This is a genomic window from Methylobacterium sp. 285MFTsu5.1 (assembly GCF_000383455.1).
Classification (GTDB): domain Bacteria; phylum Pseudomonadota; class Alphaproteobacteria; order Rhizobiales; family Beijerinckiaceae; genus Methylobacterium.
The window spans coordinates 52,492-105,054 of sequence record NZ_KB911290.1 but is presented as its reverse complement, the minus strand read 5'-3'; the positions used below and the strand labels follow the sequence as shown (position 1 = coordinate 105,054).

Annotated in this window: 49 protein-coding genes (1 of these 49 only partly in view); 24 read left to right on the top strand and 25 right to left on the bottom strand. The window is 72.7% G+C overall.

Features of this window, described 5'->3' with window-relative positions:
- The 9 genes from H288_RS32800 to H288_RS0124770 all read left to right on the top strand — a co-directional run.
- On the top strand, nt 1–984 hold a 984-nt coding region (locus H288_RS32800), incomplete at its 5' end, for an ABC transporter substrate-binding protein (RefSeq protein WP_020095282.1).
- Nucleotides 985–1,002: 18 nt separating this feature from the next.
- Entirely contained in the window at nt 1,003–1,878 is an 876-nt protein-coding gene (locus H288_RS0124805; protein ID WP_020095281.1) for a branched-chain amino acid ABC transporter permease, read from the top strand.
- Between the two features lie 205 nt (nt 1,879–2,083).
- Nucleotides 2,084–3,004 (top strand): branched-chain amino acid ABC transporter permease, encoded by a 921-nt coding sequence (locus H288_RS0124800; RefSeq protein ID WP_020095280.1) that lies wholly within the window; start codon nt 2,084–2,086, stop codon nt 3,002–3,004.
- Complete coding sequence (locus H288_RS0124795; protein WP_020095279.1) at nt 3,001–4,506, top strand: ATP-binding cassette domain-containing protein; 1,506 nt, start codon at nt 3,001–3,003, stop codon at nt 4,504–4,506. The genes H288_RS0124800 and H288_RS0124795 overlap by 4 nt, the downstream gene beginning before the upstream one ends.
- Nucleotides 4,507–4,803: 297 nt before the next feature.
- On the top strand, nt 4,804–6,045 hold the full coding sequence (locus H288_RS0124790; RefSeq protein WP_020095278.1) for an acyl-CoA dehydrogenase family protein: 1,242 nt from the start codon (nt 4,804–4,806) through the stop codon (nt 6,043–6,045).
- Entirely contained in the window at nt 6,042–7,100 is a 1,059-nt protein-coding gene (locus H288_RS0124785) for a phosphotransferase family protein (RefSeq protein ID WP_020095277.1), read from the top strand. Before H288_RS0124790 ends, H288_RS0124785 begins: the two co-directional genes overlap by 4 nt.
- A gap of 2 nt (nt 7,101–7,102) precedes the next feature.
- Entirely contained in the window at nt 7,103–7,879 is a 777-nt protein-coding gene (locus H288_RS0124780) for an SDR family NAD(P)-dependent oxidoreductase (RefSeq protein ID WP_020095276.1), read from the top strand.
- Nucleotides 7,880–8,027: 148 nt separating this feature from the next.
- Nucleotides 8,028–8,798 carry an SDR family oxidoreductase gene (locus H288_RS0124775; RefSeq protein WP_020095275.1) on the top strand — a complete coding sequence of 257 codons (771 nt, stop codon included), beginning with the start codon at nt 8,028–8,030 and terminating at the stop codon, nt 8,796–8,798.
- The gene (locus H288_RS0124770; RefSeq protein ID WP_020095274.1) at nt 8,795–10,567 is read left to right on the top strand and encodes a class I adenylate-forming enzyme family protein; all 1,773 of its coding nucleotides are present in this window, start codon (nt 8,795–8,797) and stop codon (nt 10,565–10,567) included. Before H288_RS0124775 ends, H288_RS0124770 begins: the two co-directional genes overlap by 4 nt.
- On the opposite strand, the gene H288_RS0124765 is transcribed toward H288_RS0124770, so the two are convergent.
- On the bottom strand, nt 10,534–11,148 hold the full coding sequence (locus H288_RS0124765) for a hypothetical protein (protein ID WP_026605263.1): 615 nt from the start codon (nt 11,146–11,148) through the stop codon (nt 10,534–10,536). The genes H288_RS0124770 and H288_RS0124765 overlap by 34 nt on opposite strands.
- Nucleotides 11,149–11,430: 282 nt before the next feature.
- On the opposite strand from H288_RS0124765, the gene H288_RS0124760 reads away from it, so the two are divergent.
- The 4 genes from H288_RS0124760 to H288_RS0124745 all read left to right on the top strand — a co-directional run bounded on the left by H288_RS0124760 (nt 11,431) and on the right by H288_RS0124745 (nt 15,545).
- Nucleotides 11,431–11,676: a ferredoxin gene (locus H288_RS0124760; RefSeq protein ID WP_020095273.1), complete on the top strand. Its 246-nt coding sequence runs from the start codon at nt 11,431–11,433 to the stop codon at nt 11,674–11,676.
- Nucleotides 11,676–12,947: an FAD-dependent oxidoreductase gene (locus tag H288_RS0124755; RefSeq protein ID WP_020095272.1), complete on the top strand. Its 1,272-nt coding sequence runs from the start codon at nt 11,676–11,678 to the stop codon at nt 12,945–12,947. Before H288_RS0124760 ends, H288_RS0124755 begins: the two co-directional genes overlap by 1 nt.
- 105 nt (nt 12,948–13,052) lie before the next feature.
- Nucleotides 13,053–14,306 carry a cytochrome P450 gene (locus H288_RS0124750; RefSeq protein ID WP_020095271.1) on the top strand — a complete coding sequence of 418 codons (1,254 nt, stop codon included), beginning with the start codon at nt 13,053–13,055 and terminating at the stop codon, nt 14,304–14,306.
- A gap of 150 nt (nt 14,307–14,456) precedes the next feature.
- Nucleotides 14,457–15,545, top strand: a complete 1,089-nt coding sequence (locus tag H288_RS0124745; protein WP_043713080.1) for a phytanoyl-CoA dioxygenase family protein — start codon at nt 14,457–14,459, stop codon at nt 15,543–15,545.
- Nucleotides 15,546–15,580: 35 nt separating this feature from the next.
- Here H288_RS0124745 and H288_RS0124740 read toward each other — a convergent pair whose 3' ends face one another.
- The 5 genes from H288_RS0124740 to bchO all read right to left on the bottom strand — a co-directional run bounded on the left by H288_RS0124740 (nt 15,581) and on the right by bchO (nt 21,017).
- Nucleotides 15,581–17,320, bottom strand: coding sequence for a cache domain-containing protein (locus H288_RS0124740; RefSeq protein WP_020095269.1), 1,740 nt, complete (start codon nt 17,318–17,320; stop codon nt 15,581–15,583).
- Nucleotides 17,321–17,538: 218 nt separating this feature from the next.
- On the bottom strand, nt 17,539–18,150 hold the full coding sequence (locus H288_RS0124735; protein ID WP_020095268.1) for an urea carboxylase-associated family protein: 612 nt from the start codon (nt 18,148–18,150) through the stop codon (nt 17,539–17,541).
- A 41-nt stretch (nt 18,151–18,191) separates the two neighbouring features.
- Nucleotides 18,192–18,944: a guanitoxin biosynthesis heme-dependent pre-guanitoxin N-hydroxylase GntA gene (gene gntA / locus H288_RS0124730; protein ID WP_020095267.1), complete on the bottom strand. Its 753-nt coding sequence runs from the start codon at nt 18,942–18,944 to the stop codon at nt 18,192–18,194.
- Between the two features lie 295 nt (nt 18,945–19,239).
- Nucleotides 19,240–20,025 carry a gamma-glutamyl-gamma-aminobutyrate hydrolase family protein gene (locus H288_RS0124725; RefSeq protein WP_026605260.1) on the bottom strand — a complete coding sequence of 262 codons (786 nt, stop codon included), beginning with the start codon at nt 20,023–20,025 and terminating at the stop codon, nt 19,240–19,242.
- 83 nt (nt 20,026–20,108) lie between these two features.
- On the bottom strand, nt 20,109–21,017 hold the full coding sequence (gene bchO, locus H288_RS0124720; RefSeq protein WP_020095265.1) for an alpha/beta fold hydrolase BchO: 909 nt from the start codon (nt 21,015–21,017) through the stop codon (nt 20,109–20,111).
- A gap of 210 nt (nt 21,018–21,227) precedes the next feature.
- On the opposite strand from bchO, the gene H288_RS35745 reads away from it, so the two are divergent.
- Complete coding sequence (locus H288_RS35745; protein ID WP_020095264.1) at nt 21,228–21,374, top strand: hypothetical protein; 147 nt, start codon at nt 21,228–21,230, stop codon at nt 21,372–21,374.
- A 31-nt stretch (nt 21,375–21,405) separates the two neighbouring features.
- Here the strand turns inward: H288_RS35745 and H288_RS0124710 are convergent, their stop codons facing one another.
- From H288_RS0124710 to bchF, 16 genes are all read right to left on the bottom strand, one after another.
- The gene (locus H288_RS0124710) at nt 21,406–23,094 is read right to left on the bottom strand and encodes a magnesium chelatase subunit D (RefSeq protein ID WP_051123777.1); all 1,689 of its coding nucleotides are present in this window, start codon (nt 23,092–23,094) and stop codon (nt 21,406–21,408) included.
- 318 nt (nt 23,095–23,412) lie between these two features.
- A complete protein-coding gene (bchI, locus tag H288_RS0124705; protein WP_020095262.1) occupies nt 23,413–24,429 on the bottom strand; it encodes a magnesium chelatase ATPase subunit I in 1,017 nt (338 codons plus the stop codon).
- Between the two features lie 183 nt (nt 24,430–24,612).
- Entirely contained in the window at nt 24,613–25,830 is a 1,218-nt protein-coding gene (gene hemA, locus H288_RS0124700; protein ID WP_020095261.1) for a 5-aminolevulinate synthase, read from the bottom strand.
- A 112-nt stretch (nt 25,831–25,942) separates the two neighbouring features.
- Entirely contained in the window at nt 25,943–26,737 is a 795-nt protein-coding gene (gene puhE, locus H288_RS0124695) for a putative photosynthetic complex assembly protein PuhE (RefSeq protein WP_020095260.1), read from the bottom strand.
- Nucleotide 26,738: 1 nt separating this feature from the next.
- Nucleotides 26,739–27,827 carry a magnesium-protoporphyrin IX monomethyl ester (oxidative) cyclase gene (gene acsF, locus H288_RS0124690; protein ID WP_020095259.1) on the bottom strand — a complete coding sequence of 363 codons (1,089 nt, stop codon included), beginning with the start codon at nt 27,825–27,827 and terminating at the stop codon, nt 26,739–26,741.
- Nucleotides 27,824–28,120, bottom strand: coding sequence for a hypothetical protein (locus tag H288_RS0124685; RefSeq protein WP_020095258.1), 297 nt, complete (start codon nt 28,118–28,120; stop codon nt 27,824–27,826). Before H288_RS0124685 ends, acsF begins: the two co-directional genes overlap by 4 nt.
- Entirely contained in the window at nt 28,120–28,614 is a 495-nt protein-coding gene (gene puhC / locus H288_RS0124680; RefSeq protein WP_020095257.1) for a photosynthetic complex assembly protein PuhC, read from the bottom strand. The genes H288_RS0124685 and puhC overlap by 1 nt, the downstream gene beginning before the upstream one ends.
- 11 nt (nt 28,615–28,625) lie before the next feature.
- Nucleotides 28,626–29,276, bottom strand: coding sequence for a photosynthetic complex putative assembly protein PuhB (gene puhB / locus H288_RS0124675; protein ID WP_020095256.1), 651 nt, complete (start codon nt 29,274–29,276; stop codon nt 28,626–28,628).
- A complete protein-coding gene (gene puhA, locus H288_RS0124670) occupies nt 29,273–30,052 on the bottom strand; it encodes a photosynthetic reaction center subunit H (RefSeq protein ID WP_020095255.1) in 780 nt (259 codons plus the stop codon). The genes puhB and puhA overlap by 4 nt, the downstream gene beginning before the upstream one ends.
- A gap of 18 nt (nt 30,053–30,070) precedes the next feature.
- Entirely contained in the window at nt 30,071–31,498 is a 1,428-nt protein-coding gene (locus H288_RS0124665) for a BCD family MFS transporter (RefSeq protein WP_020095254.1), read from the bottom strand.
- Complete coding sequence (gene bchM, locus H288_RS0124660; protein WP_020095253.1) at nt 31,495–32,244, bottom strand: magnesium protoporphyrin IX methyltransferase; 750 nt, start codon at nt 32,242–32,244, stop codon at nt 31,495–31,497. Before bchM ends, H288_RS0124665 begins: the two co-directional genes overlap by 4 nt.
- A gap of 16 nt (nt 32,245–32,260) precedes the next feature.
- A complete protein-coding gene (gene bchL / locus H288_RS0124655) occupies nt 32,261–33,154 on the bottom strand; it encodes a ferredoxin:protochlorophyllide reductase (ATP-dependent) iron-sulfur ATP-binding protein (RefSeq protein WP_020095252.1) in 894 nt (297 codons plus the stop codon).
- Nucleotides 33,151–36,855: a magnesium chelatase subunit H gene (locus H288_RS0124650; RefSeq protein WP_020095251.1), complete on the bottom strand. Its 3,705-nt coding sequence runs from the start codon at nt 36,853–36,855 to the stop codon at nt 33,151–33,153. The genes bchL and H288_RS0124650 overlap by 4 nt, the downstream gene beginning before the upstream one ends.
- Nucleotides 36,830–38,422 carry a ferredoxin:protochlorophyllide reductase (ATP-dependent) subunit B gene (bchB, locus tag H288_RS0124645; RefSeq protein ID WP_020095250.1) on the bottom strand — a complete coding sequence of 531 codons (1,593 nt, stop codon included), beginning with the start codon at nt 38,420–38,422 and terminating at the stop codon, nt 36,830–36,832. Before bchB ends, H288_RS0124650 begins: the two co-directional genes overlap by 26 nt.
- 4 nt (nt 38,423–38,426) lie before the next feature.
- The gene (locus H288_RS0124640; protein ID WP_020095249.1) at nt 38,427–39,701 is read right to left on the bottom strand and encodes a ferredoxin:protochlorophyllide reductase (ATP-dependent) subunit N; all 1,275 of its coding nucleotides are present in this window, start codon (nt 39,699–39,701) and stop codon (nt 38,427–38,429) included.
- Nucleotides 39,698–40,204, bottom strand: a complete 507-nt coding sequence (gene bchF, locus H288_RS0124635; RefSeq protein ID WP_020095248.1) for a 2-vinyl bacteriochlorophyllide hydratase — start codon at nt 40,202–40,204, stop codon at nt 39,698–39,700. The genes H288_RS0124640 and bchF overlap by 4 nt, the downstream gene beginning before the upstream one ends.
- Nucleotides 40,205–40,521: 317 nt before the next feature.
- Here bchF and H288_RS0124630 point away from each other — a divergent pair, with 317 nt between their 5' ends.
- From H288_RS0124630 to H288_RS34210, 9 genes are all read left to right on the top strand, one after another.
- Nucleotides 40,522–41,412: a cobalamin B12-binding domain-containing protein gene (locus tag H288_RS0124630; protein ID WP_026605259.1), complete on the top strand. Its 891-nt coding sequence runs from the start codon at nt 40,522–40,524 to the stop codon at nt 41,410–41,412.
- A gap of 29 nt (nt 41,413–41,441) precedes the next feature.
- Nucleotides 41,442–42,887, top strand: a complete 1,446-nt coding sequence (gene ppsR / locus H288_RS0124625; RefSeq protein ID WP_020095246.1) for a transcriptional regulator PpsR — start codon at nt 41,442–41,444, stop codon at nt 42,885–42,887.
- Between the two features lie 354 nt (nt 42,888–43,241).
- Entirely contained in the window at nt 43,242–44,126 is an 885-nt protein-coding gene (chlG, locus tag H288_RS0124620; RefSeq protein ID WP_020095245.1) for a chlorophyll synthase ChlG, read from the top strand.
- On the top strand, nt 44,126–45,457 hold the full coding sequence (locus H288_RS32795) for a BCD family MFS transporter (protein WP_020095244.1): 1,332 nt from the start codon (nt 44,126–44,128) through the stop codon (nt 45,455–45,457). Before chlG ends, H288_RS32795 begins: the two co-directional genes overlap by 1 nt.
- A 4-nt stretch (nt 45,458–45,461) precedes the next feature.
- Nucleotides 45,462–46,688: a geranylgeranyl diphosphate reductase gene (locus H288_RS0124610; RefSeq protein WP_020095243.1), complete on the top strand. Its 1,227-nt coding sequence runs from the start codon at nt 45,462–45,464 to the stop codon at nt 46,686–46,688.
- Complete coding sequence (locus tag H288_RS0124605) at nt 46,685–47,182, top strand: TspO/MBR family protein (protein WP_020095242.1); 498 nt, start codon at nt 46,685–46,687, stop codon at nt 47,180–47,182. The genes H288_RS0124610 and H288_RS0124605 overlap by 4 nt, the downstream gene beginning before the upstream one ends.
- A complete protein-coding gene (locus H288_RS0124600) occupies nt 47,182–47,553 on the top strand; it encodes a hypothetical protein (protein WP_020095241.1) in 372 nt (123 codons plus the stop codon). Before H288_RS0124605 ends, H288_RS0124600 begins: the two co-directional genes overlap by 1 nt.
- Nucleotides 47,554–47,631: 78 nt before the next feature.
- Nucleotides 47,632–49,191, top strand: coding sequence for a c-type cytochrome (locus H288_RS0124595; protein ID WP_051123779.1), 1,560 nt, complete (start codon nt 47,632–47,634; stop codon nt 49,189–49,191).
- A gap of 125 nt (nt 49,192–49,316) precedes the next feature.
- Nucleotides 49,317–49,490, top strand: coding sequence for a YqaE/Pmp3 family membrane protein (locus H288_RS34210; protein WP_012318839.1), 174 nt, complete (start codon nt 49,317–49,319; stop codon nt 49,488–49,490).
- A 4-nt stretch (nt 49,491–49,494) separates the two neighbouring features.
- Here H288_RS34210 and H288_RS0124585 read toward each other — a convergent pair whose 3' ends face one another.
- Nucleotides 49,495–51,012: a murein L,D-transpeptidase family protein gene (locus H288_RS0124585; RefSeq protein ID WP_020095239.1), complete on the bottom strand. Its 1,518-nt coding sequence runs from the start codon at nt 51,010–51,012 to the stop codon at nt 49,495–49,497.
- A 441-nt stretch (nt 51,013–51,453) separates the two neighbouring features.
- Here H288_RS0124585 and H288_RS0124580 point away from each other — a divergent pair, with 441 nt between their 5' ends.
- On the top strand, nt 51,454–51,705 hold the full coding sequence (locus tag H288_RS0124580; protein ID WP_020095238.1) for a DUF1640 domain-containing protein: 252 nt from the start codon (nt 51,454–51,456) through the stop codon (nt 51,703–51,705).
- A 57-nt stretch (nt 51,706–51,762) separates the two neighbouring features.
- Here H288_RS0124580 and H288_RS0124575 read toward each other — a convergent pair whose 3' ends face one another.
- Entirely contained in the window at nt 51,763–52,494 is a 732-nt protein-coding gene (locus H288_RS0124575; protein WP_020095237.1) for a DUF1796 family putative cysteine peptidase, read from the bottom strand.
- A protein-coding gene (locus H288_RS0124570) for an acetyl-CoA carboxylase carboxyltransferase subunit alpha (protein ID WP_020095236.1) crosses the window boundary here: on the bottom strand, nt 52,491–52,563 show its final stretch. 890 nt of this gene lie beyond the right edge of the window; only the last 73 of its 963 coding nucleotides appear in the window; its start codon lies beyond the right edge, outside the window — the gene reads right to left on this strand; its stop codon occupies nt 52,491–52,493. Before H288_RS0124570 ends, H288_RS0124575 begins: the two co-directional genes overlap by 4 nt.

The following is a 52,563-nucleotide window of genomic DNA, read 5'->3' as shown; positions in this document are numbered from 1 at the left end:
GCCTTCCAGCGGGCGGTCTCCGAGGACAAGGTCAACCTCGTCATCGCCAGCTACATCTCGGAGGTCGTGCTGGCGCTGATGCCCTGGGCGGCCCGGCTCAAGACGCCGATGATCACGCCCGGCGCGGCCTCGAACGAGATCAGCGTCGCGGTCCACAAGGACTACGCGCGCAACAAGTACACCTTCCACGGCTACCTGACCTCGCACGCCCTGGCGCAGGCGGTGTGCGACTCGGCCAAGGAGGTGCTGGTCGAGAAGCTCAAGGCCAAGACCGCCGCGATCATGAGCGAGGACGCGGCCTGGACCCGCCCGCTCGACGCCGCCTACCAGGAATGCCTGCCGAAATCCGGGCTGAAGGTGGTCGAGCACGTCCGCTTCTCCCCGGACACGGGCGACTTCACGCCGATCTACAACAAGATCGAGGCGGCCAAGCCCGACCTGATCGTCACCGGCATCGCCCATGTCGGCGTGCAGCCGACCGTGCAGTGGCAGAACCAGCAGGTGCCGATCGCCATGACGGGGATCAGCGGCCAGGCGACCTCCTCGACCTTCTGGGCCAACACCAACGGCGGCACGCAGGGCGTGCTGTTCGACAGCGTGGCGGTGCCGGGCGTGGCGCTCACCGAGAAGACGATCCCGTTCGCCGAGGCCTTCACCAAGCGCTTCGGCGGCGCGCCGTCCTACGCGGGCTACATGGCGTACGACGCCACGCACTACGCGGCGGAGGCGGTCAAGCGGGCGGGCTCCACGGAGGCCGACAAGCTCGTCGACGCCCTGGAGAAGACCGACTACGTCGGCACCGTCGGGCGCCTGAAATTCTACGGCAAGGACGAGCCGTTCACGCACTCGATCCAGTACGGGCCCGGCCTGATGACCAGCGTCCTCGGGCAGTGGCAGAACGGCAAGCAGGTGGCGATCTGGCCGGCCACCACCGCCAACGGGACCATGATCCTGCCCCCTGCGGTGAAGGCGGCGGGACGGTAACCGGGCGGGGAGAGCGCGATGATCGGCCTCCAGATCCTCGTCGACGGTTTCGCGATCTCGTCCCTCTACGCGCTCGGCGCGATGGGCTTCACCCTGATCTTCGGGGTCTCGGGCGTCCTCAACCTGACCCACGGCGCCCTGATGGTCATGGCCGCGGTGGCGGCCTGGGCGGCCTCGGCGCTGTTCGGGCTCGGCTCCTACGCGGGCGCGGTGATCGGCATCCTGTGCGGGCTCGCGGGCGCGCTGGTCACCTACTTCGCGGTGGTCGCGCCGATCGAGCGCAGCCGGGCCATCCCGCGGGAGGAGAAGGAGATCTTCGTGCTCACGGGGACGCTGCTCTGGGGGATCATGATCCAGGAGCTGGTAGCCTACTTCTTCACCGACAACCCGAAGACCGTGCTGCCGATCGTCGAGGGCGTCTTCGAGATCGCCGGGGTGCGGACGCCGAGGAACCAGGTCTTCACCGCGGTGATCTGCTGGGTGGTGATCGGCCTGCTCTGGCTGTTCGTGAATCGGGCACGGGCCGGCAAGGTCCTGCTCGCCGCCTCCATGAACCCGCGGGGCGTCACGCTGCTCGGCCACGACATGGGCAAGATCTACGTGGCGGTCTGGGCGATCTACGGCCTGCTCGCCGGCACCGCCGGGGTGCTGCTCGGGATGTTCCTCGGGGTGTCGTCGTATTCGGTGGGGCCGCTCACCGCGAGCGCCTTCTCGATCGTGGTGCTGGGGGGCCTCGGGAGCGTCACCGGCTCGCTGATCGCCGCCTACGTGGTGGGCTACCTCGAGACCGCCACCGCCTACCTGATCTCGCCGGCCTACCGGGTGATCCCGGCGCTGCTCCTGCTGGTCGCCGTCATGTACCTGCGCCCGCAAGGTCTGCTGGGGCGGCGGTGATGGTTCTTTTTATACCCCGGGTGTCCAGCCCGCGCCCTCATCCTGAGGTGCGGCGAAGCCGCCTCGAAGGAGCCCTCCAGCCGGCCGCGCGATCTCTGGAGGCCTCCTTCGAGGCCGCTGGCGCGGCACCTCAGGATGAGGGGCGTGGGTGGGAAAGGCCTCTGCGCCGAACGAGCCGGATCGCTGCCGTGTGCGAGGCCACCCCATGAAGCTCCTCACCACCCCCGGCTTCTGGATCGCGATCCTCGCCGTCCTGGCCGCCGCCACCCTGCCCTGGTGGGTCTCCGGCTACATCCTCGGCCTCCTGACCATCGCCTACTATTTCGGCGTGTTCTCCATGGCCTGGGACCTGCTCTTCGGCTTCGCCGGCGAGGTGAATTTCGGACCGACCTTCCTGATCGGCCTCGGGGCCTACGGCGCCGGCATCCTCAACAACCGCTACGAATTGCCGATCCCCTACTGCCTCGCGGCCGGGACCGTGCTCGCCGTGGTCGGCGGCCTCGCCCTGGCGCTGCCGGCGCTGAAGGTCCGCGGTCCCTATTTCGGGCTGATCACCCTGGTGGCGGTCCTGCTCCTGCAGAACATGATCGTGGTCTTCTCCGGCCTCACCGGCGGCGAGATCGGCCTGACCGTGCCGGATGTCATCTCCATCGACGCCGACACCAATTACTGGCTGGCGCTGGGCTTCATGGCGGTCTCGGGCCTGATCCTCACGGCCATCGCCCGCTCGCCCGCGGGGCTGATCCTCCAGGCCGCCGGCCAGGACCCGGTGGTGACCGGGGCGCTCGGCTTCAACGTCGCCAAGCACAAGCTCGCGGCCTTCGCGGTCAGCGCCGCCTTCTCGGGCCTCGCGGGCGGGCTGGTGGTCTTCTACATGGGCACCGCCTCGGTCGGTACGCTGATCAACACGTCGGTGGGCGTGCAGGTGATCATCGCGGCGGTGCTCGGCGGCCGCCGCACCATCGTGGGCGCGGCGCTCGGCGCGGTGTTCCTGATCGCGGCGGGCGAGCTGCTGCGGCCGCTCGGCGGCCTCTCGACCTTCGTGGTCTCGGCGGTGGCGCTCCTCGTGATCCTGTTCGTGCCCTCGGGGCTGCTCGGCCTCGGATCGCTCCGGAGAGCCCGATGACCGTCGCCGTCGCGCCTCCGCCGGCCGTGTCGCCCGTCCTGGCCGAGCCCTGCCTCACCGTGCGCGGCCTGACCAAGCGCTACGGCGGCCTCGTCGCCGTCAAGAACATCGACCTCGACCTGCGCCCGGGCGAGATCCTCGGGCTGATCGGCCCCAACGGCTCGGGCAAGTCCACCGTGATGAAGCTGATCATGGGGCTGGAGCGGCCGAGCGCCGGCTCGATCCGCCTCGACGGCACGGAGATCGGCGGCATGCCGGCCCACCGGGTGGCGCGCTCCGGGATCGGCCTCGTGTTCCAGCACGCGCGGCCGCTCCAGCGGCAGACCGTGCTGGAGAATATCAGCCTCGCGCTCCTGCCCGACAGCCTGATCCGGCTGGCGGCCGACCCCCACGTGGCGCGGCGCGCGAGGGAGATCGCCGAGCGCGTCGGCCTCGGCGCGGTCGTCGACCGGCGCCCCGGCACCCTGCCCTTCGCGGATCTCCGCCGGCTGGAGCTCGCCAAGGCCATCGCCCGCGACCCCCGGGTGGTGCTGGTCGACGAGCCCTTCGCGGGCCTGACCGGCGGCGAGGTCGCGGCCTTCTCCGAGCTAATCCGCGGCTTCCGCGACGAGGGCAAGGCCGTGCTCCTCGTCGACCACAACGTGAAGAGCGTCGCGGCCATCGTCGACCGGGTCTTCGCCATGTATCTCGGCGAGCGCATCGCCGAGGGCTCGGCCGAGTCGGTGATGGCCGACCCGACCGTGCGCCGGGTCTATCTCGGCGGCAGCATCGAGACGGCGGCCCGGCCCGAGGCGGCGTTCAAGCCCGACTCGCTGCTCACCGTCGAGGGCGTCGACGTGCTCTACGGCAAGGCGCAGGCCCTGCGCGCCGCCTCGATCCACGTCCACGAGGGCGAGTTCGTCTCGGTGGTCGGCCTGAACGGCGCCGGCAAGACCACGCTGTTCAACGCCATCTCGGGCCTCGTGCCGCACACGGGCACGATCCGGTTCGACGGCCGGGACCTCTCCCGGATGAAGCCCGCCGCCATCGCCCGGGCCGGCATCGTCCAGGTGCCCGAGACCCGGGAGCTGTTCGGCGATCTCAGCGTGCGCGAGAATCTCGACCTCGGCGGCCAGCATTTCCCGAAGGCCGAGAGCGCCAGGCAGCGCGACTGGCTCTACGAGCTGTTCCCGATCCTCAAGGACCGCGAGGCGCAGAGCGCCCGCACCCTGTCGGGCGGCGAGCAGCAGATGCTGACCATCGCCCGGGCGCTGATGATGCGCCCCCGCCTCCTGATCCTCGACGAGCCGACGCTCGGCCTCGCCCCGGTGATCCTGGAGCTGCTGTCGAAGGCGCTGGAGAAGCTGCGGCAGACCACGCCGATCACGGTCCTGCTCGGCGAGCAGAACGTCACCTTCGCGCTCCCGCACGCCGACCGGGTCTACGTGCTGGAGCAGGCGCGGATCGTCTGGGAGGGACCGCCGCAGCGTTTCGCCAGCGAGATGGGATCGGCCTATCTGTGAGCGGCGGCGTGATGTGGGTCGATCGAGCGCCACGTTCGATTCGGGTCGGAGCGCGGGTCCCCTCTCCCGTGCGGGAGAGGGACAGGGTGAGGGATCAGGTCTGTCCAGAGAGGGCTCGACCTGACTGCGCGACAAGGGCGGGCTCGATCCTGTGGCTTCTCGTCCCTCACCCCAACCCTCTCCCGCACGGGAGAGGGGGCGCGTCGCGCCGTGGGTGAAGGCAATGGGAAGGCGGGCAGCCCGCGCACGCAAGCTCGGTGCGCTCGCCCGGCAGAGAAACCCTAGGGAGCGGACACCGTGGACTTCACCCTCTCCCAGTCCCAGACCCACTGGCTGACCCGCGTCCGCGCCTTCATCGCCGACGCGATCCTGCCGGCCGCCGCCGCGGTGTCGGCCGAGCGCGCCGCGAGCCGCGAACCCTCTCCCACGATGGAGCGGCTGAAGGAGAGGGCCCGGGCCGAGGGCCTGTGGAACCTGTTCCTGCCGCCCTCCGCCGAGCACGACACCGACGCCTATCGCGGCGCCGGCCTGACCAACCTCGACTACGCGCTGTGCGCCGAAGAGATGGGCCGGGTCGGGATCGCCTCGGAGGTGTTCAACTGCGCGGCGCCCGACACCGGCAACATGGAGGTGCTGCACCGCTACGGCACCGCGGCCCAGAAGGACCGGTGGCTGAAGCCCCTGATGGCGGGTGAGATCCGCTCGGCCTTCCTGATGACCGAGCCGGAGGTCGCCTCCTCGGACGCCACCAACATCAGCACGTCGATCCGCCGCGACGGCGACCACTACGTCGTCGACGGCCGCAAATGGTGGTCGACCGGCGTCGGCGACCCGCGCTGCAAGATCGCGATCCTGATGGGCAAGACCGACCCGGAGGCCCCCCGCCACCGGCAGCAATCGCAGATCCTCGTTCCCATGGACACGCCCGGGGTCCGGGTGGAGCGCCTGCTCCCGGTCTTCGGCTACGAGGACGCGCCCAAGGGCCACGGCGAGGTGGTGTTGGAAAACGTCCGCGTCCCGGCCGGGAACCTGATCCTCGGCGAGGGGCGCGGCTTCGAGATCGCGCAAGGTAGGCTCGGGCCAGGCCGCATCCACCACTGCATGCGCACCATCGGGGCGGCCGAGGTGGCGCTGGAGGCCATGGCGCGGCGGCTCGTGTCCCGGGTCGCCTTCGGCAAGCGGATCAGCGAGCAGTCGGTCTGGGAGCAGCGGGTCGCCGAGGCGCGGATCGACATCGAGATGACCCGCCTCCTCTGCCTGAAGGCCGCCGACATGATGGACAAGGTCGGCAACAAGGGCGCCAAGCTCGAGATCGCCATGATCAAGGTCGCGGCGCCGCGGGTGGCGCTCAAGGTGATCGACGACGCCATCCAGGCCCATGGCGGGGCCGGCGTCTCGGAGGATTTCGGGCTCGCGAAAATGTACGCCCATATCCGCACCCTGCGGCTCGCCGACGGGCCCGACGAGGTCCACAACCGGTCGATCGCCCGGCTGGAATTCGGGCGCTACACCAACAGAAGCGAGGCGGAGCGCGCATGAGCGACGCCGACATCTTCTCCGGCGTGAAGCCGATCGAGCCGCGCCACCGGATCGACGAGGCGCGGCTCGCCGCCTGGATGGAAGCGCATGTGCGCGGCTACGCCGGACCGCTCACCGTGCAGCAGTTCCGCGGTGGCCAGTCGAACCCGACCTACCGGCTCGACACGCCGGGCCAGGCCTACGTGGTGCGGCGCAAGCCCTTCGGCCCGCTCCTGCCCTCGGCCCACGCGGTGGAGCGCGAGTTCCGGGTGATCGGCGCCCTCTACGGCGAGGGGTTCCCGGTGCCGCGCCCCTTCGCGCTGTGCGAGGATCCCGACATCATCGGCGCGGCCTTCTACGTGATGGAGACGGTGGACGGCGCCGTGCACTGGGACGGGGCGTTGCCCGGCCTCGATCCCCACGCCCGCCACCGGCACTATGCCGGCATGATCGCGACGCTCGCCCGGCTCCACGCCATCGACCCGGAGGCTGCGGGGCTCTCCGATTACGGCCGGCCCGGCAACTACTTCGCCCGGCAGGTCGACCGCTGGACCCGCCAGTACCGCGCCGCCGAGGACGGGCGCCTGGAGGATGTCGAGCGGCTGATCGCGTGGCTGCCCCGGACGGTGCCGGAGCAGCAGGGCGCCTGCGTGGTCCACGGCGACTATCGCCTCGACAACCTGATCTTCTCCCGCGACGGCGGCGTCAGCGCGGTGCTCGACTGGGAGCTGTCGACGCTCGGCGATCCGCTGGCCGATTTCAGCTACCTGCTGATGCAGTGGGAATTGCCCGCCGACGGGCGCAGCGGGCTCGGCGGCCTCGACCTGACGGCTCTGGGCATCCCCACCCGTGACGAGGCGGTGGCGCTCTACTGCCGGGCTGCGAACCGGAAAAACCTGCCCGACCTCGACTGGTACTTCGCCTACAACCTGTTCCGGCTGGTCGGCATCCTCCAGGGCGTGGCGGCCCGCGCCAAGGCCGGCAATGCCGCGAGCGAGCACGCCGCCGCCATGGCGGCGCGCGTGCCGAAGCTCGCCGAAGCGGCCTGGCGCTTCGCCGAGCGGGCGGGGGCCTGAAGATGGAGCTGTCCGGCCGCGTCGTCGCCGTCACCGGGGCCGCGAGGGGCATCGGCCGGGCGCTCGCGGTCGCGGCCAGGGCCCGGGGCGCGACGGTCGTGGCCCTCGACCGGGACGGGGAAGGGGCGGAGGCCGTGGCGGCGGAACTCGGCGGACGGGCCTTCGCGCTCGACGTCGGCGACGCCGAGGCGGTCAGTGCGGTCCTGGCGCGCATCGAGGCCGAGACCGGGTCGATCGCGCTCTACTGTTCCAACGCGGGCATCCTGGAGCGCGACCCCGATCCGGATCTGGCCACCTCCGCCGACCCGGAGAGCTGGGCGCGCGCCTTCGCGGTGAACGTGATGGGTCACGTCCACGCCGCGCGGGTGCTGGTCCCGCTCTGGCGCGCCCGCGGCGGCGGCGCGTTCCTCGGAACGGTCTCGGCGGCCGGGCTCTTGGGCCAGATCGGCAGCGCCACCTACGGGGCGACCAAGCACGCGGCGCTCGCCTTCCTGGAGCATCTCGCGATCGCCCATGCCGAGGACGGGATCCGGGTCGCGGCCCTGTGCCCGCAGGGCGTCGACACCGCCATGCTGGGGGAAGCCAGCGCCGCGTCGCGCGACGGCGTGCTGGCGCCGGAGGCCGTGGCCGAGGCCGCGTTCGACGGGCTGGCGGCGGGGCGCTTCCTGATCCTACCGCATCCGCAGGTGGCCGAGTACGCCCGCCGCCGGGCCGAGGACCCCGAGCGCTGGCTCACCGGCATGGCGCGACTGCGCCGCTCGATGCGGGTGGGGGCGTGAGGATGGGCGGCGTCCGGCGACAGCGTCCGCGGCCGGATGCGGCGCGGGTGCCCTCTCCCGCATGGGAGAGGGGGCGCGTCGCGACCTTCCTATCCTGTGGAACGAGGATCGAAGCCGTTCGCCGCTTCATCCAGCGCGGAGCCGTGCCATGTCGCTGTTCGATCTGACCGGCAAGACCGCCCTCATCACCGGCTCGTCGCGGGGCATCGGACGGGCGATCGCCCTGCGGATGGCCGAGCACGGCGCCCGGGTGGTGATCTCGTCGCGCAAGCGCGAGGCCTGCGAGGCGGTCGTGGCCGAGATCGAGGCCGCGCACGGCGCCGGCCGCGCCGTGGCGATTCCGGCCAGCATCTCGGTGAAGGAGGAGCTGGAAACTCTGGTCGCCGAGACCGAGAGCCGGCTCGGCCCGGTCGACGTGCTGGTCTGCAACGCCGCCAGCAATCCCTATTACGGGCCGCTCGCCGACATCTCCGACGCGCAGTTCCGAAAAATCCTCGAGAACAACGTCCTGTCGAACCACTGGCTGATCCAGATGGTCGCCCCCGGCATGGTGGCGCGGCGGGACGGCGCGATCGTGATCGTCTCCTCGATCGGGGCGCTCAAGGGCTCGCCGGTGATCGGCGCCTACAACGTCTCGAAGGCCGCCGACCTCCAGCTCGCCCGCAACTACGCGGTGGAGTACGGGCCCGCCAACGTGCGGGTGAACTGCCTCTGCCCGGGGCTGATCCGCACCGACTTCGCCCGGGCGCTGTGGGAGGATCCCGAGATGCTGGCCGCCACCACGGACGCCGCGCCCCTGCGCCGGATCGGCGAGCCCGACGAGATCGCCGGCGCGGCCGTGTTCCTGGCCTCGGCGGCCGGCCGGTTCGTGACCGGCCAGGCGCTCGTGATCGACGGCGGCGTGACCATCGCCCGATGAACCCCGATCCCCGCATCCCCGCCGGCTGGCCGGCCCTGCCCTTCCGCGAGGCCGAGGTGCGGCTCACCGCCTCAGGTGGGCCCTTCGCCATCGCCACGGTGCCGATCCGGGGTGTGCCGACCCGGATCTGGGAGAAGGCACCGCCGACGCTGGGCGACCTGTTCCGGATCGCGCGCGGCCACGGGGACAAGACCTTCGTGGTCTACCAGGACGAGCGCGTGACCTTCACGGGCTTCGCCCGCGCCGCCTCCGCCCTGGCGCGGGCTCTGGTCGAGGCCGGCGTGCGCAAGGGCGACCGGGTCGCCATCGCGCAGCGCAACCTGCCCGAATGGCCGGTGAGCTATTTCGGCGCGCTGCTCGCCGGCGCCATCGCCACGCCGCTCAACGCGTGGTGGACCGGGCCCGAACTCGCCTACGGCCTGCAGCATTCGGGGGCGCGGGTGCTGATCGCCGACGGCGAGCGCTTCGACCGGATCGCCCCGCACCTGCGCGAATACCCGGCCCTGGAGCGGGTCCTCACCACCCGGACCGCGCCGGACCCCCGGGCGACGCCGCTCACCGACATCGTCGGCCGGGTCCACGACTGGGGCGCCCTCCCCGACCTGCCCACGCCGGACGTCGCCCTCGACCCGGAGGACGACGCGACCCTGTTCTACACCTCCGGCACCACCGGCAAGCCGAAGGGCGCGGTCGGCACCCACCGGGCGGCCGCTACCACGGTGATGGCCTACCCCTACTCGGCGGCGCGCAGCGCCCTGCGCCGGGGCGAGGCGCCGCCGAAGCCCGACCCGGCCGCGCCGCAGCGGGCGGCGCTGCTGGTAATCCCGCTGTTCCACGTCACCGGCTGCCACGCGAGCCTGGGGGCGGCCCTCTACGGCGGCCACCGGCTGGTGATGATGCACCGCTGGGACGCCGCCGCGGCCCTCGACCTGATCGAGCGGGAGGGCTGCACCAGCGCGGGCGGCGTGCCGACCATCGCGTGGCAGCTCGCCAGCGCGGCCCGGGAGGCCGGCCGGCCGCTGCCGACCCTCGAGGGCGTCACCTACGGCGGCGCCCCGGCCGCCGGCGACCTCGTGCGGGCGCTGGGCGAGGCCCTGCCGCGGGTCGTCCCGGGCACCGGCTGGGGCATGACCGAGACCTCGGCGACCTTCACCCACCACCAGGGCGAGGATTACCTCGCCCACCCGGAATCCTGCGGACCGCCCCTGCCGGTCTGCGAGGTGCGGATCCTCGATCCCCTCGGGCAGGATCTGCCGCCGGGCAGCGTCGGCGAGCTGTGCGTGAAGGGCCCGAACGTGGTCCGCGGCTACTGGGACGACCCGGCCGCCACCGCGGAGGTCCTCTCCGAGGGCTGGCTGCGCACCGGCGACCTCGCCCGCGCCGACGAGGAGGGCTTCCTGACCATCGTCGACCGGATCAAGGACATGCTGATCCGCGGCGGCGAGAACATCTACTGCTGCGAGGTCGAGAACGCCCTCTACGCGCACCCGGACGTGATCGACGCCGTGGTGCTGCCGGTGCCCCACCCGACGCTGGGCGAGGAGCCGGGCGCCATCGTGGTGCTGGCCGAGGGCGCCGAGACCGACCCGGAGGCGATCCGCGCCTTCGCGGCCGAGCGGCTCGCGGCGTTCAAGGTGCCGGTGCGGATCGAGATCTGGGACGGGCTCCTGCCCCGCAATCCCGCCGGGAAGATCCTGCGGGCGCCCCTGCGGGCGGTGTTCGCGGCGGGCTCAGCTCAGAACGGCTCGCCCTCGTCGTCCGGGCGATAGACCCGCAGGGTCCGGCCGTCGGGGAACTGCACCGTCCGGCGGTGGACCACGACGTAGCCGGCGGCCTGGGCGCTGCTCAGGCGGTCGAGGCGGTCGTCGGTGTAGCCCTGGGTGTAGCCCTGGGCGTAACCCGGCTCGTAGCCGTAGCCCGGCCCGTAATTGTAGGCCCGGTAGCGGGCGTAGCCCTCCGGGGGCGGCGGCGCGGCGGCGACGGCCTGCGGGGCGGCCCGGACGGACCGGACCGGTGCCGCGGCGACGCGGGACCGGCGCGGCGCGGCGGCGATCCGCTTGGGCGCCACCGCCGCGCGGGCGGCCTTCCGCTCCGGCGCGCGCCGTACCGCCACGGCCTTCCGCCGGGCGGTGGCCGGCCGGGTCTCGGTCGCGGCGGCCGGCGTCCCGGTTGGAGTCGCGGCGGACGGCGCCGGCGGGGCGGCCTTCGTGTCCGTGGCCGGCGCCTTCGGGGACCCGGCCTTGTGGGCCGGCGGATCCGTCCATGTCGTGGCGACGGATTCGGCGGAGGCGCCGCCGATCCCGAGGACCAGCATGAGGGCGGCGAGGCTCGTTCGCGCACCGTGCGGCATGGCGCCCTCCTGTCATCGCGGGGTTTCGGACAGATCCGCGGAGCAGCGCGACAATAGATCGAACCGCTGCGCAGGGGAATCGCGTCGCTGCATTTCCACCAGGATCGCCGAAACACGTTTAATACGGATGACGCTCGGCGCCGGACGCGGCCGGGCCGTCCGACGACCGGTCGCGGGGTACGGCGCGCGACGTGCCCCGCGACGTGCCCCGCGCCATCCCCCGCGACGTGCCCCGCGACGAGAGCCCGCGGAACCCGCGGCGCCGCGCGCGGTTGCCCCGCCATGTCCGCCCCTGCCGATGCGTCCTCCGGCCCCCCGCCCGGCCTGCGGGTGAGCGTCGATCTCAACCTGTGCCAGGCCTATGCCCAGTGCTGCTACGCGGCGCCGCGGCACTTCCGCATCGAGGGGCACGAGGCCCTGTTCTACGATCCCGCCCCCGCCGCGCGGGACCGGGACGACATCGAGCGGGCGCGCGTCGCCTGCCCGGTCCAGGCGATCCGGGTCGAGGATCCGGAGCGGGGCGCCTGATGGCGCGCGATTCCGAGCGCGTCCTGATCGTCGGCGCCGGCCTCGCGGCCCTGCGCGGGGCCGAGGCCCTGCGCGAAGCGGGCTTCTCCGGCGCGCTGACGATCGTCGGCGACGAGCCGCACCGGCCCTACGACCGGCCGCCGCTCTCGAAGCACGTCCTCACCGGCGCGATCCCCGCGGAGGCCACGACCCTGCCGGGGGTCGGCGCCCTCGCGGCGGAGTGGCAGCTCGGCAGCGCGGCGCGGCGCCTCGACCGGCAGGCGCGCACGGTCGGCCTCGCGGACGGGCGGATCCTCCCCTACGACCGCCTGCTCATCGCCACCGGCACCCGCGCCCGGCCCTGGGCGAACCCGCACGAGGGCCGCCTCGCCGGCGTCTTCACCCTGCGCGGGCGGGACGACGCCGCCGCCCTGCGGCGGGCGCTGGCCGCCGGCCCCAACCACGTGCTGGTGATCGGCGCCGGCTTCATCGGCTGCGAGGTCGCGAGCCTGTGCCGGCAGCTCGACTTGCCGGTCACCCTGGTCGAGCCCGGCCCGACGCCGCTGGCCCGCATCCTCGGCAGCACCGTCGGGGCGTTCATTGGCGCGATCCACGAGGGCCACGGGGTCGCGCTGCGCTGCGGCCGCGAGGTCGAGTGGCTGGAGGGTCGGGACGGCCGGCTGGTGCGCGCCCACTTGGTCGACGGCAGCAGCCTCGCGGCCGACGTCGCCGTCATCGCCCTGGGGGCCGTGCGCAACACCGAGTGGCTCGACGGGTCCGGCCTGTCGGCGGATCCGGGCGGGGTCGATTGCGACGCGCGCGGCCACGTCCTCGATACCGAGGGCCGGCCCGACCCGCACATCGCCGCCGCCGGCGACGTGGCGCGCTTTCCCCACCCCCTCTACGACGGCCGGCGCGTCGCCCTGGAGCACTGGAGCCACGCGGTGGCGCAGGGCGTCCATGCCGGCCGTCTGCTCGCCGGCGCGGAGCCTGAAGTCCCTTACGGCGCCCTGCCGACCTTCTGGTCGACGCAGGGCGACCTCGTGGTGAAATCCGTCGGCCTGACCGAGGGCGCCGACGCGGTGGCGATCACACAGGGCGATCCGGCTGCCGGCCGCTTCGTCGCCACCTACGGCCGCGACGGGCGCTGCATCGCGGCGGTCGCGGTGGATTCCGCCCGCTGGCTGCCGGCCCATGCCGAGCTCGTGGAGGCTCGCGCGCCGTTCCCGCCCGAGGACGCCGCGACCGACCGGCCGAAGCGCGTCACGGTCCACGAGCCGGGCTTTCCGTAACGCGTCGGGAAACGGAACCGGCCCATCGGGCGAAGCCTTTGTCGTTGCAGCATCTTTCCCGAGGGCCGGTGGCCGCCATCCGGGTCGATGCGTGAAGGAGACCGCATGCCCGACGCCACCCTCCTCGACCAAGTCAAGGACTTCGCCAACCGGCCGAACCCCTACCCGGTCTACGCGAAGCTGCGGGAGAATCCCGTCTCGCGCCAGGACGACGGCACCGAGGCGGGCACCTGGGTGGCGGCGACCCACGGCACCATCGCGCGCCTGCTGCAGGACCCGCGGGTCAGCTCCGAGACCCTGCCCCCGGCCGACCGGCCGCGCACCGGCAATCCCCTCACCGACCTGATCGTCAAGCCGCTCAAGGACTGGATGATGGACCGGCACCGGGTCTTCATCTTCCGCGACCCGCCGGACCACGACGCCCTGCGCTCGGCGGTGATGCACCAGTTCTCCCGCGAGCGCGTCCAGGCGATGCGCGCCCGCTCCGACCGGCTGGTGGCCGACCTGCTCAACGAGAAGTGCGGTGCCCGGGAGATCGACGCAGTCGACGACCTCGCCTACCCGCTGCCCGTGACGGTGATCTGCGAGCTGTTCGGCGTGCCCCGAGAGGACGAGCCGAAATTCCACGGCTGGGCGACGCAGCTCGCCACCGCGCTGGAGCCCGACAGCCTGTCCGACCCCGAGATCCGCGCCGCGAACAGCCGGACCTTCGACGCGATCGGCGGCTACATGGGCGACCTGATCAGGGAGAAGCGCAGGCACCCGCAGGACGACATGCTGTCGGGCCTCGCCAACCACGCCACCCCGGCCGGCGTGAAGATGGGCGATTACGACCTGATCGCCACCTCGATCCTGATGCTGGTCGCCGGGCACGAGACCACCGTGAACCTGATCACCAACGGCCTGCTGACCCTGCTGCGGCATCCGGACGAGCTGGAGCGCCTGCGTCAGGACCCGCTCCGGGCCCCGCGGCTGATCGAGGAACTGCTCCGCTACGAGCCGCCGGTGCAGTTCCGGACGCGGCGGACGCTGTCGCCCATCGACATCGCCGGGGTCACGATCCCCGAGGGGGCCGATCTCGTGCTGCTGCTGGCCTCCGGCAACCGCGACGCGGCCGTCTTCCCCGATCCCGATCGGTTCGACCCGGACCGCAGCGGGATCCGCCATCTCGGCTTCGGCGGCGGCCTGCACTACTGCGTGGGCGCGCCGCTGGCCCGGTTCGAGGCCGAGGCGGCGCTCACCGCCCTCGCCCGCCGGCTGAAGGCGCCGCGCCTGGTCGAGGACCCGCCACCCTACCGGCCGGGCGCCGCCCTGCGCGGCCCGGAGCACCTGCGGGTGGCGATCGACGGGATCGCCTGAGCCGCGGGCGGACCGGACGGCCAACCCGAGCATCGATGAGACCGCCGACGCGACGAAGACGAAAGTCCGTCGCCGTAAAGTTGTTTGCCTCGCTAAAGTCGCGATCGTCCGGCCTGGTTACGCTGGAGACGGAACCGGCGGGTTGAGACGATGGCTCAGGGGTTTGCGCGCGCTGCATCGCTGGCGCGCACGGTGGGGACCACGGTGCGCAACCTCGCCCTCGGGCGCGACGACGTCCCGCCCCTCGCGCCCCACCTGCCGCCCGCGCCGTCCCACACGGTCGACGCCGACATTCCGGTCGATATCGGCTGCATCAAGGTGTTCCGGGCCGAGAGCTTCCCGGAATCCGGGCCGAGCCCCTGGCTCGATCAGCCCGACGCCCTCGACATCGTCGCGCGCCGCGTCGCGCGCCGGGAGATCACGCCCCGGCAGGCCGAGATCTGCCGGTCCTGGGTGGAGCACGGCTACTACGTCCTGCGCGGCGCGATCGATCCCGACACGATCGACGAGGTCTGGGCCGCCTACGAGGCCGCGATCGCCGGCGGCGACCTGACCCTCGCCCCCGAGAAGGCGGCGCCGGACGATCCCCATCCGGGCCGCTACCTCAACCCGCACCTGAAGGTCGAGGCGATCGACCGGCTGCTGAAGCACCCCGTGCTGATGAACTTCAGCAGCATGGTGCTGGGCCGCCCCGCGATCCCGTTCCAGACCATCGCGTCCCACAAGGGCAGCCAGCAATCCGAGCACTCGGACTCGATCCACATGACGACCTACCCGCTCGGCTACCTGGCCGCCTGCTGGGTCGCCATGGAGGACATCCACGCGGATGCGGGGCCGCTGGTCTACTATCCCGGCACCCACCGCCTGCCGTACCTGTTCAGCCACGACGTCGGCATCACCACGGACGAGTTCCGCGAGCGCGGCTACGGTGCCTATTCCGAGCGCTACGAACCGGCGATCAAGCAGGAGATCCGGGAGCACGGGGCGACGCCGGCCTACTTCACGGCGCGCAAGGGCGACGTGCTGTTCTGGCACGCGAACCTGCTGCACGGCGGTTCCGCGCGGGCCGACATGCAGCGCTCCCGCAAGGCCCTGGTGCACCACTACTTCGCGGAAGGCTGCATCTGCTACCACGACCTCTCGGCGACGACGTCGGCGGTGCACGGCCCCGTCGAGAGCCTGCCGACCTGCGGCGCGTCGAGCCCCGACATCGCGGTGCGCGAGCGGATCAGCCTGTAAGGGCGGGGTCGCCGGGCGGTCCGGCGACCCCGCCCTCAGGCGGCCTTCACGGCGGCCAGGAAGGTCGTGACCTCCTGGCCGAGGCTCGTCGAGTAGCGGGCCAGCTCCTGCGCGGCGCTGAGCACCTGGTCGGAGGCCGCGCCGGTCTCGCGGGCCGCCTGCCGGACGTCGGCGATGTCGGTGCTCACCGCCTGGGTGCCCTGCGCCGCCTGGGTGACGTTGCGGACGATCTCGCTCGTCGCCGCGCCCTGCTCCTCCATGGCGGCGGCCACGCTGAGCGCCACCGTGCGCATCTCGTCGATCGTGCCGCCGATCGTCCGCATCGACTCGACCGCCTGGCGGGTCTCGTTCTGGATGGCGGCGATCTGCGTCGCGATGGTCTCGGTCGCCCGGGCCGTCTGCGAGGCCAGCGCCTTCACCTCGCCCGCCACCACGGCGAAGCCCTTGCCGGCCTCGCCGGCGCGCGCGGCCTCGATGGTGGCGTTGAGGGCCAGCAGGTTGGTCTGCCCGGCGATCCCGGCGATCAGGCCCATCACCTCGCTGATCTGGTCCGTGCCGCGGGCGAGCACCTGCATCAGGGCGTTGGTCTGGGCCACGTCCGTGCCGGCCCGGTCGGCCATCGCGGAAGACTGGGCGACGCGGGACGCGATCTCGTTGATCGAGGCGGCCATCTCCTCGCTGGCCGCCGCCACGGTCTGCACGTTGCTGGAGGTCTGCTCGGAGGTCGCGGCGACGCGCACCGACTGGTCGGTGGTCCGCGCGGCGGTGCGCGTCATCTCCCGGGCCGTGGCCTCCATCTCCACCGCTGCCGCCGACAGGCCCTGCGTCAGCGCGCTGACCTGCGCGTCGAACCGGGCGGTGACCGTGTCGAGCATCTGGGCGCGGCGCATCTTCGCGTCGTTCTCCGCGACGGCGGCCGCGTCGGCGGCGCGCTTGGCGATCAGGGCGTCCTTGAACACCTGGACGGCGCGCGCCATGGCGCCGACCTCGTCGCCGCGGCGCTGGTCGGCGACCGTCACCGCGAGGTCGCCGTCCGCTAGGCCGCGCATCGCCGCGGTCAGGCGGGTGATCGGGCGCGACAGGCCGTTGCCGACGAGCAGGAGCAGCGCCAGGATCGGCAGGGCGAGGCCGGCGGACCAGAGGCCGATGGTGATCGCGCGGTCGCGCACGGCCGCGTGGACGTCGTCCCGGTACAGGCCGGTGGCGACGATCCAGCCCCACGGCTTGAACATCTGCACGCTCGCGACCTTCTCCACCGGCACGGACCCGCCGGGGCGCGGCTTCATGTAGTCGACGAAGCCGGAGCCGTCGCGCTTGGCGGTCTCGACCATCTCGGCGAAGTAGCGCTTGCCGCCGGGGACGTCGGTCTGGTCCACCACCTGCTTGCCGACGTTCTTGGCGTTGAAGGCGTTGGCGATCAGGTGGCCCCGGTCGTCGAGGACGAAGAAGTAGTCCTCGCTGCCGAAGCGCAGGGCGGTGATCGCCGCGAGCGCGGCCTTCTGCGCGTCGGCGACGGGCATCTGGCCTGTCCGGGCCTGCGCCTCGTAGTGGACGAGCAGGCTCTGCGCGACCTCGGTCAGGCGCTTGGTCATCAGCGCGCGGTCCTCGAGCGCCGAGCCGCGCATGTCGAGGAAGCTCAGGGCGCTGAGGGCGCCGATGGCCAGGAGCACCAGGGCCATCACGGCCGCGAGCTTGTGGCGAAGCCGGAGATCGGCGAGGCGCTGCCACGGCGCGGCACGGTCGGCGGGCGGGCGGCTGGTCTGCGTGGGGGTCATCCGAGCACCGGAACAGGGAGCCTGCGGCCGGCGGGGACTCGCCGTGGGCGCCGTACGGGCTCAACCTCGTGCATTCGGGTTAGTAAATCGCAAAGACCTGCGGCCGTTCGCCGGCAGTCAGTGGGTGAATATCGATGTCAAGTCATTGAATGCGATACAGTCTACAGCTTTACATGGATCAATATCGGGATCGGGCCGGGGCTTTTGAGGGCCCGCAGCTAGGCGCTCACGCTGTAGTGGATCGGCTTGAAGCTGCCGTTGTTCGACTGCAGGGCCGAGCAGGCGGTGAGCCCGATGATCAGGTCGGTCTCGGCCACGAACACGATCCGGTCCCCCGCCCGGCTGAGGGGCGGCGCCACGGTGAGCGCCCCGGTCGCGCCGTCGATCGGCACGTTCATGAAGCAGTTGAACGCCACCGGGATCGCGTCCGGCGCGATGCCGTAGGGTGCGAGCGCCGCCGCGAGGTTGCCGAAGCAGCCGCGATGCGGGTTCGCGTCGCCGTAGATGATGCGGAACGTGTCGGCCGAGCACGGCGTCAGCAGGAAATCGTGCCGGCCGACCGTATCCTCGAGGATCCGCAGCAGGATCTTCGAGCGGTTCGAGTAGAGCGGGTCGCCGGTGGTGAGGTAGATCCGGCTGGCGTAGTCGAGGGTCCGGCCCGACGAGATCACCTCTCCCGTATCGTGGCGGTTGAAGGCGAGGAGGTCGGCCACCTGCTCCCCGCACGGGTCGATCACCGTGAGGCGCTGGCCCCGGTCGAGCGTGAAGGCGACGCCGGAGCGCGGCGCGATCGTCTGCACGTCGGCCTGGCACAGGGTGGGTTGGCACATGGGGGTGGCTCGCTCCGTACTGGGGACCGGATCCGACCGGCTCAGGCGCCGCTGCCCGGCAGCCCGCAATCGAAGGGCAGGGCCGGCGGGTTCCAGTCCCGGGCCTCCGGGGCCGGCGCCGGTCGGCCCTTCATCGGGCAGCGCCAGTCCGCGTCGACCGCGCGGCCGCTGTACTGGCGCGCCTCCGAGGCCTCGCCGTGGCGCGCCAGCATCGGGTTCACGCTGCCAGCGAGGGCCTCGTCGCGCTCCAGGATCGCGGCGCGCAGCTTCTCGTAGCGTCCCTCCGCCCGCAACCGCTCGAACTGCGCGTGCAGGTTGAAGACCAGGACCGGCGACGAGAAGCGCCGCGCCGGCCGGCTCGCCTGCGGGTGCAGCCCGACGACGAAGAACGCCTCGCCGCCGAAGCTCAGGGAGAAGTGCGGGTTGTCGGGATCCTCGGCCACGCGGGCATCGTGGGGCTGGCCGAGCCAGGCGTCCTTGTCGGTCAGGGATTGCGCGCGCGCCCAGAGGTTGTGCTCGAACGCCTCCTCCGAGAGGTCGCCCGGCCCCTCGAACACGACCGCGAAGCTCTGGAACAGGTCGGGCTGCGCCCGGTACTGCGCCACGAAGGCGAGCAGCGCCGGGTAGATCCGCATGTCGTCCCAGCCCGAGGTGATGTCCCGGGCCACCACGATCCGCATCCGCCCGCGGGACAGGGCCGACTTGGCGCCCACGCAGGGGAAGGGCGGGTTCCGGATGAAGTCGCGGAAGGCCTCGGCACGGGGGTGCTCTCGGTCGTCGCGGGGGAGATGCATGCAGGGCCTGCCCGGTCTCTGCGCGGCCGGCCTCCACGCGAGGCGGCCGCTGTTCGGGACTCCGGGAACACCACCGCGAGGCCACTGTTCCGTCCTGCGACAGGTCGTCCGGGGGATAAGGTGAATCCGGTCGCGTGTGATCAAGATCTGTGCGGATGGACAGCCAATATTCCGTGGATCAGCGCCAGCGAATAAACATAGGTTAAGGCCGGAAAGACTCCTGGTGCCGGCGGTGTGCCGGCGCTGTGCTGCCACGCGCGGCCTCTGCACTGGGTCGTCCCAGCGCGCGAGCGGCTCATCCCCGGCCGGCCCGCCGCGCCCGGTGCCGCGTCGCCGCCGCGGCCCCGAAGGCCTCGAACAGCGTGCGGTTGATCGGGTTGGTCGCCGGATCGTGCTCGGCGTGCCACTGGACGCCCAGCGCGAAGCCCGCCGCGTCGCGGACGCGGATCGCCTCGACCGTGTCATCCTCGGCGAGGCCCTCGATCACGATCCGGCCGCCCGGCTCCAGGATGCCCTGGCCGTGCAGGGAGTTCACCCGGATCGTCTCGCGCTCCAGGAGGCGGGCGAAGGCGCCCCCGGGCGTCAGCCGGACCTCGTGACGGTCGGCGAAGATCAATTCCAGGTCCGGGTGGATCTCGCCGTTCGCGAGGCGCGGCATGCGGTGGTTGAGCCGGCCCGGCAGATCGCGGATCTCCGGGTGCAGGCTGCCCCCGAAGGCGACGTTCATCTCCTGGAAGCCGCGGCAGATGCCGAACAGCGGCACGCCCCCCGCCACGCAGGCCTCGATCAGGGGCAGCGCCACGGCGTCGCGATCCTCGTCGTAGGGCTCGTGCGCCGCGCAGGGCTCGGTGTTGAAGCGCGCCGGATGGACGTTGGCGCGGCCCCCCGTGAGCAGGACGCCGTCCACGGTGTCGAGGAGGTCCCCGAGGTCGGTGATCGTCGGGACGGCGGCGAACATCAGCGGCAGGGCGCCGGCCACCGCGGCGACCGCCCGCATGTTGTTCTCGCCGACGATCTGCGCCGGGAAGCGGCTGTCGATCAGGCGCGCGTTGCCGATGACGCCGATCACGGGTCTCGCCATCGTTCCGGCCGCTCCTCGATCCTGCCCTGCCCGCCGCGGCAGGCTCTACGACCCACGCAAGGCCGGCGCCAGTCCCGTCCGGCTCACGGCGGCGACAGAACGCCCGCGTCCGAAGCCTCGGCGCGGAGGACCTCGGCCACGCGCTCCGGCGCCTCCTCGTGGGCGAGGTGGCCCAGCCCCCGGATCAGGCGGACGCGGGCGTCGGGCATGCGGTCGCGCAGGGCGAAGGCGGTGTCCGGCAGGATGGCCTTGTCGTCGCCGCCGACGATCAGCAGGGTCCGGGTGGCGAGGCCGGGCAGCGCCCGGTGCAGCCCGGCGAGATCCCAGTTCGCCATCATGCCCAGCGCCCCGCGGACATGGCCGGCCCGGGCGAAGAGCCGCCGGTAGAGGTCGACCCCCTCCGGGTCGAGGCGCGAGCCGGTCCCCTCGATCAGGCGCTTGGCCGCGGACCGGTCCGCCGTCCAGGCGAAGATCCGGGGGGTGAAGGGGTTGAGGAACAGGAGGCGCGCCATGCTGGGGAACAGCAGGTTCGCCGCCCCCGGCAGCGGCGCGAGAGCGCCGTTGAACGCCGCCAGCAGCCGGGGCGCGATGGTGCCGTCGAGGCACATCCGCGCGAGGACGGCGGCGCCGGCCGAGTGGCCCGCCGCCAGGACCGGCGGCCGGCCGAGCGCCGCAACGAGGCCCGCCACGGCCCGGGCCATGCCGGGCAGCGACAGGTCGGCGTCGGGCAGCGGGTCCGTGAAGCCGTGGCCCGGCAGGTCCGGGGCGATCACGGAGAAGTCGCGCGCGAGGAGCGGCGCCAGCCCGCGCCACGAATGCGTGGCCGCCCCGGTCCCGTGCAGGAGCAGCAGCATCGGGGCGTCCGGAGGCCCGTATTCCTGGACGTGCCAGCGGAGGCCGGCCGCCTCCACGAAGCGGCTGGCCTCCCGATGGGGCCAGTCCCGGCCCTCCACGGCCCAGTCGGGCCGGTCCGCGTCGAAGCCGGTCAGCATGCGCGCGTATCCTGCACTGCGGCATGGCCGGACGATCCAGGGGCGACGGCGGCGCTATCGTTCATGGCCGGAAGTATTTCGTAACACTGAACAATCCTATGCGGCGGCCGCATGCCACCGGTGAGCGGAGACCGATTGCTGCGCTGCAACAGCAACGGCATATCTCGGGCGAGCAAGAACAAGACGCGTCCACCAACTCCGGAGAAGGTCATGATCCTCTTCACCTCCTCGACCCAGAACATCGCCGCTCCGGTCTCCGGCGGCTGGAGCCTCAAGGCCATCGTCCGCGAGATGCTGAGCTCCTGGCTCGCCCACCACCAGCGCCTCGCCGACAGCGGCATCGGCGGCGACCTCTGACACCCTGTCGCGGGGGTGACGGGTGCGGCGCTCAGAGCGCCGCCCGCACCGCCGCGCTGAGCTGACCGGCCTCGGCCCGGGGTAGCTTCAGGTAGCGGGCGCCCATCGCGTCCGCCACAGAACGGGCCTCGTCGCCCCGCGTGCCGGTATCGACCACGAGGGCCGGCAGCCCGGCCGCACGCAGGGCTCGGGCCGCCTGCAGCGCCTCCGCGCCCGCCCGGGCCCGTCCCCCCTCCCCCGACCGCGCGACGTTGGCGCGCCCGTCGGTCAGCAGCACGATTGCCGGCCGGCTGCCGCCGCGGCGCACGCCCAGCGCCACCGCGACCGCGGCGTCGATCCCCGCCGCGAGCGGCGTCCCGCCTCCGCCCGGCAGTCCCGAGAGCCCGCGCTTGGCCCGGGTGAGCGACCGGGTCGGCGGCAGAACGAGATCCGCGCCGGTGCCGCGGAACGCCACCAGCGCCACCCGGTCCCGCCGGACATAGGCCTCCGCCAGCAGCAGCTCGACCGCGCCCTTGGCCTCCGCCAGCCGCTCCAGGGCGGCCGAGCCCGAGGCGTCCACGCAGAACACCGTGGTGGTCTCGGTCCGCTGCTTGAGGATCCGGATCCGCAGATCGTCCCGCCGCACCACGATGCGGCGCGTCTCTCCTTCTACTCTGCGGACGGCCTGCCAGGGCGCCGCCGCCCGCAGAGTGGCGAGCAGGTCGAGCCGTCCCCGCCGCGGGTCGCCCCGCCGGCTGCCCACGGGGCGGCCGGTGCGGGCCGAGGCCGCCTGCCCGACCCGGCCGGCCTTCGCGGCCGGGAGACGCTGCGCGCCCGCCAGAAGCTGGTCGAGGAGGTTCGGCGGGATCGCGGCGCGCACCGCCTCCAGCACGACGTCGTCGGGCGCCTCTGCGGCCGGACCCGACGCCTCCTCCGCGTCGTTCGGCTCGGGCGGCTCCGCCGGCGCCTCCGCGGTCTCGGGGGCGGGCTGCTCCGGTGCGGGCAGGCGCGTCGCCCGCGGCGCCAGGACGAGGCGCCCGGCCGCCACGATCGCCCCCTGGCCGATCGGCCCGTCTCCCGCGAGGGCGCGCGCCACGCGCGCCGCCAGGATCGGGCCGCGCAGCGACGCGATCCCGAAGGCCTCGGCCAGGGCGCAGAGGCTCCCGACCGGGTCGGGCTCCGGCGCGCCCGGGGCGGGTTCCGGCTCGGCCGCCGCGGCGTCCGCGAGGCCGAGCCCGCTCAGGTCCAGCCGGAAGGCGAGGCGATCGGCCAGCGCCTCGGCGACCGTCTCGTCCGCCACGCCCTCGTCGAGGAGGATCAGGCCGAACCGGGCGCCGCGGTCCGAGACCGTGCCGGTGTCGAGGGCGGCGGCGAGCCGCGACGCGGTGCCCGGAGGCAGACGCTCGGCCATGGGGACGACGACGATCCCGCCATCGGCCTCCGCCAGCAGGCCGGCCCGCGCGACGGGGCGGCCCGCCGCCAGGGTCGCGGCGAGATCCAGGCCGCCGAGCAGGCCGTCGTCGCCGATGCCGGGCGGCAGGCGCCGCCAGGGCGTTCCCGGGGGCAGCGCCGCCCGCACGCTGTCGAGCCAGCGCTCGCGCACGGGCCCGGCGGGGGCCCGCAGCACCGCGCCGCCGAGCCCGTGCGGGTTCGCGGCGAGAAGCCGGGCGGCCAGGCGGGCATCGGCCCAGGCGCAGGTCGGTGTCCCTCCCTGCTCTGCGGGACGGCGATGTTCAGGCATCGGCTCGAGCGGGGCGCGACAGGGCCCCGCTCCCGAGCGGGTGCCGAGGGTCAGACACGTCCATCGGACCCCGACGCGGGCGACGGAGCGCGACCGGCCCCCTCTCCCGGGCGGGAGAGGGTCGGGGTGCGGGATGCGGAGTTCCAGGACTGAGCAGACGCGCGCGACGCGTTCGGGCCGAGCCTCGTCCGGCCGGTCCCCGTCCTCCACCCTGTCCCTCGCCCGCACGGGAGAGGGGCCCCGCGCTCCGTTCCGCGCCGACTCGGCCGGAGCCGCGCGATGAACGCCCTCGCGCTCGGGGCGCGCGCAGCGGCGCCGTCACGCGAAGACCTCCGCCAGCGCCCGCTCCACCCGGGCGGTGGATCCGGATTCGTCGAGCGGGTTGCGCCGCAGCCGGTGGCGCAGGCCGGCCGGGGCGATGCGCCGGAGGTGATCGTCGGTGACCATCGCGGCGCCGTCGAGCGCCGCGAGCGCCCGGGCCGTGCGCATCAGGGTCAGTTCCCCGCGCAAGCCATCCGTCCCGAGGGCGAGGCAGAGCCGCGCGGCGCGCTCCAGGGCGGCATCCGGCACGGTGACCGATGGCAGGCGCTCCCGTGCCAGCAGGATTCTTTTTTGAATCTTTCGCTCTTCGCCTTCACGGGCAGCACAGAACCCCTCCGGGTCGCGCTCGTAGGCGTCGCGGGCGCGCACCACCGCGATGCGGGTGGGGATGTCCCTCGGCGTCGCGACCTCGCAGGCCAGCCCGAACCGGTCGAGGAGCTGCGGCCGCAGCTCCCCCTCCTCCGGGTTGCCGGAGCCGACGAGGACGAACCGCGCCGGGTGGCGGAGCGACAGGCCCTCGCGCTCGACCGTGTTGACGCCGGAGGCCGCCACGTCGAGCAGGAGGTCCACGAGGTGGTCCTCGAGGAGGTTGACCTCGTCGATGTAGAGGAAGCCGCGGTTGGCGCGGGCCAGCAGCCCCGGCTCGAAGGCCTTCACGCCGGCGCCGAGCGCCCGCTCCAGGTCGAGGGTGCCGACCACCCGGTCCTCGGTGGCGCCCAGCGGCAGGTCCACCACCGGCACCGGTTTTTTCTCGGACTTTCTCCGCGCGCCCGGCAGGCTCGCGCAGTGCGGACAGGATTCTGCGGGACTTTCGGGATCGCAATTGTACGGGCAGCCGACCACCGCCCGCATCGGCGGCAGCAGGGCGGCCAGCGCCCGGATCGCCGTGGACTTGCCGGTGCCGCGGTCGCCGAAGACCAGCACGCCGCCGACCGCCGGGTCCACCGCCGCGATCAGCAGCGCCTGGCGCATCTCGTCCTGGCCGACGATGGCCGAGAAGGGGAAGGTGGGCACGCGATGACTCGATGCTGCGGGGGCATCCAACCCACCCCCTCATCCTGAGGTGCCGCAGCGTAGCGGAGGCCTCGAAGGAGGTCTCCAGAAGACGTGCGATGGCTGGAGCCCTCCTTCGAGGCCCGCTGACGCGGGCACCTCAGGATGAGGGCGAAGGTGGGAGAAGGGAACCCCCGCCCGCGCTTACTCCGCCGCCTTCTGCCGGAGCCCGATCCGGCCCCAGATCGTGGTGAGCGCCTCGACCAGATGGGCGATGTCGGCGTCGGTGTGCAGCGGCGACGGGGTGATCCGCAGGCGCTCGGTGCCGCGGGCGACCGTCGGGTAGTTGATCGGCTGCACGTAGATGCCGAACTCGTCGAGCAGGGTGTCGGAGATCCCCTTGCAGAGCACCGGATCGCAGACCATCACCGGCACGATGTGGCTGTCGTTCGGCATGGTCGGGATGTCGGCGGCCTCCAGCGCCTGCCGGACCTTCGCCACCCGCTCCTGATGCCGGGCCCGCTCGACGCCGCTCTCCTTGAGGTGGCGGATCGACGCCGCCGCGCCCGCCGCGACGGCCGGCGGCAGCGAGGTGGTGAAGATGAAGCCCGACGCGAAGCTGCGCACGAAGTCGCAGAGTTTTTCCGACGCCGTGATGTAGCCGCCGTGCACCGCGAAGGCCTTGCCGAGCGTGCCCTCGATCACGTCCAGCCGGTGGGCGACGCCGTCCCGCTCCGAGATGCCGCCGCCGCGTGCGCCGTAGAGGCCGACCGCGTGGACCTCGTCCAGGTAGGTCAGCGCCCCGTGGGCCTCGGCCACGTCGCAGATCTCGGCGATCGGCGCGATGTCGCCGTCCATCGAGTAGACCGACTCGAAGGCCACCAGCTTCGGCCGGGCGGGATCGACCAGCGCGAGCTTGCGGTTCAGGTCCTCCGGGTCGTTGTGGCGGAAGATGTGGCGCTCGGCCCGCGAGAACCGGATCCCCTCGATCATCGAGGCGTGGTTCTCGGAATCGGAGAAGACCGCGCAGTTCGGCAGGCGCGACGCGAGGGTCCCCAGCGCCGCCCAGTTCGACACGTAGCCGGAGGTGAACAGCAGGGCCGCCTCCTTGCCGTGGAGGTCGGCGAGCTCGCGCTCCAGCAGCACGTGGTAGTGGTTGGTGCCCGAGATGTTCCGGGTGCCGCCGGCGCCCGCGCCGCAGCGGTCGATCGCCTCGTGCATCGCCCCGGTGACGGTCGGGTGCTGGCCCATGCCGAGATAGTCGTTGGAGCACCAGACCGTCACGGGCCGGGTGCCGGCCGCGTGGTGGTGGGTGGCGTGCGGGAAGTTGCCCGCGTGGCGCTCGAGGTCGGTGAAGACCCGGTAGCGGCCCTCGCGGTGGAGCCCGGCGATCTCAGCCCCGAAGAAGGTCTCGTAATCCATGTCGCCTCTCCCCGAACAAATCCTGCGGGTTGATCCCGCCTGTGACACCGGACTTCGCACAAGACCAGTTCCAGATTGGTGGACGTGCGTCGCCCGCTCGTGATCCCTCGGCCTACATGTGGTCCGGCGGCCCGGCCGCTTCCCCGGGCGCCCGGGCCGGCAGGCTCCAGCGCCACAGCTCCGCCGAGGGCAGCGGCAGCATCAGGAACCAGTGCTCCAGGGTGGCGAGCGCGGTCAGCGTCGCCAGGACCGTGAAGCCGATCAGCTCGTGCTCCAGCAGGTCGGCACCCAGCGCCGCGCGCCCGAGCAGGGCCGCCGCGATGGTCCCGAGGCTCACCGAGACCGGGAACAGCAGGTTCATCGGCTTCCGGGACAGGTAGCAGGCGAGGTAGCCGAGATGGTCCGGCAGGAACTCGGCGTGGAGGTTGCGCACCCCCAGGAACAGGTTGAGCCGCGCCGACAGGTTCATCACCACCAGCGTGCCGTAGGTCCACAGGGCGAAGCGGTTGGGGCTGCCCCAGACCAGCGCCAGGATCGCGAGGCCGCCGACCACGATGGCGAATTCGTGCCACAGGCTGGTGGCGAGCGCGGCGAAGAACCGGTCGAGCCCGCGCACGCTCGGCGCGCAGGCGACGGGCCGCGGGCCCGACAGGAAGCCCATGTAGTAGCTCATCTCCTGCCAGCCCCAGACGACGAGCGCCGCCGTGAAGGCCGTGTAGGCCCCCGTGGCGCTCGTGTCGGCGGCGCTGGACCGGATCGCCACCAGGGCGCCGGCGAGCAGGAGGGTCGCCCCGGCCATGCTCCACGGATGCGTCCGCCGCGGGGCGTGATCGAGCAGCAGGATCAGCCCGGTGGAGAACCACCAGAGCAGGACCGCATACAGGACCGGGGCGGCGTAGGTCCCCATGCTACCAGACCGGCTGGAGGCGGATGTCGGCCGGCAGGGCGTTGGCCTTGACGGGCAGGAGATAGAGCCGCGCGAAGGTCACGGCCGCCCGGGCGGCGTGGAGGCCCTGCAGGGCCTTGCCGACGAGGCCGCCCCGCGCCTTGGCGTCGGCGATCGCCCGGGAGCAGGCGAGCAGCCGGTCGAGGCCCGCCTTGAACTTCGGGTTGTCGATATCGAGTTCCAGCGGGAAGGTCTGGCGGGAAATCTCCGAGGTGATCCGGAAGACCTTGAAGTCGTAATCGCTGGGATCGACGCCGAGCGCGGCGTGGAAGGCCGGGCGGTGATGGTCGCGCACGTACATCGTGGCGAAGACGGCGAGCAGGAAGAACCGGATCCAGTAGCGGTTCACGCCGCTCGTCAGCTTCGGGTTGGCGCGCATCAGCAGCGCGAAGGCCTCGCCGTGGCGGAACTCGTCGTTGCACCACAGCTCGAACCACTTGAAGATCGGGTGGATGCGCCGCTCCGGGTGCCGCTCCAGCTCGCGGAAGATCGTGATGTAGCGGGCGTAGCCGATCTTCTCGGACAGATAGGTGGCGTAGAAGATGAACTTCGGCCGGAAGAACGTGTACTTCTTGGACTTGGTGAGGAAGCCCAGGTCCACGCCGATGCCGAAATCCTTGAGCGTGTCGTTGATGAAGCCGGCGTGGCGGGCTTCATCCCGGCTCATGAAGCCGAACAGCTCCTTGATGTCCTTGTTCTTCGCCCGCTTGCGCATCTCGGCGTAGAGGACGCAGCCGGAGAACTCGGCGGTGATGGACGACACGAGGAAGTCCAAAAACTCCTTCCGCAGCTCCGGCTCCATCTTCGACAGGTCGCAGTCGAACTCCTCGTTGCGGGTGAAGTGGCGCTTGTTCGGGTCGGAGCGCAGCTCGGCGATCAGGATGTCCCAGTCGCGCCGCACCGGCTCGACGTTCGTGCGGTCGAGCTCGTCGAAATCGGTCGTGTAGAAGCGCGGGCTGAGGAAGGTCGTCTCCTGCGCCGAGCGGGTCGATTCATTGATCGGCGTCTTCGGGACGGGCTGGCCGGAGGGTGGCGGGACGGGTGCGTTCACAGCTTCCTCCTCTCGGAAAAGCTGACCTCGTAGAGTTCGGTCAGCTCGAGATGCGCGATGAGCTTGGTCCAGGCCCGCTCCAGCGCGCCGGCCCGCGTCACGGTGGCGGTGCGCCGCACGGTGAGGCGCTCGCCGTAGGGCACCGAGGTCGGCGCGTCGTGGACCTGGACCTCGTCGCCGGGCTCGATCTCGAAGCCGGCATCGAGGGTCACGTGCGCGTGCAGGCTCTCGGGCGTCTGCTCGATCTCCACCGTGCAGGGCACGGTGACGGTGCGGCTGCCGAACAGGCCCATCACCGCGTCTCCGCGGCGGGGGCGCCCGGCGCGGGCATCAGCCGCGCGAAGGCCCCGGCATTGGTCGGCCCGAAGGCCTCCAGGGGCACCCGGCGGCCGGTGGCCTCGTCGGCCAGCGCGAGGCGGCCGTCGTCGTAGCGGGTCAGGCTGAAGGGCTTCTCGGGGCCGAGGCCCTCCCGCTGGCGGGCCTGGGCGAGGCCCCGCAGGGTCCCGCGCAGGAACCCGTCCTCGCCGGGACGGATCCAGGCGACGATGTGCCGGTCGGCGACGTCCCGCAGGGCGATCGAGCCGTCGACCTGATCCTCGGCGCGGAACTCGAGGCGCTCCACCACCTTGGCGGGCGGCAGGGCGACGAGGCCGACCTTCTCGCTCCGGCCGATCAGGACCGCCAGCATGGTGAAGCCCATCAGCGCGCCGGCGCCGATCATCAGCAGCGCCGGTGCCGGTCCCGCGACCGCCATGGCCCGGCTGGCGCCCTCCGCCCGCTCGCCCATCGTGCCCCTCCCTATTCGGCCGCGACGAGGCGGCCGGGATTCTCGTCCGCTCGGCCGAGACGCGCCACCCGAACCGGCGGCGCGGTGCCGTCGGCATGGGCCTCGAGGGCGCGTGCCAGCAGCGCCGCCGCGGCGTCCGCGTCCGGCACCGAGCGCAGCATGGGCTCGGTCCGGGCGAGATGCCAGGGCCGGACATGCGGCCAGATGTGAAGGTAGGCGATCCGGAGGCCCGGCCGCAACCGCAGCGGCAGGTCGCCGCTGCCATCCGTGAAGGCCCGCAGGGCCGCCGTCTCGATCTGCGCGAAGGGCAGGTTGTGGGTCACCGGCAGGGCGATGCCGGCCTGCAGCACGACGCGGCGGTTGGTCACCGTGTAGAGCGTCGTCCGGTGAGTGAGCCAGGCGAGCAGCCAGAGCAGCGCGACGGCGCCGGCGCCGATCACCAGGGTCGGCGCCACCACCTTGATCGCCGCCGCGGGCGAGCCCGCCGCGAGGCCGAAGGCCACGGCGCAGACCGAGAACCACGCGATCACCAAGCGGGCGTGGAACACCCGGACCAGCAGGCCCGCGGTCGTCGGCGCACCCTGCCAGAGGATGCGCTCGCCCGCCGGCAGCGGGCCGGGCAGACCCCGCAGGGTGCCCTCGGGGAGGAAGTCGCCGCTCATATCAGGGGCTCCGCCCGGGCCGGCGTCGCGTAGAGCGTGCCGGCGCCGAAATACGAGATGATCCGCTCCTCCTCGAGGAAGGTCACGCTGTCGGGGTCGCGGGTGCTGGGGATGTCGGCGAACTGGCTCGCGAGCAGAGCCTCGGTCGTCACCGTCTTGGTGAAGCCGCCGGCCCGGCAGAACGTTGTCGGCATCAGCCGGCGCCCGCCCGTCGGGAGCTCGACTTCGTAGTAGCGGATCAGCGACTCGCCGCGGTCGACCCAGACGTCGCTGATCACGCCCGCGACCGCGTTGTCGGTGCCGAACACCGTCATGCCGATCGGGTTCGGGCCGTCCTCGTGGATGACGAAGTTCTTCGCCACCCGCAGGGGCACGATGCGGATCTCGTCGTCCCAGGTCCGGTCGTGCACGTCGTGCCGCAGCACCCAGGAGCCCGGGCCGACGCCGGCCTGGAGCGACGTCTCCGTGCGCTCGTAGGGGGCGCCCGGCCAGGGTTCGACCTTGCGGGCCGGGATCCCGGTCTCGATGTCGTCCCGGCCATGAACCGCCTGCGGCGCGTAGGTCGTCTCGCCGCCCGGCAGATGGAACGCCTTGGACCGGGGGATCAGGATCGGGTCGTCCGCCTTGCGGCGGCCGACCGTCTCGTTCTCCAGCGGGTAGCCCTCGCGCCGGTCCTCCCGGCGCAGCCAGAAGACCAGCCCCGCGAAGAAGAGGAAGAACGCGTAGAGTACGACCTGGGCGACGTCGACGTAACCCGTAAGTGCGCCGGTTGGCATGGCTGTCCTCCCCAAGTCTCAGGCTGTGCGGCCGGCGAGGCCGTCGGTGATGCTGTCTCGAACTCGTATCCGGGCGTCCTCACGCACCAGCGGTCCGAGCGCGAGCAGCGCCGCGAACAGCAGGGCGATCTCGATGTGGTAGACGATGAGGTAGCCGATGGCGGGCTCGTTCATGCCCTCGCCGAGCACCCCCGACTGGGCGATGGCGCCGCCGACGTCGCGCACGAGGCCGCTCGCCGCGATCGACAGCCCGGCCGCGGTCGCCTGCACGGCGCCCCAGGCACCGAGGGCGAGCCCGGTATCCTCGGGGCCGGCGCGGTTCATCGAGGCGGTGAGCGTGCCGTGGGCGAACAGGCCGCCGCCGAGGCCGATCAGGCTCACGCCCGCGGCGAACAGGTCGGCCGAGGCGAGCGGGGCGGCGAAGACCACTGCCGAGAAGGCCAGGATCCCGATCCCGACGCCCACCGCGGAGACGCGGAACGGGTCGCCCCCGCGCCCGAGCCAGCGCGCCGCGACCAGCAGGCCGAGCCCGCCTCCAGCGGCCAGCAGCGCGGTCAGCGCCGTGGTGGCCGCCACCGAGAGGTGCAGGATCTGACCGCCGTAGGGTTCGAGCAGGATGTCCTGCATCGAGAAGCCCGCCGTGCCGAGGCCGATCGCCACGAGGCGTCGCCGGGCGGTGCCCTGCCCCGCATAGGCCTGCCAGGAGGACCGGAAGTCGCGCTGCGGTGCCGTCCGCGTCCGGTTCGGATCGCGGGGCTCCTGCTTCCAGAGGGCGAACCCGTTGAGGATGATCGTGACCAGCGCCGCGCCCTGGATCACCTGGATCAGCCGGACGGGTGAGAAATGGGCGAGGAACAGGCCGAACAGCACCGCGCTCGCCATCATGCCGAACAGGAGCGCCGCGCAGAGCAGCGCCACCACCTTCGGGCGCGCGTGCGCCGGGGCGAGGTCGGTGGCGAGCGCCAGCCCGACGGTCTGGGTCGTGTGCAGGCCCGCGCCGACCAGGAGGAAGGCGAGCGCCGCCGCGAGGTTGCCGACCCAGAGCGGCCCGGTCGTGTCGCCCGACAGGATCAGCAGGGCGAACGGCATGATCGCGAGGCCGCCGAACTGGAGCAGCGTGCCGAACCAGATGTAGGGGACGCGCCGCCAGCCCAGCACCGAGCGGTGGGTGTCCGAGCGGAAGCCGACCAGCGCCCGCAGGGGCGCGAAGACCAGCGGCAGCGCCAGCATCATCGCGACGATCCAGGCCGGAACGCCGAGCTCGACGATCATCACCCGGTTGAGGGTGCCGATCAGCAGCACCGCGGCCATGCCGACGGTGACCTGGAACAGGGCGAGGCGGAGCAGCCGTCCCAGCGGCAGCTCGGCGGTGGCGGCGTCCGCGAAGGGAAGCAGCGCCGGGCCGAGGCGCATCAGGGCCTCGGTGAGCTTGCGGGCGGGGGTCATGGTCGCGCCCCGGGTGTCATTGGCCGACCATCCGCGCGGTGAGGCAGGGCGCGCGTCAGCGCCACCGCGTTCGACAGGTAGAATCCGCTGTTGATCCGGTGCGACCGCGCCCAGGCGAAGCCGTCGAGGGCCCTCTCCGAGGCGATCCGCCGCCGCAGCCCGCCCTCGGTCACCGGCACGATGGCGGGCGAGCGATCGCCGCGCGGGAAGAACTTCCCGGCCGCGTGCATCACCGTCAGGAGCGCCGTGCGCGGCGCTACGGTGAACAGCACCGAGCCGTCCGTGCGCGCGCCTAGCACCGCCAGCGCCCGGGCGATGTCGGCGGCGCGGTAGTGGATCAGCGAATCCATCGCCACGACGTGGTCGAACCGGCCGAGCGCCGGATCGAGCATGTCGCCCACCCGGAAGTCGATGCGCCCCGCGCCCGCGATCGCCGGCAGCCGCTCCTGCGCCAGCCCGATCAGCGTCGGCGAGACGTCGATCGCCACCACCTCGGCGCCCCGCCGCGCCGCCTCGACGCTGAGCGCCCCGGTGCCGCAGCCGGCATCGAGCAGGCGTGAGCCCGTCATGTCGGCCGGGAGCCAGGACAGCAGCGTCGCCCGCATGGCGTCGCGCCCGGCCCGCACGGTGGCGCGGATCCGGCTCACCGGGGCGTCCGAGGTCAGGCGCGACCACGCCTCGACCGCGGTGCGGTCGAAGTAGGTGGTCAGCTCGCCCCGGCGGGCGTCGTAGCTGGCGCTGGCCATCGGTCGAACTCCAGACTCAATCGAAACCGAGGAACTCGAACAGGTCGCGGTCCTTCATGGGGATTGCCTCGCAGGGCTCGCCCCCGGCCCAGAGCGTCTCGGCGAGCCGCATGTACTCGGCGGTCACGGCGTCGAGCTCGGGCGACGAATCCATCTCGAACAGGGTCGACTTCTTGAGCCGCGAGCGCCGGACCACGTCGAGGTCGGGGAAGTGGGCGAGGCGCTTCAGGCCGACCGCGTCGTTGAACCGGTCGATCTCGTCGGTCTTGGCCGAGCGGTTGGCGATGACGCCGCCGAGCCGCACGCCGTAGTTCTTGGACTTGGCGTGGATCGCCGCGACGATCCGGTTCATCGCGAAGATCGAGTCGAAGTCGTTGGCGGTGACGATCAGCGCCCGGTCGGCGTGCTGGAGCGGCGAGGCGAAGCCGCCGCAGACCACGTCGCCGAGCACGTCGAAGACGACGACGTCGGTGTCCTCCAGGAGGTGGTGCTCCTTGAGGAGCTTCACGGTCTGGCCGACCACGTAGCCGCCGCAGCCGGTGCCGGCGGGCGGGCCGCCGGCCTCGACGCACATCACGCCGTTGTAGCCCTCGACCACGAAATCCTCGACCCGCAGCTCCTCCGAGTGGAAGTTCACGGCCTCCAGGGCGTCGATCACCGTGGGGGCGAGGCGCTTGGTCAGCGTGAAGGTCGAGTCGTGCTTCGGGTCGCAGCCGATCTGCAGCACCCGCTTGCCGAGCTTCGAGAAGGCCACCGACAGGTTCGACGAGGTGGTCGACTTGCCGATCCCGCCCTTGCCGTAGACCGCGAAGACCTTGGCGGTCTCGATCTTCAGGTCGGGGTCGAGGGCGACCTGAAGGCTCCCCTCCTCCTTCCGGGCGACGACGGGATTGCGGATCGCGATGTTCATGCGGCCACTCCTGCGGTGACGCCTTCCAGGCGGTCCTCCAGCTCCTCCTCGGCCCGGTCGAGGGCGTCGCGCATCTCTGCGTCGGGGGTCCAGAAGCCGCGGCGGTGCGCCTCGATCAGCCTTTGGGCGACCTTGGCGGAGGCGGTGGGGTTCAAGGCGGCCATGCGCTCGCGCATGTCCTTGTCGAGGACGTAGGTCTCGGTGATCCGCTCGTAGATCCAGGGCTGGACCGCGTTGGCGGTGGCCGACCAGCCGACCGTGTTGGTGAGATGCGTCTCGATCTGGCGGACGCCCTCGTAGCCGTGGCCGAGCAGGCCCTCGTACCATTTCGGGTTGAGCATCCGGGTGCGCGTCTCCAGCGCCACCTGCTCCTCCAGGGAGCGGACGCGCCCCTCCCCGCGGGTCTGGTCGCTGATGTAGATCGGCACCGACTCGCCCTTGGCCCGGGCCACCGCCCGGCCCATGCCGCCGAGCCCGTCGAAGTAGTGATCGACGGAGGTGACGCCGACCTCGACCGAGTCGAGGTTCTGGTAGGCCATGTCGACGGAGGCCAGCACCGCCTGCATCAGGGCGCGCTGCGGCGCCGGGCGGCCGGTGCGGCCATACGCAAAACTCTTGCGGCGCGAGAAGGTCTCGCAGAGTTCCGCGTCGTCGTCCCAGTTCCCCGAATCGACGAGGTGGTTGACGTTGGCCCCGTAGGCGCCCTCGGCGTTGGAGAAGACCCGGAGCGCCGCCGTCTCCAGGTCGCAGCCCTGCTCGGCCTGGATGGCGAGGGCGTGCTTGCGGACGTAGTTCTGCTCGAGCGGCTCGTCGGCGATCGCCGCGAGGTACGAGGCCTCGGCCAGGAGCTTCGTCTGCAGCGGCAGCAGATCCCGGAAGATGCCGGACAGGGTGACCACCGCGTCGATGCGCGGGCGGCCGAGGGTCTCCAGCGGGATCAACTCGGCGCCGCTCAGGCGGCCGTAGCCGTCGAAGCGGGGCGCGGCGCCGATCAGCGCGAGCGCCTGGGCGATCGGGCCGCCCTCGCTCTTGAGGTTGTCGGTGCCCCACAGGACCAGCGCGACGCTCTCCGGGCAGGGCTTTCCGTCGGCGGCGAAGCGCTCGAGGATCCGGGCGACCTGCCGGGCGCCGTCCGCCACCGCGAAGGCCGAGGGCAGGCGGTAGGGGTCGAAGCCGTGGAGGTTGCGGCCGGTCGGCAGCACGGCCGGGTTGCGCAGGATGTCGCCGCCCGCCACCGGCGGCACGAAGCGGCCGTCGAGCGCCCGCAGCAGCGCCGGAACTTCATGGTCGCGGGACAGCAGCCGGTCGGTCTCGGCGAGGTTCTTGAGTGTCTCGCGGTTGGTCTCGTCGGCGGAGAGGCCGGAGGCCTTGAGCGCCGCCTCGATCCCCCGCCCGGCCACCAGGGCCTCGATCCCGGCCCGCTCCGGCTTCACGCCGTGCGCCGACTCGGCGAGCGCCAGGAGCAGATCGACCCGCTCCTCTTCCGGCGTCCCCTGCCCGACCACGTGCAGCCCGTGCGGGATCAGGGTCTGCTCCAGCTCCTGCAGCGCGGTCCAGAGGCCTGAGACCCGCGCCTCCAGATCGCCGCTCCAGCCCGGATCGGCCGCCACGAGGTCGACCGCCGCGCCCTGATCCTGGATCAGGCGGGCCAGGGTCTCGCGCTCGCCCGCCGCCTCGGGGCCGAGGCCGCGCCAGCGCTCGATCGAGCTCTTCAGGTCGATCAGCCCACGGTAGAGCCCGGCAGCCGCGAGGCTCGGGGTGAGGTAGCTCACCAGCGTCGCGGCCGAGCGGCGCTTGGCGAGCGTCCCCTCCGAGGGGTTGTTGGCCGCGTAGAGGTAGACGTTCGGCAGCGCCCCGATCAGACGCTCCGGCCAGCAGGCCTCGGACAGGCCGGTCTGCTTGCCGGGCATGAATTCGAGGGCGCCGTGGGTGCCGAAATGCAGCACGGCGTCGGCAGAAAAATCCTCGCGCAGGTAGCGGTAGAAGGCCGAGAACGCGTGGGTCGGCGCGAAGCCGCGCTCGAACAGCAGCCGCATCGGATCGCCCTCGTAGCCGAAGGCCGGCTGGACCCCGACGAAGACGTTGCCGAACTGCGCGCCGAGGACAAAGATCTCGGCGCCGTTGGTCTGGTGGCGGCCGGGCGCCGGGCCCCACTGGGCCTCGATCTCGGCGAGGTAGGGCTCGCGGCGCAGGTGATCCTCGGCCGGGATGCGGGCGTGGACGTTGGCCTGGGTGCCGTAGCGTTTGGTATTGCCCTCCAAGATCGCCGCGCGCAGGGCATCGACGTCTTCCGGGATCTCGACCGTGTAGCCGTCCGCCGCCAAGCCCTTCAGGGTGTTGAGCAGCGAGGCGTAGACCGACAGGAACGCGGCCGTGCCGGTGGCGCCGGCATTGGGCGGGAAGTTGAACAGCACCACGGCGAGCTTCCGCTCGGCCCTCGCGGTCCGGCGGAGGGAGACCAGACGTGCGACCCGCTCGGCGAGGCGGGCCGCCCGCTCGGGATGGACCCGCATGTCCCGGGCGTTGTCGCTGCCGGAAGCGGAGGACCGTCCGCCGAACACCATCGGGGCGGTGGCGCCGTCGAGTTCGGGGATAGCGACCATCATGGTCGCCTCGACCGGCGACAGGCCGCGGTCGCCTGCCTCCCACTGCTCCAGGGTCTGGAATTCCAGTGCCTGGGCGGCGAGGTAGGGCACGTCGAGGCGGGCCAGCATCGACTCGGCCGCGGCGGCGTCGTTGTAGGCGGGGCCGCCGACCAGCGAGAAGCCGGTGAGCGAGACCAGCGCGTCGATGCAGGCGCGACCGTCCTTCATGAAGAAGGAATCCACCGCCGGGCGGTTGTCGAGGCCGCTGGCGAAGGCCGGCACGACGTCGAGGCCCTGCGCCTCCAGGGCGGCGATCACCCCGTCGTAATGGGCGGTGTTGCCGGCGAGCACGTAGCTGCGCATCACCAAGAGGCCGACGCGGCCCTTCGCGCCCGCGAGGCGGGGCAGCCGTGACGGGTCGGCGCCGATCCGGCCGGGCAGGCGCGGGTGGTAGAGGCCGGTCTCGGGGTAGTCGAGGGGTGCGGGCGCCGCCGGGCCGTCACGCCAGGCGGCCCGCTCGCCGGCCGCGTAGCGGTGCACGAGGAAGCGCACCAGCGCGGCGACGTTCTCGTCCGAGCCCGCGAGCCAGTATTGCAGGGTGAGGAAATAGGCGCGCACGTCCTGGGCCGAGCCCGGGATGAAGCGCAGGATCTTCGGCAGCTTGCGCACCAGGGCCATCTGCCGTCCGGCATTGCCCTGCTGGCCCGGCTTGCCGCGCAGCTTCTTGAGGAAGTCGAGGGCGCTGCGCTTGGTGCCGCTCATGTCGAAGCGGCCGAGCTTCGTGGTCTTCACCACCTCGCCGGCCGAGAGGCAGCCGACCATCGCGTCGCAGGCGTCGCGCCGCGCCGCCAGCGCCGGCAGGATCGCCCGCACGTGCTCGTCCATGAACAGCATGGCCGAGAGCACGATGTCGGCCTGCGCGATGTCGGCCCGGCAGGCCTCCAGGGTCGCGGGGTCGTTGTCCCATTCGGCCGCCGCGTGGAAGCCCAGAACCAGCCCGGGCATCTCGGTCCGGAGGCGCAGGCGCGCCCGTTCCACCGCGCTCGCCAAGTGATTGTCGAGCGTGACGATGACGATGCGGATCGGCGGCCTATCGGCCGAAATGCGCTTTGGCATCGTAGAGGGTCTCGACGGTGATGAGCGGCAGATGCCGCTCCCGGGCGAAGGTCTCGGTGTTGGTGCGCGCCTTGCCCCGCACGAAGAACGGGATCTTCTTGAGTTCCTTCTCGGCCTCGGGCGACCACGCTGCGGCCCGGTCCAGAAGAATCGGAACGGGCGCCGGCGTCGGAGGGGTGTCGGCCGGCGCCCGTTCCGCGGCCTCGAACGCCCCGTCCGCCGGAGTCCCGTAGGACTTGCCGCCGAGATGCGAGGGGCCGACGCCGTCGTGGAATTCGGGATCCTCCCGGAACATGCCGAGGAGGTGCTCTTCGAGGCCCATCATCAGCGGATGGACCAGGGTGTCGAACAGGACGTTGGCGCCCTCGAACCCCATCTGCGGGGCGTAGCGGGCCGGGAAGTCCTGGACGTGCACCGGCGCGGAGATCACCGCGCAGGGGATGCCGAGCCGCTTCGCGACGTGGCGCTCCATCTGGGTGCCGAGCACCAGTTCCGGCGCGGCCGCGCGGATCGCCGCCTCGACGTCGAGGTAATCGTCGGTGATCAGCGCCTCGATGCCGTGCTCGGCCGCCTCGGCGCGAACCTCGCGGGCGAATTCGCGGCCGTAGGTGCCCAGTCCCACGACGGTGAAGCCGAGTTCCTTGGCGGCGACCCGGGCGATACCGATGGCGTGGGTCGCGTCGCCGAAGACGAAGACGCGCTTGGCCGTGAGATACGTCGAATCGACCGAGCGGGAGTACCAGGGCAGCCGCGAGCCGGGGCCGTCGAGCACCGGTGCCGGGTCGATCCCGGCGAGGCTCGCAACCTCCTCGACGAACCGGCGGGTGCCGCCGACGCCGATCGGGACGGTCTGCGTGAACGGCTGCCCGAAACTCTTCTTCAGGTAGTCCGCGGCCGACCGGGCGGTCTCGGGGTAGAGCACGACGTTGAAATCGGCCTCGCGCAGCCGGCCCAGATCGGCGGGCGAGGCGCCTAGCGGTGCCACGACGTTGACCGCGATGCCGAGGGTGTCGAGCAGCCGGCGGATCTCGATCAGGTCGTCCCGGTGGCGGAAGCCCAGCGCCGTCGGTCCCAGGATGTTGCAGAGCGGGCGCTGCCTGGGTTCCCGCGCCGGATGCGGGGCGGGCGGACCGGCGAGCGCCCGGACGAGGCGGTAGAAGGTCTCCGACGCGCCCCAGTTCTCCTTCTTCTGGTAGGCGGGCAATTCCAGCGGAATCACCGGGATCGGCAGGTCGAGCGCCTTGGCGAGGCCGCCCGGATCGTCCTGAATCAGCTCGGCGGTGCAGGAGGCGCCGACGATCATCGCCTGGGGCTGAAACCGCGCGTGGGCGGCCGAGACCGCCTGCTTGAACAGCTCGGCGGTGTCGCGGCCGAGATCCTGGGCGCGGAAGGTCGTGTAGGTGACGGGCGGGCGGGCGTCCCGCCGCTCGATCATCGTGAACAGCAGGTCGGCGTAGGTGTCGCCCTGCGGCGCGTGCAGCACGTAGTGCAGCCCGGACATCGCCGTGGCGACGCGCATCGCGCCGATGTGAGGAGGTCCCTCGTAGGTCCAGAGCGTGAGCTGCATGGCTCTACACCTCCAGCAGGGCGCGGCGGCGGAGCGGGCGCACGAACAGCTCCGCGAGGTCGCCGGCCTGCTCGTAGCCCTGCACGGGCGTGAACAGCAGCTCGATCGACCACTTGGTCGACAGCCCCTCCGCCTCCAGCGGATTGGCGAGGCCGAGGCCGCAGACCGTGAGATCCGGCCGTTCCGCCCGGCAGCGGTCCATCTGGTCGTCGAGGCTCTGGCCCTCCGTCACCCGCGTGCCCGCGGGCAGCAGCTCGATCTCGGCGGCGAGATGCCCCCGGTGCAGGTACGGCGTCCCGACCTCCACGAGGTCCGCGCCGAGCTCCCGGGCGAGGAAGCGGGCGAGCGGAACCTCCAGCTGCGAATCGGGGAAGAAGAACACGCGCTTGCCGCCGAGCCTCTCGCGGTGGGGGGCGAGCGCGGTCTCGGCGCGGGCGCGGCCCGCTTCCGTGGCCTGTTCGAAGGCGGCCTCGGAGACGCCAAACGCCTCGGCGGCTGCCCGAAGCCAGCCGGTAGTGCCTTCGGCGCCTAGAGGGAACGGCGCGGGCAGCCGGCGGGCGCCACGCTCGTCGAGGGCCCGGGCCGTGTCGGTCAGGAAGGGCTGGGCCAGCAGATAGCGGGTGTTGCGCCCAACAGCCGGCATCGCGTTCGCCCGGCGGGCGGGCAGGAACCGGACATCCGCGATCCCCATCGCGGCGAAGAGCCGGAGAAACTGATCCTCCACCACGTCGGCCAGCGCCCCGACCACGAGGAGCGAAGGGACCGCCGTCTCGGCCTCGCGGGGCAGGTCGGGCACGAGGGCGGCGAGGCAGGCATCCTCCCCTTGCGTGAAGGTCGTCTCGATGCCGGAACCCGAGTAGTTCAGCACGCGTACGGGGGCGAGCCGTCCCGACAGGCGCTGGGCCGCCCGGGACAGGTCGAGCTTGATCACTTCCGACGGGCATGAGCCCACGAGGAACAGGAGCTTGATGTCCGGCCGGCGCTCGATCAGCCGGGTCACCACCCGGTCGAGCTCCTCGTTGGCGTCGGCGAGGCCGGCGAGGTCGCGCTCGTCGATGATCGCCGTGGCGAAGCGCGGCTCGGCGAAGATCATCACGCCGGCGGCGGACTGGATCAGGTGCGCGCAGGTGCGCGAGCCGACCACCAGGAAGAAGGCATCCTGGATCTTCCGGTGCAGCCAGACGATGCCGGTCAGCCCGCAGAACACGGCCCGCTGACCCTGCTCCTGGCGGAGCTCGATGCCGCCGCAGGGTGGCTGATGGACCAGGGGAGCGTTCACGGCAGCGCCTCCGCGAGGCGCGGCGCGCGACTTCCGGCACTCTCCATGCGCGCGGCCCGGAGCTTCAGGAGGAACTGGGCCGCGTTGATCACGTAGGTCGCGTAGGCCGCCAGCGCGAGGAGCAGCAGCGCCTGACCCCTGAGCGCGCCCGTGGCGAGGGCCGCGAGGTAGGCGGTGTGGAGAGCCAGCACCAGCATGCTGACCACGTCTTCCCAGAAGAAGGCAGGCGCGAAGAGCCACCGCCCGAACACGACCTTCTCCCAGATCGAGCCGGTGACCATGATCGCGTAGAGGGCCAGGGTCTTCACGACGACCGAGATCTCGGCCGCGCGCAGGCCGTCGTCGGTGGCCAGGGCGCGCAGCACCAGGACGAGGCTCACCAGGAAGATCGCGAACTGGAGGGGCGCCAGCACTCCCTGGACCACGGTCCAGAGCGACGAATCGCGCCGGCGCCGTTCGGCGGGCGTGTAGAGCGGTCGTGCCGGCCGGTCCTCGGGACCCATGCATCCGCTCCCTGGTCGTCGGCGGCGCCTCAGGCTCCGTCGTGGACAGAGGCTAGGGCGGGGGTCCGGGAAGTGTCAAGTGCGCTTGACGCTTCCACGACATGACAGTGGCAGGGATATTTTTTCTTCGAATAAGATCATTGCCAAGATCGTCAGGAAGCGTATCGTCGGCCGTGGCGGCAGAGATTGCTGCCGTTCGGCTTGTCAGACTCAGGAACTGACGGACACGAAGAATAGACGGGCGAGCAACGCCACACCGAGCGCGCGAGCGGATCCGCCGGCCCTTCCGGGACGGGGCCGTCTCAGGGAGGATGCCGATGGGAAACTGGAGGCATTTCGGTGGCCGTCTGGATCACGGTCCGTCCGCGGCCGGCTGCAGCCCCGTGAGCGACGGGCTCCCCGTGTTCCGCGAGGCGGCCCTCGGCTGGCCCGACCTGCACAGGCCTGTGCCCGACGCGCTCGCCAAGGTCGTCGAGGCGGAGATCCTGCCCCGCCTGATGCTGGCCCACCGGCCCGCCGGCCGCGCCGTCCCGGCGGACCGGGCGCCGAGCGCGCGGGAGATCGCCGACTTCAGCGCCCTGCTCCTGGCCTCCGGCCCGGTCGACCTCGACGCCCGCGTGGACGCCCTGCGCGACGGCGGCCTGCCGCTCCCGCGCCTGCTCCTCGACCTGCTCGCCCCGGCCGCCCGGCACCTCGGCGCCCTCTGGGAGGAGGATGCCTGCGACTTCCTGGCGGTGACCGAGGCCCTCGGGCGGCTCCACACCGTGAGCCGCCGCCTCTGCGCCGAGCTGGAGAGCGAATCGGTCCCGGCCAACGGGCGCAGCGTCCTGCTGCTGCCCTGCCCGGGCGAGACCCACGTCTTCGGCCTGTCGCTGGTCGCGAGCTTCTTCCGGGAGGCCGGCTGGGACGTGACCACCGCGGTGCCCGGGCCGGGGGTCGACCCCCTGGACCTGCTCCGGTCCGACTGGTTCGACGTGGTCGGCCTGTCGCTCTCCTGCGACGTCCTGCTGCCGGTCCTGACGGCGACGGTGGCGGAGGTGCGCCGCGATTCGCGCAACCGGGACGTCCGGGTGCTGGTCGGCGGCCCCTTCTTCGCGCGCCACGGCGGCGAGGCGGGGATCGTCGGGGCGGATGCCTGCGCGTCGGACGCGTGCCTCGCGCCCGCCGCGGCCGAAGCTTTGCTGGACAGACAGGCCTTGGCCTGCTGAAAGGGCCTCCAACCGACTATCACATTGCGGTGACCGTGACCCCTCAGCCCCGCCCCTCCCCGCAGTCGCCGCCCGCGGCCCTGCAGCAGGTGGCCGGCCTCCTCCAGGGTGAGGCGGTCGGGCGCATCGTCGCGGCGTCCGCGGACCTCTCCCTGGTGATCGACGCGGACGGGGTGATTCGGGACGCCACGGTCGGCGCCGATCTCGCGGCCGAGACCGTGGCGGGCTGGCTGGGCCGGCGCTGGATCGACACCGTCACGGTGGAGAGCCGCCCGAAGGTCGACGCCCTGCTGCGGGACGCTGGGGCCGACGGCATCACCCGCTGGCGCCAGGTGAACCACCCCTCGCCCGACGGCGCCGACCTGCCGATCCGCTACGCGTCGATCCGGCCCTCGGAGGGCGGCCCGATCCTCGTGCTCGGGCGCGACATGCGGGCGGTGGCCGCCCTGCAGCGCCGGCTGGTGGAGACCCAGCAGGCCCTGGAGCGGGACTACGACCGGCTCCGCGCCGCCGAGACCCGCTACCGGCTCCTGTTCCAGATCTCCGGCGAGCCGGTGCTGGTGGTCGATGCCGGCACGCGCCGGGTGGCCGAGGCCAACCCGGCCGCGGCGCGCCTCCTCGGGCGCCCGGCCAAGCGCATCGCCGGGCAGGACGCCGTCGAGCTGTTCGACCCCGCCAGCACCCGGGCCCTGGAGGCGCAGTTCGCCGCCCTGCGGGCGACCGGGCAGGCGGGCGAGATCCGGGCGGCGCTGCAGCACGGGCGCGGGGAGGTCACGGTCTCGGCCTCGCTGTTCCGGGGCGAGGGCGGCGCGAGCGCGCTGCTGCAGCTGGTCGCCGACCCGGCGACGGCGGCGCCCGGGCCCGACCAGGAGGCGCCCACCGCCGCGGTGATCGAGGCGATGCCGGAGGGCTTCGTGGTCACCGATTCGGCGCGGCGGATCCTCATGGCCAACGCCGCCTTCCTGGAACTGGCGCAGCTCGCCACGGTGGGCCAGGCCCGCGGGCGCACCCTCGACCACTGGCTCGGCCGCGACGAGACCGAGGCGCAGGCGCTGTTCGCGACCCTCGTCGACCACGGCGCCGTGCGCCGCTTCGCCACCGTCGTCCGCGGCGCCTACGGCGGCATGGAGGACGTGGAGGTCGCCGCCGTGTCGGTGGCTGGCGCCCGCCCCTGCCTGGGCTTCGCCATCCGGTCGGGCCCGCGGCGGATCGCCGAAGGGCGCCCCGGGGTCGGGCGGGAGGTGCCCCGCTCGGTGGAGCAGATGACCGAGCTGGTCGGCCGGGTCTCGATGAAGACCCTGGTGCGCGAGACGACCGACCTGATCGAGAAGCTCTGCATCGAGGCGGCGCTGCGGATCACCCGGGACAACCGGGCCTCGGCGGCCGAGATGCTCGGCCTGAGCCGGCAGGGCCTCTACGCCAAGATGCGGCGCTACGGCGTCGGCGACCTGGACGGCCCGGTCGAGGACATCTGAGGATCCGGGCGCGGCCTCCGGGCGCGGCGGGACCCGTCCCATCCCATCCCATCCCATCCTTTCCCATCCCCCGAAGGTGCGCGCGGCGGGGCGCCGGACCCCCTCGGATCCTGGCACCGAAGGCCTCGAAGATCCCGGAATCGTCCTCGCGGACGGGGGTCGCCGGGAACGCCCGGGGCGCCGCCGGAGCGCCGGAAAGCGCCCGCGCGGGCGGTCCCGCCGGCACGGTTTCTCGGTGTTTCGGATAATGTATTTCTGGTCCGCCGCTGTATTTATTCGACAAACGTCGCGCACATGCTGGCGCGCGGTGTAAATCTGGCTTGACACCCCGCCGGGCGCCGGTAGCCTCCCGTCATGACCGCTACGCCCGCCCCGAGCGCAGTCATCGAGCTGCTGAAGCCGCTCACGTGGTTCGCCCCGATGTGGGCCTTCGCCTGCGGGGTGATCTCCTCGGGCCAGCCGGCCAGCGGCCAGTGGCCGGTGATCGCCGCCGGCATCCTGCTGGCCGGCCCGCTGGTCTGCGCCACCAGCCAGGCCGCCAACGACTGGTTCGACCGCCACGTCGACGCGATCAACGAGCCGAACCGGCCGATCCCCTCCGGGCGGATCCCGGGCCGCTGGGGGCTCTACCTCGCGCTTGCCTGGACGGCGCTGTCGCTGGCGGTGGCCGCCGCGCTCGGGCCCTGGATCCTCGGGGCCGCGCTGTTCGGGCTGGTCCTGGCCTGGATCTACTCGGCGCCGCCGGTGCGGCTGAAGCGGAACGGCTGGTGGGGCAACGCCGCGGTGGCGCTCTGCTACGAGGGGCTGCCCTGGTTCACCGGCGCCGCCGTCATGGCCGCCGCCCTGCCCGACCGGCGGGTGCTCCTGGTGGCGCTGCTCTACGCGGCCGGGGCCCACGGCATCATGACCCTCAACGACTTCAAGTCCGTGGAGGGCGACCGCCGGATGGGGCTGCTGTCGCTGCCGGTGCAGATGGGCTCCGAGCGCGCCGCGCGCTTCGCCTGCCTGGTCATGGCCCTGCCGCAGGTGGCGGTGATCGCGCTCCTCGTCGGCTGGGAGCGCTACTGGCACGCCGGCCTCGTCGCCGCGCTGCTCGCCGGGCAGTTCGCCCTGATGGCCCGGTTCCTGGAGAATCCCCGGGAGCGGGCGATCTGGTACAACGGCACCGGCACCACCCTCTACGTCCTCGGCATGCTGGTCGCGGCCTTCGCGCTGCGCCCGCTGGTGGGAGGGGCGTGATGGCACCGGACCCCGGCACGGGCCTCGGCTGGCCCCAGATCGTCCGCCTCGGCCTCGTCCAGACCGCGCTGGGCAGCGTCGTCGTGCTGATGACCGCCACCCTCAACCGGGTCATGGTGGTGGAATTGGCGCTGCCCGCCCTCGTGCCGGGCCTGCTGGTCGCCCTGCACTACGCCGTGCAGGTCCTGCGCCCGCGCTGGGGCTACGGCTCCGACCGCAGCGGCCGGCGCACCCCCTGGATCGTCGGCGGCATGGCGGCCCTCTGCCTCGGCGGGTTCGGCGCCGCCTGCGGCACCGCGCTGGCGGCCGAGAGCCTCGCCCTGGGGCTGGCGCTCGCCGCCCTCTCGTTCCTGTGCGTCGGCATGGGCGTCGGCGCGGCCGGGACCTCGCTCCTCGTCCTGCTGTCGGGCGGCGTCGCGCCGGCCCGGCGGGGCGCGGCCGCCACCGTCGTCTGGGTGATGATGATCGTCGGCTTCGCCGTCACGGCGCCGCTCGCCGGGCACTTCCTCGATCCGTTCTCCGGCCCGCGCCTCGCGGCGGTGTCGGGCACGGTCTCGCTCGTCGCCTTCTGCGTGGCGGCGCTCGCGGTCGCCGGCGTCGAGCGCCGCCTGCCGGTCCGGGCGCCCGAGCCCGCGGAGGCGCGCCGCCCGTTCTTCACCGTGCTGGCCCACGTGCTGGCCGACCCCGTGAGTCGGACCTTCACGATCTTCGTCTTCGTGTCGATGCTGGCCTACAGCGCCCAGGAGCTGATCCTGGAGCCCTATGCCGGCCTCGTCTTCGCGATGAGCCCCGGCGCCACCACCAAGCTCGCCGGCCTCCAGCACGGCGGCGTGCTCGCCGGCATGCTGCTGGTGGCGGCGGTGACGCTCCTCGCCCGCGGCACCGTCCTCGCCTCCCTGCGGCTCTGGATCGGGATCGGCTGCGCCGGCTCGGCCGCCGCCCTCTTCGCCCTGGCGAGCGGCGCGGCGGCGGGATCGGACTTCCCCCTGCGCGCGACGGTCTTCGCCCTCGGGGTGGCCAACGGCGCCTACGCGGTCGCCGCCATCGGCTCGATGATGGCGCTCGCCGGTCGCGGCGACGCGCGGGAGCGCGGAACCCGCATGGGCGTCTGGGGCGCCGCGCAGGGCGTCGCCTTCGGGGCCGGCGGCTTCCTCGGGGCCGTGGCGGTCGACGCCGTCCGGCTGGTCACCGCCGAACCCGTCCAGGCCTACGCGGCGGTCTTCGCCGCGGAAGGGCTGCTGTTCCTCGTCGCGGTCGTCCTGGCGGCGCGGCTCGAACCCGCTCCGGCACCGGACACGGTGCCGCTCGATCCTGCCTTCAGCGCGAGGTGAGGCCATGGCCCGGTTGGATGATGGCGGCCCCGGCCGCGACAGCTACGACGTCGTCGTGGTCGGCGGCGGGCCGGCGGGCGCCACGGCGGCGACCGACCTCGCCCGGGCCGGCCACGCGGTGCTGCTCCTCGACAAGCCCGGCCGGATCAAGCCCTGCGGCGGCGCGATCCCGCCCCGGCTGATCCGGGACTTCGCGATCCCGGACGCGCTCCTGGTGGCGAAGATCCGGTCCGCCCGGATGGTGGCGCCGAGCGGCAAGGCCGTCGACATGCCGGTGGGCGAGGGCTTCGTCGGCATGGTCGACCGCGAGCACTTCGACCCGTGGCTGCGCGAGCGGGCCGCGGCGGCCGGCGCCGACCTGCGCGCGGCGGCCTACGACCGGATCACCCGGCCCGACGACGGGCCGCCGCTGGTCCACTTCACCACCGGCGCGGGGGCCGGCCTCGCCCGCCACGCCGTCCGGGCCCGCCTCGTCCTCGGCGCCGACGGCGCCTGCTCGCCGGTCGGCCGCGCGGAGGTGCCGGGCCACGCCAGGATGCGGCAGGTCTTCGCCTATCACGAGATCCTGCGGGTCCCGGAGGCCGGCGCCCCCGGGGCCGGGTCGGTCGACGCCACCCGCTGCGACGTCTACTACCAGGGTCGCCACTCGCCGGACTTCTACAGCTGGATCTTCCCCCACGGGGACACGCTGAGCATCGGCACCGGCAGCGCGCGGAAGGGGTTCTCGCTGCGCTCCTCGATCCGGGCCCTGCGCGCCGCCACCGGCCTCGACCACGCCGAGACCGTCCGCCGCGAGGGGGCGCCGCTGCCGCTGAAGCCCCTGAAGCGCTGGGACAACGGCCGGGACGTGCTGCTCGCGGGCGACGCCGCGGGCGTCGTCGCGCCGGCCTCCGGCGAGGGGATCTACTACGCGATGCTCGGCGGCCGGCTGTCGGCCGAGGCCGCCGCCGCCTTCCTGCGGACCGGGGACGCGCGCGCCCTCGCGGGCGCGCGGAAGCAGTTCATGAAGCTGCACGGGCGCGTGTTCTGGATCCTCGGGATGATGCAGTGGGTCTGGTACCGCAGCGACGGCCTGCGCGAGCGCTTCGTCTCGATCTGCCGGGACAAGGACGTCCAGCAGCTTACCTGGGACAGCTACATGAACAAGGAGCTGGTCCGCGCGAAGCCCGCCGCCCACGCGCGGATCTTCTTCAAGGACCTCGCGCACCTGTTCCGCTGGGTCTCGCCGTGAGCCTCGCCGCCGCCGATCTGGGGCCGCCCGCGGTGGCGGCGGTCGCGGCCGTGCTGGTGGCCGTGGCCGGCGGCCTCGCGACCACGACGGACACGTGGTACCGGCGCCTGCGGGTCCCGGCCTGGAAGCCGCCGGACTGGGCCTTCGGCCCGGTCTGGGCGGTGATCTTCGCGCTCACCACCACGGCCGGCGTGCTGGCCTGGAACGGCGACGCCGACCCCGTCGCCCGGGGCGTCCTGCTGGCCGCCTACGCGGTGAACGGGGTGCTCAACATCGCCTGGAGCGTGCTGTTCTTCCGGTTCCGCCGGCCCGACTGGGCGCTGGCCGAGGTCGCGGTCCTGTGGCTGTCCATCGCCGTGCTGGTGCTGGTGACCGGCCGGGTCTCGGGCGCGGCGGGGCTCATGAACCTGCCCTACCTCGCCTGGGTCAGCGTCGCCGCCTGCCTGAACCTGCGGATCGTCCGCCTCAACGGGCCGTTCGCGGAGCCCGCCTGATGGGGGCGCTCCTCGACCCGGTCCTCGGCCCCGCCTTCGCGTCGGGCCGGATCGTCGACGGGATCCTGCTGCTCGTCGCCCTGGAGGCGCTCGCCCTCGCGTGGCTCGCCCGCCGGGGCGGCCCGCCGCTGCCGTCCCTGCTGGCCAACCTCGCCTCCGGCGCCGCGCTGATGCTGGCCCTGCGGGCGGCGCTCGTGGGGGCCGGCTGGGTCGCGGTCGCCGGGTGGATGCTCGCCGGGCTCGTCGCCCATCTCGCCGACCTCGGCCTGCGGGTCCGGGCGGCCACGGCACAACGCCGCAGCGCGGCGCCGGCCGGAACAACGCCCGCGACGGCCGCGTTCACGCGCGTCACAAGTTTCAAACAGCTCTAAAATCGGGATGGGAGACGCGGCATGCAGCGCACGAGAGCCCTCTCCTCCGGCCGCGCGGCCCCGGCGCGGCTGGCCCCGATGCGGGCCGCCCCCTTCCTCGCGGGCCTGCTCCTGGCCGCGCCGGCGCTGGCGCAGGACGGGTCGGCCGACCAGATCGAGCGCGGCAAGTACCTCGTGACGATGGGCGACTGCGCGGCCTGCCACACGGCGCCGGGCGGCAAGTACCTCGCCGGCAACTACGCGCTGAACATGCCCTTCGGCGTGATCATGACCCCCAACCTCACCCCCGACAAGGAGACGGGCCTCGGCAACTGGAGCTACGCCGACTTCGACCAGGCGTTCCGGCACGGCTACAGCAAGAACGTCGGCTACCTGTACCCGGCCTTCCCGTTCGCGTGGTTCACCAAGGTCACCGACGAGGACACCAAGGCGATCTGGGCCTACCTCCAGTCGGTCCCGGCCGTGAACGAGAAGCGGAAGGAGAGCCAGATCCCGTTCCCGTTCAGCGTCCGCACGGCGCTGGTGACGTGGCGGACGGCCTTCTTCACCGAGGAGCGCTTCAAGCCCGACCCGAAGGCCAGCGCCGAGGTGAACCGCGGCGGCTACCTCGTGGAGGGGCTCGGCCACTGCGCCATGTGCCACAACGAGAACAAGCTCGTCGGCAACTCGAGCTTCGCGGGCCGGTTCGGCGGCGGCGTGATCGACGGCTGGTACGCCCCCAACATCACCCCGGACGGCCACCAGGGCATCGGCGCCTGGACCGACGAGCAGGTGGTGACCTACCTCAAGACCGGCACCGCCCCGGGCGACCGGCCGGGCGTCGCCGCCGGGCCGATGCGCCAGACCATCATGGAATCCCTCTCCAAGGTGAAGGAGGAGGACCTGAAGGCCATGGTGGCGTACCTGCGCACCGTGCCGGCCAAGCAGACCTACAAGCCGAAGGACCTCACGGCCTTCGACACGCCCGACGCGCCCGGCGCCTCCACCTACCTGACCTACTGCTCCTCCTGCCACCAGCCCGACGGCAAGGGCATCGAGGGCGCGGTCCCGGCGCTCGCCGGCAACACCTCGGTCCAGTCCGAGGGCCCCGAGACGGTGCTGCGGGTGATCTACGGCGGGCTCGGCGCCCAGAGTGGGCTCGCCCCGATGGTGGCGATCGGCCAGCAGATGACCGACGTCGAGGTGAAGAACGTCACCGACTACATCCGCAATTCCTGGGGCAACAAGGCGCCGGTCGTGACCGGCGAGAAGGCCTCGGAGGCGCGCGCCGCCACCAAGACCATGCTGGCCGGCACGGCGCCCTGCGCGGAGATCGAGCAGGACAAGCTCAAGGCCGCCTTCGACAAGATCGGCCTGCAGGCGAGCCTGAAGGGCCTGAAGCAGCAGGACTTCGTCCCGACCCTCGCCCGGCTGGTGCAGCAGGTGAAGGCGGAGCCGACCGGGGTCACCGACGACGACATCGTCAACGGCCTGACCACGGCCTTCTGCAAGGTCGGCCGCGACGACCCGCAATACGGCAACCCGAGCTGGCCCGCGGTGATCGGCACCTTCGCGAACGTCGCCTACAGCCAGGTGAAGCACCCGGAGAAGCAGGCCGCCAACGTCCCCTCGGCCACCACGCCGCCGGCGAAGAACTGAGGCGCCGCCCCCGCGGCCCCGGCCTGCCGGGGTCTTCGGGGCCGGTTCGGGGTCAGATCGGGCGGAACGGATAAAACCGTGTTTCGTTGGAGCCGGGACGTGCCGACCTCACGCCCGGAGTCCCCGTGTCCAGCCTCGTCCGCATCCTGCTCGCGATCTTCTTCCCGCCGATCGCCGTGCTCGTCACCACGGGCTTCGGCCTTCAGTTCCTGCTGAACATCCTGCTGTGGATCCTGGGCTGGCTGCCCGGCACGGTCCACGCCCTGTGGCTGATGAACCGCGACCGGCCGCTGGTCTGAACCGTCAGGGCTTCCGGCCCTCGGGCTCGCCCTTCCGGAGGGCGGGCTTCTCCGCCTTCGCGTCGGCCTTCGACTCACCCTTGCCCTCGACCTTCGCGGTCTTCACCGCGTGGGCCCTGGCGGCCTTCGGCGCGACCGTCTCGGCGGCGTGGGCGACCTTCGCCGGCTCCGGCGCCGCCGCGGGCACGACCGCGGCGGCGACCGCCGGGGCCGCGGGCGCCGCCGGGGCCGGCTTGTCCTTGGCGAAGAGCTGGCCGAACAGCTTCTGGTAGCTGCTCGCATCGCCGTCCGCGTCCGCCACCGCGATGCGAGCGGGCTTGTCGGGCAGGGCCGCCGTGGTCTCGACCTGCGCGTCGGGATCGGCGCGGTTCGCCATGAGCGTCGTGGGCGTCGTGGGCGCCGCTGGCTCCCGCCCGTGCCCCTTGCCGCCGGCCTTCGCGGCGCGGGTCGCGGCCGCCGGCTCGGCGCCGGCCAGCATCGTGGGCTGGCCCTTCGGCGCGAGCTCGATCTCCTGCGGGCCGGCCGCCAGGGTCTCGGGTCGGCTCACGTCGCCGAGATTGTGCCGGCCGTACTCCTTGGCGTCGTAGGGCAGGACCGTCTCGGTGCCGCCGAGGCTCGCGAAGGCGCTGGCGTTCTGCGGGCGGAAGACCGGGTTCTGGCCGCCGTCCTGGTAGACGACCCGCACCGCCGGCGTGCCCTTGGCGACGAGGTCGGCGACCGCGTGCGTGTCGCGCGCGCTCTTCTCGGCCACCAGCGGGTCGACCCGCGGCTTGCACGAGCCGGCGGCCGCGTCGGCCCCGCCGAACACGTACTTGGTCCCGCACTGGCCGACCTTCGGCTCCTCGTGCAGGGCCTCGAAATAGTCGGAGCCCTCCTTGAGGTTCTGCCAGAAGGCGATGTTCGGATCGTTGCGGAACTTGGCCATGTTCTCGGCCGTCATCCGGAACGGGTAGGACTGGAACTGGAAGCTGCGCTGGCCGCCGATGAACGCGTCGCGGGCGACGGCGTAGATCTCCGCGATGGTGGCGTCGGTCATGGCGAAGCAGCCCGCCGACGAGCAGGTGCCGTGCACCATCAGGTACTTGCCGGTGCGGCCGTTGGCCCGGTCGACGGCGTTCGGGAAGCCCGTGTCGAACGAGAGATAGTACGACGAGTTCGGGTTCATCAGGCCCGGGGTGATCGTGTAGAAGCCCTCGGGCGCCTGCCGGTCGCCCTCGCGGGTCTTCGGCCCGAGCTGGCCGGACCAGCGGCAGATCGGGTAGGTCTTCAGGAGGGCGTAGCGGCCGTCGCTCCCCCGCTTCCAGATCTCCATCTCCGCCTCCTTCTTGAAGGTGCGGATCAGGATCGGGTCGGAGGGCTGCATCCCCTTGGACTGCATCAACGCGACGGTCTGGGGGGCGATCGGCGCGAGGCTGCGCGCGCTCGGGCCGTTGATCCCGGAACCGTCCTGGCAGGCGGCGAGCGACAGGGCCAGCAGGGACGCCGCCGCCAGCAGTCGCGCGGTCGCGAGACGCGCCGTCATGGGGAACCTCGATCGTCTTACGCGCGCCCGCGGGCCTTGCTGGCCGCGTCGGGTGCCACTCCCCAACCCAATAGGCTCGTTAAGCTTGCGCCTTCCTTACCGCAAGGACCCGGCTGCAACACTGGATTGTTCTCGGGTGTGGAGAGCCCGCGCATGCGCGCTATCCACAGCGCGCCGCGGCGGGGTCGCGGGACGGCGCCGTTCGAGCCGCAGGGCCGCGCGGCGATCCATGCTGTGCTCGTGCGCGGTCCCGCCCGCGGTCCGGCCTGCCGGCCCGGTGCGCGGACCGGTGGGCTCCCTGGCGGAGCGGACGCGTGCGACCGCGCCGGGCGCCCAACTTTGAGCTGCTTGCCTCGGCGGGATGAAGGCGCCACGTTCGCGGAGGCTGCCATCCGGATTCGGCCGATCGACCCGGACGGCTCGAACACGCGAACGTCGCCCATGACGGCCCTCTCGCTCGACACGCACGCCCTCGTCCGTCGCCTGCGGGCGACCGGCCTGTCAGAGGATCAGGCCGAGGCGATCACCGCGGCGATCCGCGAGAGTCGGGATTCCGATCTGACGAACCTCGTCACCAAGACCGATCTGGCCGAAGCGAAGTTCGACATCATGAAATGGGTGATCGGCTCGATCGGCTTCCAGACGATCGTCATCGTCGGCGCGATCGTTGCCCTGTCGCGCGCCGCGCATTGACGGCCGCCCCGGGAGCCGACCGTCCGCCGCCCCGCAACGTCGCCCCCGGGCGCCCGCTCAGGCGAACAGAGCCGGCCGCCGCGCCGCCTCGGCGCGGATGATCGCCACCAGCGCCGCGTCGTCGGCCGGGTCGGCGAGCCGCAGGCCGACCGGCTCCGAGGGCGTCTGCACGGTGAGCCAGCGCAGGGTGGGCCGGAGGTCGAGCGCCTCGACCACCGCCATGCGCGGGTGCCCGGTCTCGAGCTGCACGAAGGTCAGGTGGTTGCGGCTGGCGCGCTGCCCGAGCAGGTCGTCGATCGCCTCGACCACGTCGCGGGGCGTGTGCAGATGGGTCATCATCCAGAGGCGGTTGTCGGTGCCCGGCGTGTCGAGGGCCCGGCGCAGCCGGCGCACGCCCTCGGTGAGGAAGGCGTAGTCCGCCTCGCTCGTCGCCGGGTCGTGGTGGTTGAACACGCACTCGAGGCCGTGCCGCTCCCGGTAGAGGCGGTGGCGTCCCCGCCAGATGCCGGGGCCGCGCCGCTCGGCCTCCGGGATGCTCTCCAGCTGGCCCCGGTCGACGAGCGCCGCGAAGTCGTCGGCGAGGCAGTCCCGGGCCATGCCGGGCATGGAGAAGATCCAGTCGAGGGGCCCCGACCACTGGCGCAGGTCGAGCGTCTTGAGGACGTGCGCCATCTGGCAATTGCAGCCCAGGGAGGCGTGGTTGTGCCGGCCCGGCTCCCGCGCGTCGCGCCGGCCGAGCAGCCGGCCGAGCGCGCCGAACAGGCCCCCCGTCGCCCCGGGCTCGCTCACAGGGTCCGGCCGATCGCCAGGAACTTCTCGGCGCGCCGGTCGCGGACCTCGACGGGCGAGAGGCCGTCG

Coding starts and splice junctions, on each gene's coding strand:
- chlG (WP_020095245.1), top strand. CDS start 43,242: ATGACCGCTACGCCCGCCCCGAGCGCAGTCATCGAGCTGCTGAAGCCG.
- H288_RS0124765 (WP_026605263.1), bottom strand. CDS start 11,148: ATGCCGCACGGTGCGCGAACGAGCCTCGCCGCCCTCATGCTGGTCCTC.
- H288_RS0124685 (WP_020095258.1), bottom strand. CDS start 28,120: ATGGGCCTGTTCGGCAGCCGCACCGTCACCGTGCCCTGCACGGTGGAG.
- H288_RS0124585 (WP_020095239.1), bottom strand. CDS start 51,012: ATGACGGCGCGTCTCGCGACCGCGCGACTGCTGGCGGCGGCGTCCCTG.
- H288_RS0124710 (WP_051123777.1), bottom strand. CDS start 23,094: ATGCCTGAACATCGCCGTCCCGCAGAGCAGGGAGGGACACCGACCTGC.
- H288_RS0124805 (WP_020095281.1), top strand. CDS start 1,003: ATGATCGGCCTCCAGATCCTCGTCGACGGTTTCGCGATCTCGTCCCTC.
- H288_RS0124665 (WP_020095254.1), bottom strand. CDS start 31,498: ATGACCCCCGCCCGCAAGCTCACCGAGGCCCTGATGCGCCTCGGCCCG.
- H288_RS0124755 (WP_020095272.1), top strand. CDS start 11,676: ATGGCGCGCGATTCCGAGCGCGTCCTGATCGTCGGCGCCGGCCTCGCG.
- H288_RS0124770 (WP_020095274.1), top strand. CDS start 8,795: ATGAACCCCGATCCCCGCATCCCCGCCGGCTGGCCGGCCCTGCCCTTC.
- H288_RS0124785 (WP_020095277.1), top strand. CDS start 6,042: ATGAGCGACGCCGACATCTTCTCCGGCGTGAAGCCGATCGAGCCGCGC.
- H288_RS0124610 (WP_020095243.1), top strand. CDS start 45,462: ATGGCCCGGTTGGATGATGGCGGCCCCGGCCGCGACAGCTACGACGTC.
- bchF (WP_020095248.1), bottom strand. CDS start 40,204: ATGGGTCCCGAGGACCGGCCGGCACGACCGCTCTACACGCCCGCCGAA.
- hemA (WP_020095261.1), bottom strand. CDS start 25,830: ATGGATTACGAGACCTTCTTCGGGGCTGAGATCGCCGGGCTCCACCGC.
- puhA (WP_020095255.1), bottom strand. CDS start 30,052: ATGCCAACCGGCGCACTTACGGGTTACGTCGACGTCGCCCAGGTCGTA.
- puhC (WP_020095257.1), bottom strand. CDS start 28,614: ATGGGCGAGCGGGCGGAGGGCGCCAGCCGGGCCATGGCGGTCGCGGGA.
- puhE (WP_020095260.1), bottom strand. CDS start 26,737: ATGGGGACCTACGCCGCCCCGGTCCTGTATGCGGTCCTGCTCTGGTGG.
- puhB (WP_020095256.1), bottom strand. CDS start 29,276: ATGAGCGGCGACTTCCTCCCCGAGGGCACCCTGCGGGGTCTGCCCGGC.
- H288_RS0124580 (WP_020095238.1), top strand. CDS start 51,454: ATGACGGCCCTCTCGCTCGACACGCACGCCCTCGTCCGTCGCCTGCGG.
- H288_RS0124760 (WP_020095273.1), top strand. CDS start 11,431: ATGTCCGCCCCTGCCGATGCGTCCTCCGGCCCCCCGCCCGGCCTGCGG.
- H288_RS0124735 (WP_020095268.1), bottom strand. CDS start 18,150: ATGTGCCAACCCACCCTGTGCCAGGCCGACGTGCAGACGATCGCGCCG.
- H288_RS0124740 (WP_020095269.1), bottom strand. CDS start 17,320: ATGACCCCCACGCAGACCAGCCGCCCGCCCGCCGACCGTGCCGCGCCG.
- H288_RS35745 (WP_020095264.1), top strand. CDS start 21,228: ATGATCCTCTTCACCTCCTCGACCCAGAACATCGCCGCTCCGGTCTCC.
- bchM (WP_020095253.1), bottom strand. CDS start 32,244: ATGGCCAGCGCCAGCTACGACGCCCGCCGGGGCGAGCTGACCACCTAC.
- H288_RS0124600 (WP_020095241.1), top strand. CDS start 47,182: ATGGGGGCGCTCCTCGACCCGGTCCTCGGCCCCGCCTTCGCGTCGGGC.
- bchL (WP_020095252.1), bottom strand. CDS start 33,154: ATGAACATCGCGATCCGCAATCCCGTCGTCGCCCGGAAGGAGGAGGGG.
- H288_RS0124780 (WP_020095276.1), top strand. CDS start 7,103: ATGGAGCTGTCCGGCCGCGTCGTCGCCGTCACCGGGGCCGCGAGGGGC.
- H288_RS0124650 (WP_020095251.1), bottom strand. CDS start 36,855: ATGCCAAAGCGCATTTCGGCCGATAGGCCGCCGATCCGCATCGTCATC.
- H288_RS0124775 (WP_020095275.1), top strand. CDS start 8,028: ATGTCGCTGTTCGATCTGACCGGCAAGACCGCCCTCATCACCGGCTCG.
- H288_RS0124595 (WP_051123779.1), top strand. CDS start 47,632: ATGCGGGCCGCCCCCTTCCTCGCGGGCCTGCTCCTGGCCGCGCCGGCG.
- H288_RS0124725 (WP_026605260.1), bottom strand. CDS start 20,025: ATGGCGAGACCCGTGATCGGCGTCATCGGCAACGCGCGCCTGATCGAC.
- gntA (WP_020095267.1), bottom strand. CDS start 18,944: ATGCATCTCCCCCGCGACGACCGAGAGCACCCCCGTGCCGAGGCCTTC.
- H288_RS0124795 (WP_020095279.1), top strand. CDS start 3,001: ATGACCGTCGCCGTCGCGCCTCCGCCGGCCGTGTCGCCCGTCCTGGCC.
- bchO (WP_020095265.1), bottom strand. CDS start 21,017: ATGCTGACCGGCTTCGACGCGGACCGGCCCGACTGGGCCGTGGAGGGC.
- bchB (WP_020095250.1), bottom strand. CDS start 38,422: ATGCAGCTCACGCTCTGGACCTACGAGGGACCTCCTCACATCGGCGCG.
- H288_RS32795 (WP_020095244.1), top strand. CDS start 44,126: ATGGCACCGGACCCCGGCACGGGCCTCGGCTGGCCCCAGATCGTCCGC.
- H288_RS0124750 (WP_020095271.1), top strand. CDS start 13,053: ATGCCCGACGCCACCCTCCTCGACCAAGTCAAGGACTTCGCCAACCGG.
- H288_RS0124630 (WP_026605259.1), top strand. CDS start 40,522: ATGGGAAACTGGAGGCATTTCGGTGGCCGTCTGGATCACGGTCCGTCC.
- H288_RS0124800 (WP_020095280.1), top strand. CDS start 2,084: ATGAAGCTCCTCACCACCCCCGGCTTCTGGATCGCGATCCTCGCCGTC.
- H288_RS0124745 (WP_043713080.1), top strand. CDS start 14,457: ATGGCTCAGGGGTTTGCGCGCGCTGCATCGCTGGCGCGCACGGTGGGG.